A 56,095-nucleotide genomic window follows, 5' to 3' on the forward strand; every position below is an offset into this window, starting at 1 on the left:
GCGCTGGCGATATGCTCATCCCCAGTGCAATGGTTGCGGTAGCCCATAGCTTCTTCATGCAGTTCTCCTCTACTACTCCGACGAAATACGCGCTCGGTTAGACGAACGATTAAACCCCAGCGTGGCCAGAAAGTAGTGTTTGAATAGGCGAAACGGTGGCCTTTTATTTCGAACCATTTATCGAACCATTGGCTGTCTGCCAGTAACCATTCACTCGCGTTCGTAACCCATCCAGCTACTTTCCTCTCGCCTTTACGGGAACGCCTGCATCATATTCTGCAGCAGAGCTGCTTCAGGGTGATGGCAGCGGGGAGTGGGGGTCATGACCGGGGGAATGGACAAGAACAGGCAACTTACATATGGCCTCGGTGGCCTGGGAGTGCTTCTGGGTGGGTTAGGAGTATTTCTCGTCACGGAAAAGGGTCGCGAGATTGTGGGCAGTTTGAGCCGCCATCTGGAACGCGCGCCAGAGAGCATCGAACAGATCGCGACCGCAACCCAGGCTGAGCTGGATCGAATTCAACAAACACTCAATCAGATCGCTGAGCGCTTAGAAGCGATGGGCTAACTTCAAAGCCTTTCAACACCGGAGCACGGAGAAGACCCTCCCTTCTTGTCATTCCGAGCCGCGCGGCTGTTGGCGGTAAGGAATCCCCAGAGACCTTGATATGCTTCATTTGATCTAGAATCACAGCGCTTTTCCCTCAACAGAAACTTATCCTCGAAAAAACCCATCGTAATTTTTCAGCCCAGTAGCAGTCTGTAGCGATTCCTCATCGCCAAAAACCGGCGCTTCGGAATGACAATGGGGCAGAAAGATGTTTAATAGTCTCTCGATATGTTGACCTGCAGTGCGGTGCTGTTCGATTTGGATGGTGTTCTGGTTGATTCCACGCCGGCAGTCGAGCGGGTCTGGCGGGGCTGGGCTGACGAGCATGGGCTCGATCCTGATTTTGTTATGCAGTGGGCGCACGGCCGCCGCTCTATTGAAACGATTCTTCGTGTTGCTCCGTCGCTGGATGCTCCTAACGAAAATCTCAAGGTAGAACGTCGTGAAATCGAAGACCTCGAAGGTGTGCGCGCGATTGACGGCGCAGCCGAATTACTCGCAGCAATGCCGCCGGGCCACTGGACGGTCGTGACTTCAGCTACCCGCGAGTTGGCTGAGGCACGCATGCACTACGTAAATCTTCCGCTTCCAAAAGAGGCAATCACCGCAGAGCTGGTCGAACGCGGGAAACCTCATCCTGAACCATACTTGAAGGGGGCAGCACTACTCGGATTTCCTGCGAACGAATGTCTGGTGATCGAAGACACCGCCGCGGGCATCGCATCGGCAAAAACCGCCGGTATGCAGGTGATTGGCTTGACCACGACCTACCCCGCTCATGAATTGCGAGAGGCCGATGTGATCGTTCGCAGCTGCGCAGACATTCACGTCGAAGTTCGGGCAGGGGACGAAGACAGCCTCAAGCTCCAGTTCTATTTCGAATACTCACCTGCGGAAATCTAGGCCGCTTTCTCGGACGATTCCGGCATAGAATTCGGACAATTCCGGCTTAGAATAAAGAGTGCTCCTCTAGCACACTCATTTCCTCCAAGGAGTCAGCATGGCCCTGAGCCGGACGGAGCATAAGAAGACTGCGGTTGCCGAACGACCCCAAGAAAAGAATTATCAAGGGCTCACTCCAGAACAATTAATCCAGATGTACCGGCTGATGTTCATGTCGCGCCGGTTGGACGACCGCGAGATTTTGCTCAAGCGGCAACAGAAAATCTTCTTCCAAATCTCAGGCGCCGGACATGAGGCTCTGCTGGTTGCTGCGGCGATGGTCCTCAAGCCGGGATATGACTGGTTCTATCCCTATTATCGTGACCGCGGGCTCGTGCTTGCTCTCGGTGTGACTCCGGAAGAACAATTGCTGCAGGCTGTCGGGGCCGCTGACGATCCGGCATCGGGCGGACGCCAGATGCCGTCGCACTGGGGACACAAGAAATTCAACATTGTCACACAGTCGTCGCCGACCGGAACTCAGCTTCTGCAGGCGGTCGGATGCGCCGAAGCTGGACGATATTTCGCGCAGAATCCTAAAGCCGCCGACCGTCATGATCCGAAAGACTACTCCGGCTACAAGGACGTCGTATTCCATGGCGACGAAGTTGTGTACGTTTCCTGTGGCGATGGCACGACGAGTCAGGGCGAATTCTGGGAGGCAATAAACGGCGCCTCTAATATAAGGCTGCCCGTGCTCTTTCTCGTCGAGGACAACGAGTATGCGATCTCTGTTCCGGTTGAGGTGAACACTGCCGGCGGAAATATCTCGAAACTGGTTGCGAATTTCCCAAATTTCTATTTTGCCGAGTGTGATGGCACCGATCCCGTGGCGTCTTATGCAGTATTGCGTAAAGCGGTCGAACATTGCCGCTCCGGCAAGGGCCCGGCGTTTGTTCATGGGCATGTGATACGTCCGTATTCTCATTCGCTTTCGGACGACGAAAGACTTTACCGTCCGGAATCGGAGCGCTCACGCGATGCGCAGCGTGATCCCATTACGCGCATGCAACTGTTCCTGATTCGGGAGAATATTCTCGATGAGGCGGAGATCAATCGCCTGGAGAAGGAGGTTGATGAAGAAGTCCACCGGGCCACAGATCGGGTGCTGGCTGCGCGGCTTCCGGAAGCGGGGTCGATTACCCGGTTCGTTTATTCGGCCAACATCGATCCAGCGTCTTCCTCCTTTGCGACGGAACCGAGCCGCAATGGAGCTGACAAAACCATGGCCGATCTCATCAATGCGTGCCTTCGCGATGAGATGAAGCGCGACTGCCGCATTGTGATGTTCGGCGAAGACATTGCCGATTGCAGCCGCGAACAATATTTGTCCGAAAAGCTTGTGAAAGGGAAGGGCGGAGTATTCAAACTCACGTCAGGTCTTCAGTGCGATTTTGGCTCACAGCGCGTGTACAACTCGCCGCTCGCTGAGGCCACCATCGTTGGACGCGCGATCGGAGTTGCGACGCGAGGAATGAAACCTGTCGTCGAAGTTCAGTTCTTCGATTACATTTGGCCGGCATTCCATCAGCTGCGAAACGAGTTGCCGGTGATTCGATGGAGATCGAATGGAAACTTCTCCTGTCCCGCGGTGATTCGAGTTGCCGTCGGCGGATACCTGACTGGAGGCGCAATCTACCACTCTCAATGCGGAGAGAGCTTGTTCACGCACACTCCGGGAATGCGCGTGGTGTTTCCCTCTAACGCTCTCGATGCCAACGGGCTGCTGCGCACCGCAATACGCTGCGACGATCCCGTGCTATTCCTCGAACACAAACGTTTGTATCGCGAGACTTACGGCCGCGCTCCGTACCCAGGCCCTGACTACATGATTCCCTTCGGCAAGGCGCGCATCGTCCGCGAGGGTGTGGACATGACGCTGGTCACGTATGGCGCGACAGTGCCGCGTGCTCTGCAGGCGGCGCAACGCATCGCGCGCGAGCACGACATCAGCGTGGAATTGATCGATTTGCGTACCCTCAACCCATATGACTGGGAGGCGATCGCCAACTCGGTGCGGAAGACAAATCGTGTGATCGTCGCGCATGAAGACACGCTGAGCTGGGGCTACGGTGCTGAGATTGCCGCGCGTATTGCCAGTGAGCTCTTTGAGCATCTGGATGCCCCAGTGCGCCGCGTTGCTGCGATGGACACGTTTGTTGCCTATCAGCCGCTGCTCGAAGACGAGATTCTGCCGCAAGCCGACGACTTCTACAAAGCAATGCAGGAACTGGGAGAGTACTAGCCCTTTTCCCACGGAGACACAGAGTCACGGAGAAAGCAAGAGCTAACCACAAAGGATACTAAGGAACACCAAGGATCAAGCCGACCGAATCCGTCGTGATTTCTCCGGTTTCTGTAGGATCCGATAACGCCATGGCATTCTCTGGAATTTTCTCCGGCGACGAACGCAAGCGCAAAGAGCAGGAGATGCGCAGTGAAGGACGTCTTCCTCCCGGCCAGTCACTCACGCTGAAGTGGCCGGTCCTGCACTATGGATCGGTTCCGCGATTCAACGAATCAAAATGGGATTTCCGCGTTGCAGGAATCGTCGAGCATCCGCTGCACCTCACCTGGAAAGAATTCACTCAACTGCCGCGCGTGGACCGAACGAGCGACTTTCACTGCGTGACGCGCTGGAGCCGATTCGACAACCGCTGGACCGGGGTTGCCATGCGCGAGATCCTCTCTCGCGCTAAGCCGAAGCCGGAAGCCAAATACGTGCTCATACATGCGGAGCAGGGATATACCGCAAATGTTCCTTTAGCTGACCTCGATCGCGATGACGTTTTGCTCGCGACCCATCACGATGGCGAGCCTCTCACGCCAGATCACGGATACCCCTTGCGGCTCATCGTGCCGCATCTCTACGCGTGGAAGTCAGTGAAGTGGGTGCGCGGGTTTGACTTTCTGAGCGAGGATCAAGCGGGATTTTGGGAACAGAACGGTTATCACATGCGTGGGGATCCGTTCACAGAGCAACGGTTCGATACGGACTAGCGCTCCATGAAGATCCTTCTCATCGGCGGCACTGGATTCATCGGCCGCTTTGTCGTCGAGCAGCTCGTTAACTCCGGACACGACGTGACTGTTCTTCATCGCGGCAAGAGTAATGTCCAGCTTCCGGACGGTGCGCGACGTGTTCTTGGTGACAGCAATGGCCTGGCTGAGCTTCGTCCAGAACTGCGCAAGCTCTCATTGGATGTAGTCATCAATTTCATTCTGAGCTCTGGTCGACAAGCACAACAAGTGCTGGAGGCGCTTCGCGGCATTGCAGGGCGCGTAGTCGCGCTTAGCAGCATGGATGTCTATCGTGCTTGCGGAGTGCTGCACGAAACTGAATCCGGCGGGCTCCAACCGGTGCCGCTGACCGAAGAATCTGAGTTGCGAACGAAACCTGCATATACTCCGCAGCAGATGGAAATGGGCAAAAGGATTTTCTCCTGGATGAATGACGAGTACGACAAGATCGCTGTGGAAGGCGCCATACTGTCGAATCCAGAGCTTCCCGGAACGGTCCTGCGGTTGCCGATGGTTTACGGACCGGGCGATCCGCTGCATAGGTTTCTCCCCATCATCAAACGCATTCGCGACGGTCGGCGAAAGATCTTGTTCGAGCAAGATATTGCGTGTTGGCGCGGAACGATGGGCTTCGTGGAGAACGTCGCAACTGCGATCAAGCTGGCAGCCACGCGTTCGGAGGCGAGCGGTCGCACTTACAATATTGCGGAGGAAGATCCGCTCACTGAGGTCGAATGGGCACGGCTAATCGCAAAGGAAATGGCATGGGACTGTGAATTTGTCGTGCTGCCAAAAGAGCGTGTTCCGCAGCATTTGCTGCATCCCGGAAATTTCAAGCAGCACTGGGTAGCAAGTTCAAAACGGATTCGGCAGGAACTCGGTTATCGCGAAGCGATTTCTCACGATGAGGCTGTCCGTCGAACAATACGCTGGGAGCTCGAAAATCCGCCTGCGCAGATTCCTGAAATATTGTTCAACTACGCAGCCGAGGATGACGCGGCTCTACCTTGAAGCCTCAGTCTCTTCGTAATCGGAAAGCGACAGGTTCAAATTGCCGGCATTGGTTGCGTATCCAATCGCCGTGGCTTTGGTGATGACCCCGTCCCGGACCATTTTCTCCAGCACGGCGTCAAAGTGCTGCATGCCTTCCAGTTCGCCATCCTTCATCGCGTCATGCAGCGACTGACCACTGCGCTCGCCGTTCATAACGTAGTCTCGCGTGCGCATCGTGGATTTAAGGATTTCAATGGCAGCCATGCGTCCATGACCATCTTTGCGCGGCAATAAGCGTTGGGAGACGATGTAGCGGAATGATTGCGCAAGGCGGTTGCGGATCGCCGTTTGCTCACTAACTGGAAATTCTCCGATGATGCGTTCGACGGTCTTTGGCGCATCGATTGTATGCAGTGTAGAGAATACGAGGTGACCGGTTTCGGAAGCCGTCATCGCGATCTCGATGGTCTCGCGATCGCGCATCTCGCCCACCAGAATCACTTTCGGAGCCTGGCGTAATGCAGCTCGCAAGGCGAGAGCGAAGGTCGGCGTATCGCTGTGCAACTCGCGCTGATGAATCGTCGATTTGCCGTGCGGGTGCATGAACTCGATCGGATCTTCGATGGTGACGATGTGGTACGCCTTCGTCTCGTTGATGAGACGGATGATGGCAGCGAGTGTCGAAGACTTTCCCGAGCCCGTCGGGCCTGTCACCAGAACGATGCCATTCTTCAGCCCCGCAATATCTTTCAATTGCGGCGGCAGCTTGAGATCTTCAAAAGAGGGGATCACCATCGGGATAGTGCGCATAACGATGGCGTACGTTCCTCTTTGCCGAAAGACGTTTACGCGAAATCGTGCTAAATCGGGAATACTGTAAGAAGTGTCGCAGGCGCCGTCGTTCTTCAGGAAGTCAGCAGCGCGCTTATTGGCGCCGATCAGATCAGCGGCGAGTCTCGCCGTGTCCTGCGCCGAGAGCACAGGCAGTCCTGGCACCACAACCAGTTGGCCTCCCAATTCGACCTGTGGAGGACGATACGGCGAGATGATCAGGTCGCTGACTCTGGCATTGAACTTGACCATTGTAGTAATCAGTGCAGGAGTCGAAATCGCCGCGGCGGGCGTGGCAGGAGCTGCGGGTTGCGAAGCGGCTGGAGCAGTCGTCGGCGTGGTCGCCATGCGATGTACCTTTTTGGGAAAACCTTAATTTTGTACCGATTACTTCTTAACGATTGCGTTGTATCCGTCGCCCGCGAGTTTGCTCTTCATGGCCTCGGCATCTTTGAGTTCCGCAAACGGCCCAATCTGCACATGATAGAGATTGTCGACGCTGGTTCCCGGAGCAACGAATACGGGATAGTTCTTCCTGCGCAGGGCTGCGACTAGTACATCGGCATCTTCCTGCTTGGTGACCGCGGCAACTTGCACCGTGATGTTGCCGCCAGTCGTGGGGTCGGACAATGTCGTGGACGGATTCGTGGTGGCTGCTACGGGCAACACAGAGGCAGTTGGCTGAGTACTGGCCGGAGCGGCGTTGTCTGCAGGCGCTGGCTGCACTGGCGGAGTTTGCTCGAGTTGTGCGCTTGTGTTTGCGTCGGGCGCAGAAGTGACGACTACTCTTGGCGCATTGACCGTGACACCTGCTCCAGGCTTAGCGCCCGAAGTGTTCACGGCCGAGGCAGTTCCGTTCTGCAGTGCCATGGGGCCGGAATTCCGGCCCAGCGCATAACCGAGCCCAAAAAAAGTTCCGCACATCGCTACGAGAACGAAGAAGATGCCGAGCAGTTTCCCTGTTCCCAATATGATCTCTGTATCTTGCTGCTGTTCCGACATTGAAACCTCTGGTATTACGCAGACTTGTTCATCTGCGCGTGCGCTTCCAAAATCTTGTTCAGGCTGCTCATTAACTCAATCGGCAGCGGGAACACGATGGTCGTATTCTTTTCAACACCAATCTCAGTCAAAGTTTGCAGATACCGAAGCTGCAAGGTCATCGGCTGAGTTGCCAGTACCTGTGCGGCGTCCGCAAGCCGTTGTGCCGCTGAGAATTCGCCTTCGGCATGAATGATCTTCGAGCGCTTTTCGCGCTCTGCTTCGGCTTGCTTGGCCATGGCGCGGAGCATGCTCTCGGGCAGATCGACCTGCTTAACCTCGACGTTCACCACCTTTACGCCCCATGGAGCAGTGTGCTGGTCGAGGATGGTTTGAATCCGGAGATTCAACTTCTCGCGATGCGAAAGTAGCTCGTCGAGTTCGACTTCGCCCAGTACTGACCGCAATGTTGTTTGCGCGAACTGGGAGGTCTGGTAGACATAATTTGAGACCTCAACCACAGCTTTGTTCGGATCGATTACGCGCAGGAAGATCACAGCGTTCACTTTCAGCGTGACATTGTCGCGGGTGATGATGTCCTGCGGAGGCACCTCAAGCGCTTCCTGCCTGAGAGAGACACGAACGATGCGATCGATCGGAACGAAAACCAGAATTACGCCTGGACCCTTGGCTTGGCTCAGCAGACGGCCGAGACGGAAAATGACTCCGCGTTCGTACTCCGCCAGAATCTTGATCGAACTGATCAGGTATAGTCCAACGATGATGGCAATGGCCGGAATTAGATAATCCAATTTCCTATCCTTTTCTTCCGCACAAAGGTTTCGGGGTGAACTGGTGCGGATTTTACCCTAGGATTTGTGCTGTCCGACTCAAGCATAAGCCTGAGTAGAAGTTACGAGAGTGTGCTATTTCAGACTGGAACCAGCGGGTACACCCACCGAGACGGGTTCGACAGTAAGAACGAGATCGTGAATTCCGGAGACCCGGACCGTCTGCCCCGATTCGGCTCCCGCTGGGCAGTAAGCGTTCCAGATCTCGCCGTGAACGAAGACCTTGCCCTCAGGCCGAAGCGTCGTTTGCGCCATCCCTAACTCGCCGATCAGCCCTTTCTCGCCTGTCACGACCTTGCCTCTGCGGGCCCGGACAGCGATGTTCAGCAGGAAGATTGTAAGAAGGCCGAAAGTGATGCTGACTGCGATCGCCGTGACTGGCTGAATCCGCATTTGTGGAATTGGTCCGTCGACCAGCAGTAACGCTCCCAGGATCATCACCGCAATCCCACCTATGCCGAGAGCGCCATGGGTGGCGAACTTCGCCTCTAAGGCGAACAGGATGAACGCTGTCAAAATGAGAGCCACCCCGGCGAAACGCAAAGGTAGCAGGTTGAGTGCGAAGACCGCCAGGACTACGAAAATGATGCCTACAACTCCGGGAATGATTGCTCCGGGATGATTCAGTTCGGCGTAGATCGCGGCCAAGCCGATCATCAGGATCAGGAAGGAGATATTCGGGTCCATCAAGAATGAGAGGATCACTTCCTTGAGCGACATCTCGTAATCGACGATGTGTGCCCCGGAGGTGTGGAGGAGCAGCGTCTTCCCATCAAAGCGGGTTATCGTCTTACTGTCGATGTCTTTCAGGAGTTCAGAAGCATCCTTAGCCACGTAGTCGATCAAGTGCTGTTGCAGAGCCTCTTGATCGGTGAATGATTTCGATTGACGCACGGCACTCTCGGCAATCTCGACATTGCGTCCCCGCTTGCCGGCGTAAGAACGGATGAAAGCAGCGGAATCGTTCTCGAGCTTTTCCTTCATCACGGGATCCATAGTGATGCCCATGAGCACGGGATGCGCGGCTCCGGTATTGGTGCCCGGAGCCATTGCCGCGATATCGGCAGCTTCGAGAATGTAGAAGCCCGCAGAGGCCGACCTGCTTCCGCTGGGATAGACATACACAATCACCGGAACAGGCGAGGCCAGCATTTTGGCGATGATCTGGCGGGTGGAGTCCGAGAGTCCGCCGGGAGTTTGGATTTCCATCAGCAAGGCCTGCGCGTGCTGGTCGGCAGCGCGCGCCAGGCCACGCTCGATATATTCGGCAGAAACTGGATTTATGGTTCCATCGATAACGATTCGAACAACATCGGCGTGAGCTGACAACCCGAATGCGAAGGGTATCAACCAAAAAGCGCGTCGCCAGGAATGGATCAGGCGCGTCATTGCTTGCTCCTCGGCGGCGTGTCGAGTCGGGAGGTGAGTTGCTGTCTTAATTGCAGCGCGGAGCTGTTGGTGGGCTCCAAGCGAAGCGCCTGGGTTAAGTCATCGTTCGCTGCATCCAGCTTGTTCTCTTTCAGGTGCAGCTGAGCCAAGACAACGTAGGTCTCGGACGTTGGCCTGTCACGCAATGATTGTTCCAATTCGGAACGAGCGCCCGCCAAATCGTTGAGTGCAATCTGCGCATTCGCCAGACCCAAATGCGCTTCGGAATTCTGCGGATCGAGGGCAAGCGCCTTACGGAAGTGATCGCGCGCTTCCTCATAGAAACCTTGCGATAGCCGTTGCTTTCCCTGATCCACGTGCATGGCAGCATGCTTCCTTGGATTGGAGTTTGCCATCTGCGCTTCCTCAGCATTCTCCATGGCGAAGGCAAGCTGCCTGAAAGATGCCTCGTCGTAGTTTCTCTTGATTCGCTCCAATGGGGGACGTGCGAGGGAAGAGCTTCCCAAGGCGAGCGTTTGCAGATAATTTCTTGCCTCGGCATCTGTCGGGCGAAGGCTCAATACTTCTTTTAATTCTCGAATGGCAGCCTGCTTGTCCGTAGTCCGGGCAAGCGATAGAGCAAGGTTGAAGTGATAATCCGGTTGTCCGCGACTACGCGGAGCGCCTCGGCCGCGCGATCGATGTTCCCGCTGTAATAGGCAGCGAGTCCGAGAAAGAAGTTCGCTTCTGCGGCGTGCTTGTCTGACTGCGGAATCTTCGAAAGCCACGCGACTGCCGACGAGTACTCTCGCTGATCAAAGTAGGTTTTTCCCAATGCGAGAATCGCGACGGTATAGTTCGGATTCAGGCGCACGGCTTCTTTCAAACGCCTGATCTTCTCAGCGTTAGCTGTCGCCACAACTCCACGGACGTAATTCTCCAATGCATCCAGACGGATGTTCTTCGTCTCAGTAGTGAAATCCTGCTTTGTAGCTATAAGGCCCGGTTGAATGGTATGCATCAGGTCCCACGCGATGGCGGCCTGTATGTCGATCAGCTGTAGCAGTGATCCCGATTCGGCAACGTATGGCGAGAGATGCAACCGTCGCATGTCCAGGAATTGCGCCTTCGTAGAGAACGAATTGCCATCGTAGTTATAGTTTCCGAGCACCACGTAATCGACCCCCATCTGCTCGGCGATTCTCAGCAACGTAGCGCGCGAGAGTTGTGTGTTGGCAGGAATTCCGACTCGGTCGAAAGCGTACAGCCGATCTTCGCGGCTGATTATGAAGACCGATGGGGATTGCATGCGCTGGCCTAAGACTTCAGAAAAGGCTTCACCGATCCATTCCAGTCCAGGAGCTTTCGAATCATTGTGAAAGGGCAGGATGAGTACGGTGCGGTTGCTACTTGCAGCAGATTCGACCGGAGTCTTTGGCGTCTCGGGCTGTTGGAGAGCAAGTACCGTAGAGCCAGAAATCGCAGAAAATAAACCGAGAACGACGATAAGGCAGAGCCGAATCAAGATAGTGAAATTATAGACCCGCATCATGACGGCTCTGGCGAGCCGCATTAAAGCTGGAGCGGGAGACGGGGATCGAACCCGCGACATCCGGCTTGGGAAGCCGACGTTCTACCGCTGAACTACTCCCGCTCGCTCATTGATTATGGCGAGTCTAACACCGTGAAAAGGGGCTCGCAATTGAGTGACTCCCAATCCTTCCTGGACACTAATGGATGACACCATCCGGGACCAAATCTATAGGCGCCGATTTGGCGCACTGAGACGAGGGATGTGACAAACTGGCCCAAATGCTCGCCTTTTACGGACCCAAGCCTTTTGTATTCAGGGGCTTAGGTGGGACTCGCAATGGCACTTGTCGTGCTTTTACATTGTAGTCATATTGTCGCGCTTGAGCAGCAGCTCGCGGACGACAGTGGACAGAGCTGCCGAGCATGCACAACGACGATTCCCAATTCAGGACGATGGCCCGCGGGGGCGCGATCTTTCTCGTCCTTCTAGGCACCACGGTTCTCCTAGGCTGGTTTTTCGATAGTAGCTTTCTTAAAACTCTTCTTCCGGGCCAAGTAACCATGAAGGCGAACACCGCGATTGGCTTCATTTGCGGTGGAGTTGCGCTGGCCTTCTTATTGCGTTCCGAATCATCGCGCAAGCTCCGTTGCCTTGCATCGCTCGCGTCTGTGCTGACGCTCGTGATCGGCATTTTCACGCTAATCGAATACTTGTTCCATCGTGATCTCAAGATCGACCAGTTGTGTTTTATCGATCGGGCCGAAGCCATCTGTCCGGGCCGGATTTCTCACGTCACGGCACTGGATTTCTTCGTTGTAGGTGCGGCACTGCTTCTGCTCACTCGCGGAAAACGAGCGATCAAGATAGCGCAGCTGCTGGCTGCATTTGTAGGACTGAGCGCCCTTCTGGCGATTATTGGATATCTCTATGGAGTACCGTTCTTGTACGGGTCTTCACACTATGCATCGATGGGCTTACACACGGGCTTAGGCTTTTTCATACTATCGATTTCGATTCTGGTCCACAGTCCTCATGAAGGATTCATGGCAGTGCTCGCAACACCGCGTCCGGCTGGATGGCTGGCCCGTAAGCTGTTACTGGCTGCCATAATCTTTCCCTGCGTTCTTGGGTTCGTCGCGATCCACGCTTTCACCGTCGTTGGCGATATGCGGTTCATGGTCGCTGCGCTGGTAATCGCTCAAATTGTCCTTTTTGCCGGGTTGATTTGGATTTCCGCATCACGGCTGGATCGATCAGAAGCTGAAGAAGAGGTCGCGAAAGAGGCATTGGCAGCTTCCGAGCGCATGCTGCAACAGTCCCAGAAGATGGAGGCTATCGGGCTGCTCGCAGGCGGCGTGGCCCACGACTTCAACAATCTCTTAAACGTTATTGTTGGATACGGCGAACTGCTGCTGACCGATCCTCAGCTCTCAGAGAGCCAGCGCCGCAAAATCGAAAAGATCAGAAAGGCCGGGGACACAGCCAGCGGACTTACGCGTCAGCTGCTGGCCTTTGGGCGCAAGCAGGTACTCCAGCCAAAGCCACTCGATCTGAATCAGATCATCAGCAATCCGGACGGATTCATGCCGCGCCTCATCAAGGAAGATATTTCCTTTTCGATGTCACTCTATCCGGGTCTGATGTCGATCATGGCGGATCCGGTGCAAGTCGAGCAGATCCTGCTGAATTTGGTGATCAACGCCTGCGACTCCATGCCAAATGGAGGCAAGCTCAACATCGAAACCGAGAACGTTGTGATCGAGCAGGCACAAGCTCCCAAGTTCGGAGTTGCGCCAGGGCCGTTCGTTCGGTTGACGATCACGGATACGGGAACGGGAATGGATGATGAAACCCGCGCTCACATCTTCGAACCCTTTTATACGACCAAAGCTGCCGGCAAGGGCACGGGATTAGGATTGGCAACGGTTTACGGCATTATTAAGCAGAGCGGCGGATATATTGAAGTGGACAGCAAGCTGGGCCGTGGGACGAGTTTCCAAATCTATCTGCCTGCCACAAGGCTGGTCAGTTCGCAGGAGTTGGCGAAGCCCAGCATTGTCCCGAGCGCTGACGGAGCCACGATCCTCGTAGTCGAAGACTCCGAACCATTGCGAGACCTGATCTTCGAGACGCTCGAGACCATGGGTTATACCGCTCTCCTGGCGCAGGATGGTCACCAGGCAATCCGCATTTGTATGCAATTCACAGGGCCGATTGATCTGCTTTTGACCGACGTCATGATGCCCAAGATGAAGGGCCCGGAGGTGATGAAGCGAGTCAAGCAGATGCGTCCCGACATTGGCGTGCTCTTTATGTCGGGATACACGAACGATGTAACTGTACGTCAGGGCATTTCCAATGCAGACGTATCTTTCATCCAGAAGCCTTTCAGCTCAACAGAGCTGACCCACAAGCTGCGCGAAGCACTTGCGCGCGCTCACGACCGCAGCACCCTTCGCCAGCGCCTGGGGATGGAAATGGAACGGCGCGCCGCCTCTTTGCGAGCCGAGAACTCCTAAAACCCGATTTCCGCAGAGCTGGTACATGTCCTTTCGGACAGTGGGTACAATGTCCTTAAGTAACTGTGCCGAATTGGGAAGTTGATACCATTAGCCCCGCCAAGGGTGCATCCTAGTAGCTGAAGCACTCCCACGATCATGACTGGCGCTCGTATTTTGTGCGTAGATGATGATCCACGAATCAACGAACTTAATCAGATCGTTCTAGGCCGAGCGGGATACGAGGTCACCACAGCCGAATCGCCGTCGGATGCCCTTAACCGCCTGAAAACAGAAGCTTTCGACCTCGTAATCACCGACCTGTTTCCGCAGTCGGCGAGCGATTCAGCTTTCGTCGCGAACCTTCGTCGCCTGGATCCACAAATGCCTGTGATTCTGGTTACTGGCAACCATACCCCTCCCCCCGAAATTCTGCGGGAGGCGGACGCATTTGTGGTAAAGGCTTACTCGTTGAACGCTCTCACTGATTCAGTCCGTGAGGTGCTAATCCGGAACAAGTTGAGGCGCATCGGATAGGCATGGCTCTTGGTTACGTGGTTCCAGTCGCCCTCGGCCGGACAGCGGCGGGAAGAACCAGGAGTCCTTCGTAAGAAGCATTTTCGGGCTCATGTTGTTTGTTCGTTTGATCCGCAAGCATGAAATCGTCAACCCTGCACCGGTCGAGGGCGGCAGGAACCATGTCATAATTTTGGCCTAGCCCGCCTCGGCAAAATCCTTTAATTCGGGATAATGCTCCACCAGCGTTCCGGGAGCTTTCACCTTCTTTCCAGTGAGCATGCCTTTGAGCTCCAGGGCGTTTACGGCCGCTTTGCCCTTGTAATGATTGTTGGTGATGGCGAAGGTCTTTTGCGCCTTTTCGCCGAGTCGCTCGATCTTTTGCTTCCAGGGCTTTAGCTGCTCAGGTGTGTAGAGGTAGTTATAGCGATCGTTGCGATTATCGGATTGGAACCATTCTTTGTAGTTCCGTCCATGTAGTCGGACGTAAGCGACAGGACCGGTGGAATATTCCGTAGCTGCCACACTCCGGCCGAGTCGCGGTTGATCGATGTTACAAAAGGCAACATTCTGCTCCGCAAACTGCGCGAGAATCTCTGGCTGATCCCAGGTTGCATGTCGCACCTCGACGACCAGCGGATACTCTCGAAACCTGTTGATCAACTTCTCCAGATAGTCGCGATTCTCATCCGTGTTCTTGAACGAAATCGGGAACTGAATAAGAAGCGCTCCGAGTCTTTTGTCCTGAGCAATCGAATTGAGTCCTTCTTTGGCATTCGACTCATCTTCGTCGAGCGGATTGAGCGTCGCCGCCGAGGTGGACTGCAGCGATGCGCCTGGAGCATGAGTGAAACTACGAAATAACTTTGCTGTGAACTGAAAACCGGGATTTACTTCGGCAACGAGGTCACACCACTCTTTTCCCGTTTTTGCCCGAATGTGCCCGTAGAACGAAGTGTTGATCTCGCAGCAATCGAAGTATTGGGCCAGAAACTGCAGAGGATGCTGCTTCTTCTTGAGCCCGGGCGGGTAAACGATCCCTTCCCAGTCTTTGTAGGAAAAACCCGCAGTTCCAACGAGAATGTGAGGAGGCACATCTAGCAGCTTATCGCGAAGCAATCTGCATCGCGGAGCGCCGGGTCGCGCCGCGCGGCCCAGCGAACAGCGTGGAATCACCAAGAAACGTTCCTCTGCACGTTGAAAAACGCCGGGCGCCAGGCACTTCGTCAACAGGAGATTTATGCCTTCTCTACCAAACTCCCTTGTCGCTGCCTGTGACTTTGTAGGCGACCGCTGCGGCTGAAGCCAGGTATGGAAGCAGACTCAAGCGAAAAGTCGCAGGGACGTCTCCTCTGGCGGCTGCCTGAGTCACCTGATATGTGTACAGCGCAGCGCCATGCGGGAGCACGGGGACACGCAGGAACCGGGCACGCGGCCGAACTTCGTTTCCGCCGAAGCGGGCCGCGGCCAATACAAACTCCGGCAATCCAAGCGGCGTACCGCGATATTGCTTGATGTGATCTGACACGACTGTCATGTATGTCGCTACTCCGGGCCAGATTCCGGCGGCCTCGGTGCTACGCTTCAATTCATCAAAATTCAATTCACCTGAGTCGATAATCGCCGCCGAATTAACGATGTCACATACCCGGAAGTAAAAATGGCGATACATGCGTTGCAGAGTTGCCACAATGATTCGTTCTTCCGGAGCAGGAACATGATAGGTTTTGTCTTCGACAACCTTAAGCACACGGCGCGTTACAAATCGACGAGCTAATTCAATGTGCTCTCCCATCTGTCCGAGCCGTTGCACATGAATCTCGACCGACTCCTTTAGCCCGGGTACAGCAAAATTCCATTTATGGGCCAGCCGATCGCCCCAACTCCGCGGCTCAATATGCGCGTTGAATTTGCCAGTCATCACATCGCAGATCGCGCGTTCATCGGCGGTGCTATAAAGATCGAGATCATTGCCGAGGTCCGGATAGTGATCGAGTGACTTCATCACTGTAATCGGGCAGTTGGCGCTTTCCAGTTCTTCGCAAATGTCGCGCAGGTAGACGAGCGCGGTCGAAATGCGTTTGTGTTCCTTTTCCAACTCTTCAGTCGCCCACTGCGCGAGTACCGTATCGCCGTCGCGAGTGCTGCGATCGAGAACGGTGTTCAGGCCACGCACAAGAACGTGATGCGAATCTGCCAGGGAGGTGAACTCGGATCGCTCGATGGGCGTGAGCGAGGCAATGAGAGAGACAGCCCTGCCTGCCTGTGTAGGGGTAAGAGTTAGAGAGAAGAGCGCATTCAGATATTCGGCTTCACGGTTCAGCTTGGACGCCATCAAAAGGCAGACCTCGGGAGAGAGAAATGAATTCTTAATCTAGGATGTGTGCTGCTGGATTGTGGTTGGACGCAGAAGCTTCTAAGCTCCTAAGCTGCTGAGCTCTGAGGGATTTTCCGCCTGCCGTCCGTATAATCGAATTTCTTTTCGATGCACATTCAAGCTCCGTGGCTTAGGAGCTTAGAAGCTCAGGAGCTTTCTTTTGTCATACCGAGATCTGCGCGATTGGGTGGTTGCGCTCGAACGCGCGGGCGAACTGAAGCGCATTCGCACAGAAGTAGATCCAATTCTCGAAGTTACTGAAATTGCCGACCGCATATCGAAATCTCAAGTTCCCAGACCGGGCGGCGCCGCTTTGCTCTTCGAGAAGCTGAAGGGACATCCGGGCTCCAAGCTCCTGATCAATCAGTTTGGCTCCGAGAAGCGGATGAAGCTGGCGCTTGGCGTTGATTCTCTTGATGAGATCGCAGGACGAATCCGCGAGCTGCTGAACATGAAGTCCCCGGAAGGCTTCCTCGAAAAGCTGAAGATGCTTCCGATGCTGGCGGATATGGGTAAGTTGTTCCCCAAAGTGGTCTCGACGGGTGCCTGTAAGGAGGTCATCAAGAAAGGCAATTTCTCGTTGCTCGACTTTCCCATTTTGAAATGCTGGCCTCAAGATGGCGGACGATTCATTACGCTGCCATGTGTGATCACGCGTGATCCCAGAACGGGAAAACGAAACATTGGCATGTATCGCATGCAGGTGTATGACGAGCGCACTACCGGCATGCACTGGCAGCGCCAGAAGGTGGCCGCAGAACATTATCGAGAGCGGCTGCGCATGGGTGCCGCTGCTGGCGCGCAAGACGGAGGCAGAGGCGCCGCTGTGGACATCATGGCTCGCTCATCTGGTGGCAGCATGCTGGCTGAAGGTGGTCGTCCGGCAGGGAAGATGGAAGTTGCCGTGGCAATTGGCACCGATCCAGCACTTACCTTCTCAGCAGTAGTTCCGGCGCCTCCCGATGTTGAGGAGTTCATCGTTGCCGGCTTTCTCCGGCAGGAACCTGTCGAATTGGTGAAATGCGAGACCGTCGATCTGGAGGTCCCTGCCAACGCAGAAATTGTTCTTGAGGGATACGTGCTGCTCGACGAGCTTCGTCCCGAAGGTCCCTTTGGCGACCACACCGGCTTCTACACTCTGGAAGATGAGTATCCGGTTTTCCACGTCACCTGCATTACACATCGCAAAGACCCCATTTATGCGACAACCATCGTCGGCAAGCCTCCGATGGAAGACGCCTGGATGGGGAAAGCTATCGAGCGCATCTTCCTGCCGCTGATGAAGCTGACGTTGCCTGAGATCGTCGATGTCAATCTCCCGGTAGAAGGTGTGTTTCACAACCTGATGATCGTCTCCATTCGGAAGTCGTATCCAGGACAGGCGCGCAAGGTGATGCACGGAATCTGGTCACTCGGGCAGGCGATGTTCACGAAATGCATCGTCGTGGTAGAGGAAGACGTGAATGTCCACGACATTGGCGAAGTAACCCTGAAGGCCCTGAACAATATTGATCCCGAGCGTGACATCCAGTTCACGCTTGGACCCATCGATTCACTTGATCACGCTTCTCGGCTGGCAAACTACGGTTCCAAAATGGGAATTGACGCCACAAGAAAATGGTCGACCGAGGGCTTCTCGCGGCGCTGGCCTGACGAGATCACGATGGATCCTGCAATCAAAGCCATCGTGGACAAAAAGTGGAAGAGCCTGGGCATTGAATAACCGTCTCCAGGACTGCCGTGCGCCCCGCGCGGGTGTTTAGGCAAAGACGACGTGACCCGCTAGGAGGACTATGCCCCTGTGCACAAGCCTTTGTCATTTCCAAGGATTCTTGGATATCCCAGCGAAAACCGCAAAAGGGCGCGCGACGGTCCTAAAATTAGAGTTCAACTCTGACGATCTCGATTGCACTGATCGGCACTCGAATGTTACCGTCGCACGTTCCTGATGCGCCAGAAATTCGAATATGTGGCGGTGTATCTCTTTGTCCGAGTGCTTGGATCTCTACCGCGCCGCCTGTCGCGGGCTTTCGGGATCGGACTGGGCATGGCAGCATACATTGTCGTTGGACGATTACGAAGAGTGGGCATGCGTAATCTGGAGATTGCGTTTCCAGAAATGCCAAAGAACCGGCACAGCCAAATTATTCGCGAACTGTTCACTGGCTTTGGGCGGCATCTCGCTGAGTTCTGCATGTTTCCCCGCTACACCGCCGAAAATGCGCGCAGCGTTGCTCTCTATGATGGATTTGAAAACTACACTGCGGGGCGCGATGCCGGCCGCGGCGTCCTGCTTCTTACCGCCCACCTGGGAGCATGGGAGATTGGATCGTTCGTACACTCCATCTTTGGGAACCCCATCAAGATCGTGGTTCGCAGGCTGGACAATCCCAAAGTCGACGCGCTGGTCGAGCGTTACCGCACACTACATGGCAACCAGACCTTCGCTAAGGAAGACTTTGCCCGGGGACTGCTGGCTGCGATGAAGGCCGGAGAAACCGTTGGCATCCTAATGGATACGAACATGACGCCGCCACAAGGCGTATTCGTGAATTTCTTTGGTAAGCCTGCATGTACAGCCTCGGGAATGGCGAGGGTAGCTCTTCGCTCCGGCGCGGCTGTGGTCCCGGCATTTACTATCTGGGACAAGAACCTGAAGAAATATCGAGTTCGTTTTGATCCGACGTTGCAGTTAGTATCCACTGGAGACGATGACGCCGATGCAATTACCAACACAGCTCTCTTTAATCGCGTGATTCAGAATTATGTGACCCGGTATCCTGAACAGTGGTTGTGGGTTCACCGCCGGTGGAAAACTCGTCCTCCCGGAGAACCGCCGATCTATTGAAATGAGCGCAAACGCCTCAACCCAATCAGCGCAGGAGATCGCCCGCCACTGCGGTGCGATTCTCAAAGGCAACGGAGCAACGCGCGTGCGCGGCATCGCCAGCATCCGATCGGCAAAAGAGGGCGATGTCGTGTTTGCAGCAGATGATTCCATGCTAAAAGAAGCCCTCGAATCACGAGCCTCGCTTGTCCTGACAGGGCAATTTGGCGCGAATGCGCAAAGCTCGAAGCCGCTTCTGATCTCTTCTGATCCAAAGCTAGCCTTCGCTCGTGTCGCGGCTCTGTTCTCACGCGCTGAAAGGCGGGTTGGCCATGACGAGAGCTCGCAAATTCATTTGTCAGCGAAAATTGGCGAAAAAACCTGGATTGGACCTGGGGTTGTGATTGAAGAAGGCGCCAGCATCGGAAACCACAGTTCCATTGAAGCTAATTCTGTCATTGGCAGCAATGTAATTGTGGGCGAAGAGTGCCAGATTCGCCCTAACGTGACGATCTATCCGGGAACGACACTGGGGAATCGAGTGGTGGTGCAGGCGGGAAGTGTACTCGGGTCCACTGGCTTCGGATATACCCGCGATGATGCCGGACATTATCAACTCTTTCCCCAAGTGGGACGTCTCATAATCGAAGATGACGTTGACATCGGGGCTAATTGCACCGTAGATCGTGGAGCACTCGATGCCACCGTCATTCGACGTGGTACGAAGCTCGATAATATGGTGCATGTCGGTCACAATGTCGAAATCGGCGAGGATGTTGTCGTGGCCGCGCAGACTGGAATCTCCGGTAGCTCACGCATTGGGGCGGGCGCAATCGTTGGAGGCCAGGTCGGGATCGCCGATCACGTGGAAATCGAAGCCGGAGTCATTCTCGGCGCCCAGAGCGGAATTCCAAGTAACAAAGTCATTCGAGGGAAAGGCGTCGTCTTTTGGGGAACCCCTGCTCGTCCAATCAAAGACTATCTCAAAGAACTGGCCACTCTTTCGCGGCTAACTCGAAAAAAGGAAGAGTAGCCTGCCGTTATGGCACTGATCGTGGTCGGCGGCCAAACGAAGAACATCGGCAAGACCACTCTCATCTGTAACATCATCGTCGCACTGCCCCGAGTCAAATGGACGGCTGTAAAGATTACAAATCATCTGCATGCACCGCGACATTGCGAAATATTTAAAGAGAGCGGTGGATGGACGATTTGGAATCAAAATCCCACGAAGGATGAAAGCGACACCGCCAAATTCCTGCGATCGGGAGCAGATCGCGCACTTCTGGTTCAAAGTGAAGATTCTTCTTTGAAGGAAGCTTGCGCTTTTCTACAGGCAGAGCTCGCATCGGCTGCCGCCGTAATAGTTGAGTCCGCCTCAGCAATGGAGTTTCTTGATCCCACAGTATTGCTGCTGCTTCTCGATGCTGCGCAGTTTGACTTCAAGCAATCGGTAAAGCGGCAGCTCGAACGCGCGGACGCGTTCATAATTCGCAGCTCTGACTTCAAAGCTAGTGAGTGGGTTAAACGGAACAAGCCGGTATTTGCTGCATCTTCCAATCGGCTCGATCCTGCTCTTGTGTCGATGTTGGAAGCTAAGCTCGCGCGACCTGTTTAGGCGGCTCGTTCCGGATGATCGGGATATTGTCCTGGCATGTGCTCAGGTGCGCGCAATGGGGCTTTGACCCTATTGCCCCCTTCGAGCGCGATCTTGGCGAACGCCACATTCAACAAGAGCCCTGACAGAACATCGAGAAATTCCTCCGTTATGTGAATGCCGGCGCTGATCTCGTCTTCTGTGAGCCCCGCTTCTTGCATCGGTTCCACGCTGAGTTGCGGACCGTTGGGAAGGTCACTCGCAAGTGCGAGAGCAGACTCCCGGAGCGCGTGACGATTCTCTCCGTAAAGAGGAGAGGAGGCAAGAGGCTTGAACGCATTCCAGTACATGGTCAGGAAATCTGGCCAGCGTGCCAAAGCCTGGTAGTCGGTATTGATAAAGCTCACGCCAAGCGTCCGCTTGATGTCTTCGTAAATCTTGCGCATTGGCGCAGGGGCACTCTCTTCCGTGATCTGCACGGGCTTTTGCGAGATTACCGGATGGTCAGCGCCAGTTTCGGCGCGTCGGGGATGCGGCGGTCCATCCTCAAACGCGTGTAGTTGCATTGCTGTGATCAACAGCAGGAGAGGATTGTTGTAGTGGAATAGCTCCACCACATCCGTGAGTTCGTGTTGGGCTCCGGTTGAAAAATGAATATCTCGGATGCAGCTGCAGAGGTCGGGAACCAGAAAATAATTATGAGTACGAGTGTAGGCTTCGGCTCTCAATCGATCGCCGTTTTGAAAAAATTCCCGAGTCTCTACCGCTGGCTGCATCGCCTTCCACATGGAATCTAGGAACTTGGGATACGCAGCGTACGCCTGAAAAATGAGATTTACGTGCGGAACTCCGAGCGCAGCCTTGATTTCCTGAAAGATTTCCAGGGTTCGCCCAGATGCGTCGGCTTCACGCACGAGTGGCAGCCGGCGTTTGCGACTCAGAGGCATGTCCATATCTGATGACGCATCCTGGCGCACAGATGTCATCAGCGAAATTCGCCATGCGGATTGCAGCTACTCTGACGAAGTCGCAAGCTGAAGCTGATGTCTTTCCCTAAACCTGCCCCATCTAGGACAGTGTTCTTAATCCTCTCGCCCCAGTAAATGTCCCAGCTTCTCTTTTTTTGTTTTGAGGTATGCCGCGGAGCGTTCTCCGACGAGGGGCTCACAAGGAACACGCTCGACTACTTGGATTCCAGCGGACTCGAGTGCTGCGACCTTCTGAGGGTTGTTGGAGATCAGACGTACCTCATCGACTCCCATCACGTGCAAGACAGCCGCTGGTAAATCGAATTCTCGGTGATCCGCTTTGAATCCGAGCTTCTCGTTGGCTTCTACTGTGTCGAGTCCCTGATCCTGGAGTTCGTAGGCTTGTAGCTTGGCAATTAGGCCGATGCCACGCCCTTCTTTCTGCTCGTAAAGGAGAATCCCAGCCCCAGCATTGGCAATGAGCTGCAGCGCCAGCTCAAGTTGTTGGCGACAATCGCAGCGAAGCGAGTGAAACACATCACCTGTGAGGCATTGAGAGTGGATTCGAACTAGCGGAGCCTCTGAATAGATATCACCCATAACCAAGACAACTGCTGCCTCTGGGCGCCCCGTCTCAGGATCGCGTCGAGTGCCTTCAAAGCCGAGTATCCGGAAGTGGCCGAATTTCGTGGGGAAATCGGCTTCGGCGCGCTTTTTGGCTTCAAGTTTAATGTGGTTGCTCCTAATTGTTCTTAAATTATATCCAGCCATTCCTGCTAGGCTTACAACTGCGTGGACCAGAAGTTAACACTCATCACTCTGCTCATCAGGCTTGGCGTAGTCGCCGCCATTGCCAGCGCAGTAGTTCGTTCGCGTTACTTCAAGTCCATTCTGTTTCGCAATGAGATTCGGAGTACGCGGCAGCAGATTCAGATCGTTTTATTCGTGGGCGTTCCGGTCGCTCTTGGTGTGTGGGTACGAGCAACAGTGCCGAGCTTCTCTGCCGCGGACGTCGCATTCGAGAGCGCAATCATCGTTGGCGTGATGGGTGGCCGCCTCGCGGGTGTCGCACTGGCTGCACTGTGCGCGATTCCGGAATTATGGCGGCATGAATTCCTCGGTTTCCCACTGGATGCGCTCGCCGGGTATGTTGCCGGCGCATTTCGTGAATACGCTGCCAATCGGGAAGACATCTGGTCGTTCTCTCCGATGGTCGATCTCAGCGTCTACCGCTGGATTCGCCGCAATTTTCCGCGTCCGCGACACGACTGGCAGGTGGCTTTCTTCGTTGGAATTCTGCTCCTGCAGTTTCTTCGCGAGCAGATTGGGCGAGCATTTCCCGGTCGAGTGTTCTTCTTGCGCGGAGACACTTTTTGGGTGGAAGTCGCAGTCTACGCTGGCACGATCGCTGCCGTCGCGATTCCGATCAAAATCTGGAATGCGACGCGCATTGAACTCAAGCTGGAAGAACAGGAACGGCTACTGTTGCAGGCTCGCCTGGACGCGCTGCAAAGCCAGATCAACCCCCATTTTCTTTTCAATACCTTGAACTCAATCTCCTCTCTCGTGCGTGTTCGCCCAGAGCAGGCGCGAGACTTGATTGTGAAGCTCGCCAACATACTGCGTTCGCTGCTCAGGAAACATGACGCATTTGTCCTGCTGCGGGAGGAGATGGAGTTCATCGACAACTATCTCGACATCGAAGTCGCCCGTTTTGGTCCGGAAAAGCTGCAGGTCGTGAAGGACCTCGACTCTCAAACCCTTGATGTGATTGTTCCCAGCATGGTGCTGCAACCAATCGTCGAGAATGCCATCAAGCACGGTCTTGCGCCGAAGATCGAGGGCGGCAAGATCATCGTTCGGAGTCGATTGCAGTCTGAACATCACCTTCGTATCGATATCGAAGACGATGGTGTGGGAATGGCCTCGGTCAACGGCCGTTTCGGTGAGCGTCGCCGGTATACGCGCGACGATAACGATGGAACTCAGCTGCACACCGAAGGAATCGGCATGCACAACGTGGCCGAGCGCCTGCGAGTGCTCTATGGCGCTAACGCACACATGGCTGTTCAGAGCAGTCCCGGAAGAGGAACGCGGATTTCAATCGAACTGCCCCTATTACAGACGGATAAGGAGTCTTCGGCAGCATCGGCGATTTACGAGGCTCGCTCCAGTATGCGCTGATAGAACTTCTCGTACTGGGGAATAATTTTCGACGCGCAGAAACGCGATTGCGCCTCAAAGCGTGCAAGTTTTCCGATCTCGCGCAGACGCTTTTCGTTGGACAAAACGTCAATCGCGAAAGCAGCCATTTTCTCCACCTCGCCCACTTCTCCGAGGAACCCGTTCTTGCCGCTTTCGATTACTTCTGGTAATCCACCGACATTGGTCGCGATTGCCGGCACTTCGCACGCCATCGCTTCCAGGGCGGCCAGCCCAAACGACTCGAGCTGACTCGGCAACAACATCAGGTCGGCGAGCGCCAGCTTCTCGTGCACGTTATCCTGCTTGCCAAGGAAATTTACGCGATTCAGGAGTCCGAGCCGCCGCACCTGCCATTCCGCCGCTGAACGTTCCGGACCATCTCCGATCATCATCAGCCGCGCAGGAATTTCCTTCTGCACCCGATCGAAGATTTCAATCACGTCTCCAATGCGCTTTACCGGACGAAAATTTGAGAGGTGGACAAGCAGTCTTTCTTCCGGCTCCGCGAAGATCGAACGATCGGCGCTAATATCCTTCGGCCGTTTATATAAATCGCAGTTCACAAAATTGTGGATCACTTCGATCGGATTGCGAACTGCAAACTCCTGGATGGTGCGCTCGCGCAGGTAATCAGAAATCGAGGTCACGCCATCACTTTGTTCGATCGAGAACCTAGTCACAGGGAGGTAGGAAGGGTCTTGTCCTACCAACGTGATATCTGTGCCGTGCAATGTGGTCACGTAGGGCAAATGCCGCGGGAACGTGGCATGGGATAGCATCTGGCGCGCTAGCATTGCACTTACTGCATGGGGAATCGCGTAGTGTACGTGGAGAAGATCGAGATCATAAATCTCGGCAACTTCCGCCATGCGCGTGGCCAGCGCCAGATCGTACGGCGGGTACTCGAATAACGGATACTGCGAAACCGTAACTTCGTGGTAACGGATATTGTCGTGCAGCGTAGTAAGGCGAAAGGGTTGAGAGTAGGAGATGAAGTGAATCTCATGCCCGCGATGGGCAAGTTCGATTCCCAGTTCGGTAGCAACAACTCCACTGCCGCCGTACGTGGGATAACACGTGATTCCGATTTTCATGCAGTTCAGCAGGATACCCGGGATTGGATGTCTGCAGCGGAGGCGCGCTGCAAAAACTTTGGGCCGAAACGTGGCTCCGGCTGCCCTCGGCCAGGTTTTGACTTTGTTTATACAGCGCACTTGGGGACGCGTGGTTGCTGCATGCAAACACCCGTGGCCGGGCCGGATTGATGTTTGGCGATTACTTCCCAATGATTTTTATGATCGCCCGCTTTTCCCGCTGTCCATCGAACTCGGCATAGAAGACTCTTTGCCACGTTCCGAGATCGAGTTTGCCCTTGGTGATCGGCAAGGTTACCGACTGGTGCAGAAGCAGACTCTTGAGGTGCGAGTCCCCGTTATCCTCACCAGTTTGATGGTGGCGATAGTTTTCGCGAAAGGGCGCGAGCTTCTCCAGCCACTCGTCGATGTCCTGAATCAACCCCGATTCGTTGTCGTTCACGTAGACAGCGGCGGTGATGTGCATCGCCGAGACGAACGCCAGCCCCTCTTCCACTCCGCTCTTCCTCACGGCTGCTTCCACCTGCGGAGTGATGTGGATGTAGTCTCGATGCTTCTTCGTGTTGAATTTCAGGTACTCAGTATGACTCTTCACGAGACGAGCATAGCAGCGTTATCACTGACAATCACCGCATGCGTCATTTAGATTAGCTCTATGCCTACAGGCGAGAAGTTTGAACGAGCGGTGAACATCATGGCGCGCCTCCGGGCGCCAGGCGGTTGTCCCTGGGACCGAGAGCAGACCTTTGATTCCATTAAGCCGTACACGCTGGAGGAAACTTACGAAGTATTCGAAGCAATAGAGAATCGTGACTGGAAAGAACTGCCCGGCGAATTAGGTGACCTCCTCCTTCAAGTGCTCTTTTACGCGGAGATGGCAAAAGAGGCCGGCTACTTTTCTATTGATGATGTAATGGATCAGCTTTCTGACAAGCTGGTGAAACGTCATCCACACGTTTTTGGGGACAGGAAAGCTGATACTGCACATGAGGTAGTCCGGAATTGGGAAGCACTTAAAAAAGCAGAAGCCTCACAGAAGAATCCTGTATCCACGGAACTGGGCAGGGAATCACTGCTGAGCGGAGTGTCCCGCGCTATGCCCGCGCTTCTTGAAGCCACGAAGCTCAGTCGAAAGGCTGCCTCCGTTGGATTTGATTGGGCAGAGATCTCCGGCATCTTTGAAAAACTCGACGAAGAAGTCGCCGAACTCAAGCACAACATTTCGGATCTCCCGCAGCCGATTAAGCCGGCAGGTGGGCATGCAGGTTCGAGAACTCATGAGGTCTCTCCGGAGCTTCAGGAACGCATCGAAGCTGAAGTGGGGGATCTGTTCTTCGTGTTAGTCAATCTTTCCCGCTTTCTCAACGTCGATCCCGAATCGGCACTGCGTCGTACCACGCAGAAGTTTCGCCGGCGCTTCGAGGCAATGGAGAACCAAGCGCGCGAACAGGAACGACGTCTTGAAGAGATGAACATCGAGCAAATGGAGGCGCTCTGGCAGAACTCAAAGGCCGAAGAGGTGAAGCATTGAATACCCGGGCTGCATCCGCCGACAATCTGAAGGATTCCATTGAACTGCGTCACTGTCGCGAGGTGACCGAATTTCAAGCCTGCGTAGATTTGCAGCGCGAAGTTTGGGGGTTCTCTGACGCGGATTTGATCCCCGTTCGGATGTTTGTGGTCGCGAGCAAGATCGGCGGACAAGTCATTGGAGCTTTTGCTCGCCAAATGCTCATCGGTTTTGCTCTCTCTATCCCGGGTTCACGCGACGGACGCACTTATCTTCATTCGCACATGCTCGCAGTCCGCGAAGAACATCGAAATGCAGGACTCGGTCGTCGACTAAAGCTGGCGCAGCGTGACGATGCGATTGCGCGAAAGTTCGAACTGATGGAGTGGACCTTCGATCCCCTCGAGATTAAAAACGCTTATCTCAATATCGAGAGGCTGGGAGTCATCGCCAGGCGCTATACCATCAACCAATACGGCATCTCGTCCTCACCACTGCAGGGCGGACTGCCGACCGATCGCTGCATTGCGGAGTGGTGGCTCAATTCGGCTAGAGTGCGGCGACTTCTCGAAGCTGGACAGCCGATTCACGTTAAGCCAGAGGTGGTCATTAAAGTGCCCGCCCATGTTTACGACTGGAAGAATGATCCAGCGACTCGCGATCGCGCCCGCGAATTACAGCTTGCGAATCGGGAACAATTTTTAAAGGCGTTCTCCGAAGGCCTGGTGGTATTGGGTTACAAACGCGACCAGCTGGGCAATGGGAGTTTTCTGCTCGCGCATCCGGAAGAGCGATTTGAGTTTGGCTCCGAGATGGAGCGGGAAACGGCGTCGTCATGTACATAGAATCGATTACGATGCACGAGCTGCACATGCCGCTCGTGCACTTCTTTGAAACCAGCTTCGGCAGGACTACCGAGCGTCGTGTGTTGCTGGTTGAACTTAAACTTGACGGGATCTCCGCCTGGGGTGAGTGCGTGGCCGGAGAGCACCCTTATTACAGCGAAGAATCGCTTGAAACCGCCTGGTACGTGATCCAAGACGAGCTTGCTCCTGCTTTGCTCGGACGCGATATTCGCTCGGGTCGCGACGTACCTGATCTGTTGAAGCGAGTTCGCGGTCATCGCATGGCTAAGGCTTCGCTTGAGAATGCCGTCTGGGAAGCCGAGGCCGAAGCGAAAGGTGTTCCATTATGGAACCTCCTGGGCGGAGTACGCCGGGAGATTGCCTGCGGAGTTTCACTGGGCATTCAGAACTCAATTGAACAACTTCTGAGCAAGACTGAAGAAGAACTAGCTGCCGGCTATCAGCGCATCAAGCTAAAGTGCAAGCCTGGATGGGATCTCAAGATCTTTGAACGCGTTCGAGCTCGCTGGCCAGAAATCCTGCTGAGCTGCGATGCGAACTCCGTGTACACACTCGACGACGTGGAGCATCTGAAGCAGTTCGACAAGTTCAATTTGCTCATGATTGAGCAGCCTCTTTGGAACGACGACTTTTACTTCCATGCCACTCTGCAAAAGCAGCTCAAAACCCGGATCTGTCTCGACGAAGCGATTCACCACGCTCGCAGTGCGCGAGCGGCGATTGAACTGGGATCGTGTGGCATTATCAACATCAAAGTTGGCCGCGTAGGCGGATTCGCCGAGGCAATCGCGATTCACGATGTGGCCGCGGCGAACAACATTCCAGTATGGTGCGGCGGGATGCTCGAGAGCGGCATCGGACGTGCCCACAATATCGCGCTCTCGACTTTGCCAAACTTCTCGCTTCCGGGCGACGTCTCTGGATCTAATCGATCGTCTCACCGTACGAAAGAAGACCCTGAAGCAAGCGGCAACTGTGAGAGTCTGATATTCCTCTGGCAGAGGAGTGACTTAGCGGGCGTCGGCTCCAGCCGTGCCGTCGAGAAACAAAAAACCCTTTCTGCCTTGGCCACTGCGGTCTCTCTTCGGCTGCGGAGCAGAAGCGGACTGGTCCATTTCTGGAAGTAAAATACCCAAGCGGCTAAGCCGCCACGCTAGCCATCCAACACGGCACGGCTGAAGCCGACGCCCCTCCCTAAGTCGCAGCCGGTGTTACGAGAATTCGCCTGAGAACTTGTCTGAAGTTATTGACCGTTTTTCTGCGCGAGCTCGGGCACGCCCTTTTTCAGAATATCCGCACCTTCAGCAAGGCTAATGTGGTCGGGCAGGCGATGAAAATCGTTTTCGAATTCCTGCTCGTCATAAACGAGTGATTTCACCAGCAGTGCTTTTCCTCTCAAGTCAAGTTTCAGAACCGTAGTGTCCCAGTGGCTCGCGTCCACCTGTTCTTGCTCGACCATGAAGCTGCCGCCTTTGTAGAGTCGTCCCAGAATGCCCCAACCAAAATCAACATCGTGGAAAAGATGAGCGTCGATCTTGCGTAGTCGCTCTTGTGGAATATTCAACCAAAGCTCACCGGCCATTCCCGTATAGATCGACTCTTCACGAGACTGTGGTTCGTAGCTTGGGTCGGGACGAAAGCGCAGCTTCAGAGTATCGCCGTCTCGTCTGATTTCCTGGTAGAAGAAGGCGTTCGGTAACGCCCTTACCATGATCTGGGCTCGGTTTTCGTCCTCTTTCTCGCGCTTCTGCCGCCGTTTTTGTTCATCAAGGTCGCCAATGAGCTTCTGGATCTTCTCCTCTTCCGCCTTGCGAAGATCGTCAGCTGGTGGCTTTCCGTCTATCAGCAGCGTTCTGGCAATGCTGCCCTGGTTCGTTTGTACGATTTGCTGAACTCTGGTGACCTTTGGCGTCACCTTTTTCAGCTTGAACATGTAGCGCGATTTGTCGAGTTCTTCCTGCTTGAGTTCATTGGCCACGACTTTGCGTACCAGATCGCGAGCCTGAGCGTTCGGCTGAAATTCGGTTGCTTGATCACTGCTTGCAGCAGCGGAAGCGAACGTTGCAGAGCAGCAGGATAAAGCGCATGCGAAGAACAACATGAAAGCCCTGCGCATAAGAGATCGGCGAGTACTAATCACCATACGGGACCCGTGGAAAGTACTAAGTAAGACTATATAGCCATTAGACGTGATTTCGATGCTGCTTTGTTGCAGTCACGCGGTCCGCAACGCCGAAAGAGACACTCATTGCGCCCAATTCCCGGTCAAAAATGGAGTTCATTTGATGAAGTCCCGTCTTCGCGAAGGTAGCTCGTGTTTTCAGCAGGTTACGTAGTGTGAAGACAGGAATTTTAGCCAGAAAGTTGAAAATAGGGGGCCGAAAATGATTCGTCGGCTCAATCGGAAGAAGGCAGTCCCATTGGCTGTTTTGACCGCTGACGATGGCAGAACCGCTGTTCCCCTGGTTCTTCGGTTCTGTTGCTGACAGCGACGTTCCGAATGAGCCGACTGCGTGTCGTGATGCAAGAAGATGACCAAACGTTGAAGCCACAAATCGCAGCAAACACAGGCATTTGCTACCGATGTACTCTGAAGCTATAAAGCGTGAGTACGTCGCAGACGGGCAATGTTGGGCAGCAATATGCCGCAAGTGAGCAGCGGGATTCCACATTCGCCTATCCGTCCACGACCATCACAGCGTGAGCTAAGCCTATAATGCTTCTCAGGGCGAGCGATCGCTGTTTTGCTTCCGACGAGAACGATCATTGCTTTTCAGGGTGTGTGCTCTGTATAGTTTGCGCCAAACTGTGCTGCTCCTGTAGCTTGTAAGCTCCGCGATCGCAGGGCCGGATCGCAATGTTTTGCGCAATGGGACGTGGAATCTTCGTCCTGAAATCAAGTGCCTGTACTTTGACCGCCGGCATGTGCCGGTAAGAGGAATCAGGAGGTCGATTTCGTGGACACGTATCGAACCAGCGAACAGAATCGTACCGACGTAGCGCACATCGGCAAATCCGTCGTGGTAAAGGGCGAACTTTCCGGCAGTGAAGATTTGTATGTCGACGGAGAAGTAGAGGGCAGCATCGAGCTGCGCGATCACAATCTCACCGTCGGCCCCAATGGGCGCATTCGCGCAAACATCACTGCGAAGGAAATTGTGATTCACGGTCGCGTCGACGGCAACATCACCGGCAAAGATCGTGTGGAGCTGAGAAAATCCGCTGTACTCGCGGGCGACATCGTCACGCAGCGTATCCTCATCGAGGATGGCGCATATTTCAAAGGTGGAATCGACATCAGCAAAGACCAGACTGCGAAGCGCGAACAACAGGCCGGACAGGCAACTTCCACTCCCGTGACTCCTGTAACTACGCCGTCTTCCTCACCACTTCCCGCAGCGCCGGCCTCCACAACGAGAGGATAGAGGTAATAACGACGACAGGTGGCAAATCCTTTCTCGCGCTTCTTCGGAGGCAAGTCATCCGCCGACAGCCAACAACCGGTGCAGGGAACTGACGCCGGGTTCCGGCGTTCCAGCGGACTTGGCGAATTAACACGATTGCTCCAGGGCTCGGAAGGCCTGGCTATTCTCGATTTGGGACCAACCTCTCCGGCCAACATTACGCACTTCACGGAACTCGGACATCGCGTTTACAACGAGGATGTGTTACTCGCGGCGCAAAACGCCGAGTACAAAGCCAAAGACGCGAACGGCAATCCGACGATCGACGCGGACCATTTCTTTCGCGAGAACCTTCTCTTCAGGAACGTGAAGTTTGACGCTGTGCTTTGCTGGGACATTCCTGATTACCTCGCAGAACCGCTCGTGAAGCCAATGGTCGAACGCATCGCGTCAGTCTTAAATCCGAAAGGCTATCTGCTGGCGTTTTTTCACACCAAGGACGCAGGCCCGGACGCTTCTTACTACCGCTATCACATTAATGGGCTGGACAACTTGCGACTCCAACGTGGCCCTCAATTCCGGCTGCAGCGCGTGTTCAACAATCGCCACATTGAAAACCTCTTTCACGACTACGCTTCCCTCAAGTTCTTTCTGGCGCGCGACAACGTGCGCGAGGTCCTCGTGGTCCGCTGATTTCCGGAGAGTTTTTAAGGGTCGGACTGGTTGACGCGGGCGCTTGCCTAAAATCGAAGCTCTGATAGAATCCCGCTTCCGTTCTCAATTTTCCCAATCTGGATATTTATATGGATCCAGCTGTTCTCAAAGGAACCTTGGCTGTTCACGGCGGCATGCCGGTGCGGACTCAGCCTATGCCTGAGTGGCCGATCTTTGCGCAGGACGAGATTGCCGCCGTTGCCGATGTGATGCGCAGTGGAAAAGTGAACTACTGCACCGGCGAGCAGGGAAGGCTGTTTGAGCGCGAATTTGCGGATGCTTGCGGAACGAAGCACGCTGTTGCAGTCGCTAACGGAACCGTTGCCCTCGAACTGGCGTTGCGTTCGGTTGGCATTCGACCTGGTGATCACGTCGTGACCAGCAGCCGCTCGTTCTTTGCCTCCGCGAGCTGCATCGCTATGTGCGGAGCGACTCCGATCTTTGCCGACGTCGATCGTGATACTCAGAACGTCACCGTCGACACGATTCGGACGGTGTTGACTCCAGAAACGCGGGCGATCCTTGTCGTTCATCTGGGCGGCAATCCATGTGAGATGGATTGCATCGTTCAATTCGCTCACGAGCGCAGGCTGTTCCTGATTGAGGACTGCGCACAAGCTCAAGGCGCAACTTACCGGGGCCGACCAGTAGGCTCATTTGCAGACGCGGCAGCTTTCTCCTTCTGCCAGGACAAGATCATCAGCACTCTGGGTGAAGGAGGAATGATGGCAACCAATAATCCTGAGCTGTATGAGAGAGCTTCGGCATTTCGCAATCATGGCGTGCATGACGCGAGCCATGATCGAAGCACGAACGGGAATGGCTTTCGCTGGATTCATGACTCACTGGGGACCAACTGGAGAATGACTGAAGCGCAGGCTGCGGTCGGACGCGCGCAGTTGCAGAAATCGAGCAGTTGGCTGGAGCGTCGTCGCGCCCTTGCTAGCATTCTTCACAAACGTATCGGACAAATTCCAGCTCTTCGCGTTCCCGCTCTCCGGCAGCATACAGAACCTGCTTACTATCGCTTCTACGCTTTTGTTCGCCCGGAACAGCTGGCGCGGGGCTGGAATCGGAATACGATCGTCGATACCATAAACGATGAGGGCGTGTCTTGTTACACCGGGAGCTGCGGCGAGGTTTACCGTGAAAAAGCATTTGCGACCGCGCGGCCGCCATCACGGCATCCTGTAGCACAAGAGCTTGGGGAGACCAGCCTCGCATTTCTTGTTCATCCAAGTCTCTTTGAAACGGACGTCGAAGATACCTGCTGCGCAGTCGAGAAAGTAATGGCATGCGCCAGCTTGAATGAAGGAAATTTCTGATACGAATAAAGGTCTCCTGCCGGATTTCATCCGATAAACCTCTTTGCTTCCATACAGACGTGCGGTTACTTCAGAACGTGTGAATGTTGAGTTTTCCTGGCGAATCTGAAAGCAGTGGATTTACCCTTTGTTAACTCTGTGAAAGAATGCCTTCTCACATCCCCCGAAAGTCTGCAGAATGATTAAAGCTCTTCTGATCGAAGAAGACGCCGAGTCTCGGGCTGTCGCGGAGCGCGCTTTTGCCAAGGCCGACATGAGCGTGGCGAGCGCTGTGGACTATCAATCCGGTTATGAGCTCCTGCGCACGGAAAAGCCGGGCGCAGTTGTCATCGGCGTAAGTGTTCCCGATCTTCACGGCTACGATCTCTGTCAGGAGATTCGCCGTGATCCCGCGACACGCGATGTGCCTATTGTTATCTGCTCCGCACAGAGCTATCCGGCAGACATTCGTCGCGCTAAGGAATTCGGGGCCGATGAGTACGTCATAAAGCCTTACGCCGAGCAGCAGCTCGTAGACGCAGTATGGAATGCAATTGAGTTACGAAGCACCGTCTTCCGCGTGAAGTTCTGGGGTACTCGCGGATCCATTGCCACGCCTGGTCCGGAGACGATTCGTTATGGCGGTAATACGTCATGTGTGGAGGTTCGCTGCGGAGAAGACATCCTCATCTTTGACTGCGGCACTGGTGTGCGCGAACTGGGAATCGCGCTGGCGAAGGAATATGCGGAGCGTAGTCTCGAAGTGCATCTGTTCGTAAGCCACACTCACTGGGACCACATCCAGGGATTTCCGTTTTTTCAACCCGCGTATCGCGCCGGCAATCGCGTGAACATCTACAGCCTGCACAGTCCTGACCGCAGCCTCGAAAGACTTTTCACCGGACAAATGGACGGTAACTACTTTCCGGTCACCCTGGATGACTTAATGGCGCGTCTCCACTTCGAAGAACTATCCGGTGACGTGAACATCGGCGACGTGAAGATCTCGCACATGCATTTGAACCATCCCGGACTCTCGCTCTCATTCCGCATAGAATCGAAGGGCCGTGCTGTGGTTTACATGACGGATCACGAGCCCTATCACAAACTGCTCGGTGAAAGTTCGCATACGAGAAAGCTCGACGCAGAGATTGATGCCTTCGCAAAGGACTCTGACCTGCTGATTCGAGAGGCGCAATACACTGACGAGGAGTACGTCATCAAGCGCGGCTGGGGACACAGCACGACTACTGACGCCGCTTTCTCGGCTATGAACTCCGAAGCCAAACGCCTGGTGCTGTTTCACCACGATCCGATGCACGACGATCAACAAGTCGACTCGATGGTCGAGTCCTGCCGCAACAAGATCAAAGAGAACGGCAAGCAGATCAGCGTCATGGGCGCAGCTGACAAGCTCACTTTACGAATCTGACCATCCGCCTGGCCTCAATCCTCGTACTCTCCTTGTTTACCGGCGGAGGGTGGGTGGCCTGTGCAAAACCTTGCAAAAAATCGCTTGACACCTTCAAGTGCTACATTGAGAATGCCGCCTTCCCCCCCGAAAACAATTGATCCGAATCGACAGACTCTGAGCCTCAGGAGTATCTCCCATGGAATGGCTCGGCCCCGATATTGTCGCCAAATACGAAAGCTCACGCTGGCCGGTGTTGCTTTCCGTTTGCCCTAACCTCGATCGCATGGAGAGCCGCGAACATGCTCTGCTTGCCGCCGGCTATGTAGTGGCCTCAGCCAGCACACTGATAGCCGCCAAGGAGATGACCCAACTTTGTAAGTTCGACATTGTCCTGCTCGATCACGAGTGCGCCTCCGACGATCGAGCGAAGAATCTGCAACAACATCACGTAAGCGTCCTGCTCGAATCTGGAACTACAGAGTGCCAATTACTGATTCACCTGAGTCAGTTACTGGAAGTTGCCAGCGCGTCTGCCGCCGTTCATTGACGGCTGCCGACGCGGGCCTTGGCCTCGGCCGCATTTCCCGCTTCAGCGAAAGCTGCAGGGATCGTGTTTTTGCGACGATGTGTCGCCCAGACCCAAGTGAATCAGATTGGTAATCGTGGGATGAGACATGACGCGGGCAGACATTCTAACGCCCAAAATGCCGCACTACGGGCTTTGCACGCTCTGGATCACGCATAGCGACGGCCCACCGCACGTGGGCTACAAGAGTACGGCGCCTTCGGCGCTGTCTGACCGGCTGACTGCTGACCGCTAAGCGCTAACTCTGCTAGGCTAACCGGCCTATGCGCTTTCAGCAGAGTCTGCTTTTCCTACTCGCCATCACTGTTTTCGCCTTCGCGCAAAATAAGAACCTTCTACCGTTAGCCGAGCGGCTCGCGGCGCAGAATGCTCTCTTCGACGAGCAGTACGAATCCGATCTTCGCGAATTTCCTGAGCGGGCCACTTCTGTTGGCGACTATCGCTACAACGACAAGCTTGCCGACCGGTCGCTCGCCGCAATGATGCGCCGCGAGACGGTCGATGAAGGGTTCCTGAAACGGCTGGAGGCGATCTCGACCGCCGGCTTTTCCGACCAGGACCAGCTTTCCCACGACGTCATGGAGCGCGGCTTACAGCAGCGCATTGCCGACTTCGAGCTCAAGGAGTACGAGATGCCCATCAGCCAGTTCGGCGGCGCAAACCTTCGTCTCCGATCTCCCGCTCTCCATAACTCTCGATTCCGTTCAGCGTTATGGAAAACGGAGAAGCGTGGACCATGCCCCGCGTGAGCGCCGCGTCTCGGAAGTTCCACAATGAAACAAATAAGCCAGGGCAGCCGCCCCTAGACCCGGCATGACAGGATGATCGAGTTAGCGTATGGTGGTTTAGTGGGGTTGCGAGCCAAGCCTGTACTCATCGTTCTGGTTGTTATCGGCATACTTTATGTCTTCATCTCTCCTCTGCCGGAGATGGCGGCAACCAGCTCTGGCCGATGTCTCGCTTTTCTTGTTCCTTTCCTGCTCCTTTTTCTGCTTGCAATGCTCGATGCATTCCTGCCGTTTGCCTCCGGGCAGCAGCTTGTTACTGACCATAGCCTGAGCCGAAGCCTCCTCTGCACCAGGTTGTGTTAATCCTCAGTACCGAATCCTTTTCCAGAGAAGTCAACGCATTCGAACGAACCTCTATTGCAGTCGCTCCGCAGCAGTCGGAATGGTCCAACGGGACGAAGGGAGTCCATGCAACGAAAAGAAGTTTTTCAGGCTTGGGGGAAAATACTCGCAGGACGCAAGCCTGCACTGTCTATTGAGATCACGAAGGAGTGTCCGCTCCGATGTCCGGGATGCTATGCCTACGCCGATGGCCATGTGGGAGAGGCGGGCAATTTGCGCGATCTGACGGATTATCGGGCGGACGCTTTGGTGCGTGAGGTGCTCAAGGTGGTCGATGAACATCGTCCATTACATTTGTCGATCGTCGGTGGAGATCCATTGGTGCGCTTTCGCGAGTTGACGGTTCTCCTGCCCGAGTTGCGTAAGCGCAACATCTTCGTTCAAATCGTTACCAGCGCCTTTCGCCAAATTCCTGCGGAATGGGCAGACGATCCCAAACTGGCAATCGTCATTTCCATCGACGGGCTGCAGCCGGAGCACGATATTCGCCGCCGGCCCGCGACCTATGCAAGAGTGCTGGAGAATATTGCCGGTCATCGCGTAATCGTGCATTGCACGATTACCTCGCAGATGATGCGGCGCGCCGGCTACCTGGAAGAATTTGTTCAGCTCTGGAGTTCGAAGGAAGAAGTGCGCAAGATCTGGATGAGCATCTTCACTCCGCAAATTGGCGAACAGTCGCTGGAGATACTTTCTTCATCTCAGCGCTCCTCGTGTATCGCTGAAATGCGGCGTCTGCGGACCATCTACGTGAAGCTCGATATGGACGATTCGCAAATCCGGGAGTTCGGAAATCCTCCGGCTTCGCCTGAAGAATGCATTTTCGCGCAAACCACCACGACGATCTCAGCCGACCTGAAGACCCAGATCGCACCTTGTCAGCTGGGCGGGAATCCCGACTGCTCGCAATGCGGCTGTGTAGCATCGATGGGGCTGGCGGCGATAGGACATCATCGCGTGGGCCTTGGGGTTACGGCGGGCCAATTGTTCCGGATATCATCCAAGATCGGCGATAAGGTTCGCCGCGTGCGCTCAGGCGGCTGGTCTTGGAGGGCTGCATAGGAAGTGTAAGCGTCTGACAATTTTCCCGCAGGAAATGAAATGCTTGCCACGAACATGTCGATGCCTTCGTTGAGTGGGGGCCGTCTTTGCCGGCGCGGCCGAACAGCATTGGCGGTTACTGCCGTATTCCGCCGAACGGATCGTCGCTTGTGACGCCATTCGACAAGTCGTCGACAGCAGTCTGGAATGCTGGCCATGCGTTCGAAGCGGAATCTGATGTCAGTTTGGCGTAGAGCTGCGCGAGCGTTCCAGAATCCCCGAGCGAAACCATTGCTTGGTGATCTCGCCGAGATCGTATTTCTTGGCGAGGAGCCACGATATGAAGGCCATGCCGCATCCCGTGCTGTCGGGGTTCTGGTCCGTGGGATCGGTCTGATTCACGAAATCGGGCATTCCGTCCTGAGCCCATTGCGGAGCCGTGGCGAAATCAGCGAGTGCATTATTACCAAGCACAGCTGTGCACCATCGCGAGAGAGCTTCACCGGTATTAAGACCGCAAAGGTTTCCTCCCATCGAACATTCGCTCAGCTCTGCCTCGAACAGCGCGGATACACGCTCAGAACGGCCGAAGGATGCGCAGACCTCAATCGCATTGCCCGTCGTGTAATCGCAACCCATATGATCGGCGCCGCCGGTTCCGTCCGTACGGCCATCGAGTGCGAAGATAATCACACTCACAGCTCCGCCCTTGGCGCCAAAAATAGCGTCGTTGGCCTTGACGACTCGGTCGGCATCCTTGACGAGATCCTTTGCATTCTGAGACGCCGGCTGTCCTAAAGTGGGATCGACATAAACCGTGACTTGCCCGCTCGGACTTGTGCCGACGAATTCAGAGTTGCCTCGGTAGCTGGGCCATTTGGGAGGTTTTGGGCCTGCACGGCGCATGGTCCGTTCTTGGAGGACGAGAGCAGTTGCTCGAATGCGGTGACTCACTTCTGAGTCCTTTCTTAAGCGGTGATGATTCATTCTCCGGCACGCAGGAAACGCGCAAGATCACTCTGCTTCGATTGAGCGCGGAAGCCTGAAGGAGTCTGCGACTATTCGAAACGCTATCTAATCCTACTCTGGGAAAAACACACGTTTCAGGTACATGTGTCGATGTCGCTGAGATTCTGCCCATCGGAAAGGAATGGCGTAGAACATGGCCGATCGGCTGATGCCGTCGGTACAGTTCACAATACTCTGCAATAAGCGATTAGCTAAGGCGCAAGCCCATGATTTCGCTAATCGCTCATTGCTACCTCATTAAGCTACTTTCACGGGAACGGTTCGCAGGCACGCCGTGATTTCGCCCAATACTTTCTCGTAGTCAGCGGTCGTCGCGCGTTCCACATGGATGCGAGCTCCCTTGATACCGGCTTCTTCCACCAGGCGCTTGAAGTCAAACTGAAGGAAATTCTCAACTTGTTGACGGGTTAGGAATGCGATGGGAACATTGGCAGATTGGCCGTTCGAGGTCTCGATCTTTACGAAGTACGGGTACTCAGGCTGTTGCGTTTCTGCGTTCATGCAAAACACCTCCATAGAACGACGAAAGGCCGGCGGGGATCGTCGCCCATTTGATTGAATTGGAAGTGGCCGCAAAGCGAATCTATCACACCTTGCCGCGACCCCTGCATGAGTTCTCGTGTAGGTATCAAAAAAATTATGACAAGTTTGTAGGGATTCTTAAGCTCTGCAGCGTAAGGCCGGCCGATCTTCCGAATACTCATCGCGCCCGTACGCTCATCCATCGAGCGCGCCGCCTATCCCAGAGCGTTAGCATGAATGAATGGCAAACGATGCGCGTGGCTCCATAGTCCTCACTGCGGATATGCGGGCCGTGATCCGCTCGGCTCATCTGTGCTTTGCGGCCACTGTTACTCCTGAAGGACTGCCAAACCTTTCCCCAAAAGGAACCATTCGGATTTGGGACGACCACCGCGTGTTTTTTCTCGATATCGCTTCCCCGGGCACGCGGGCGAATCTCGCAGTCCATCCGTGGATGGAGTTGAATGTAGTCGACCAGCTGTCGCGGCGAGGATATCGCTTTTTTGGTCATTCGACGCTGCATGCAAGCGGCGAAATCTTTGAGAGGGCAGTGCGGATCGTGGTCGGCGACGAGAAGGCACGATACCCCGTCCAGTCGGTCGTGCTCCTCGAGGTGCACCGGGCAGCGCCACTGATATCGCCCGGCTATTGGCACGTCGCAGACGAGAGCGCCATGCGTGCCCAGTGGCGCGAACGTCGTGTTGCCTTGGAGCGCGACTTCGAGGATCACCTCAAACTGCAAGGAGTTTTTCGCGTGGATCGGTGAGAGTGACGAGCAATGACTGCACTCGTTCGCACCGGGGCACTGCTCGGCCGCATAGTTCAGCGTGCCTGAATCGTTTCTACACCGCCTTGTTGGCGGGTTCTCTCAAACCTGCCGCGACATCGATCAGGTCTTGTCCGACGGTGCGTGTGCGTGAGAGCGCTTCCTTTAACGGAATCGTGACGATGTCCGTGCCGCGCAAAGCGACCATCTTGCCGAAGTCGTGGCGATGGACGGCGTCGATGGCGCCGATGCCGTAACGGGTCGCCAGCATGCGATCGAACGCGGTGGGCGATCCGCCGCGCTGGATGTGTCCGAGAACGACAGCCCGCGCTTCAAAGCCGGTGCGCTTCTCCAGTTCCTGCGCGAGGATGGTGCCGATGCCGCCCAGGCGAACGTGTCCGAACTCGTCCTTCTTTCCCTTTTCGGCAACGATCTGCTCGTCGATGCCTGCCGCCAGGCGGGCTCCTTCTGCGACGACAACCACGCTGAAGTAGCGTCCGCGAGCGTGGCGCTGGGCAATGGTCTCGGCAACCTCGTTCAAGTCGAATGGGCGCTCGGGAATGAGAATCACATCGGCGCCGCCGGCGATGCCGCTGTAGATAGCGATCCAGCCGGAGTCGCGTCCCATCACTTCGACGACGATTACGCGGTTGTGCGCCTCGGCCGTCGTGTGTACGCGGTCGATGGCTTCGGTGGAGATGTTCACGGCGGTGTCGAATCCGAAGCAGAAGTCGGTGCCGCTGAGGTCGTTGTCGATCGTCTTGGGAACACCGACGACTTTGAATCCCATCTCCTGAAGCTTGTACGTGACCGATTGCGTGTCGTCTCCGCCCAGCACGACCAGCGCTTCGATATTATGGCGCTTCAGCGTCTCGAGGCAGAGCTGCATGCCGCCTTCCTTCTTGGCGGGATTGGTGCGCGACGTGCGCAGGATGGTTCCACCGCGCGGCAAGATACCGGCGATGCTGTCGAGCGTGAGCTTGGTCGTGTGATCTTCCATCACGCCGCGCCAGCCTTCAAGGAAACCGATGAATTCGTCGTTATGATGAAAGATGCCCTTGCGAACAACCGCACGAATGACTGCGTTTAGACCGGGGCAATCGCCCCCTCCAGTGAGGATGCCAATTCTCATTTAATTCTCCGCAAGCAGCCCAGCATGTGGACCGTGATGATAGGTGGGTGGTGGACTTATTTAATCAGATTAGCTATTAAATCAAATGAGTGCACGAATGATTTATGGTCAAGTGGTTTCGCTTGCTTATCGCTTCTCGGCGGTAAAGGTGGATGCTCTGCGCGCAGCCCGGGGAACCGTGTAGATAACTTCTCCGGGACGCGCATATCGCAGCTGCTCGCGGGCTTCCTTTTCGATTGTTCCGGGATCGTTCTTCAGCGCATCAACATGGTGCGCGAGCTGTTGGTTTTCCTGTTTGAGTTCCTGGATCTCTTTCGTAAGCGCGCGATGCTCTTCGCGCTTGTGGGCGTAGACCATCGTCCCATTCGCTCCGAAAACTACGTGGTAGGCCACCCACATTGCGAGCAGGCATAGGACGACCGTGGCGCCCCTGCGGCGCGATTGATAAAGCTTTGCCGCAACTGTCTCAACGATTGCTCGAACTTTTTCCATCCTTTATTGCAGAGCCCCATCAGCGCGCATGATCCTCGCGGTCTTACGTCCTGAAAAACCTGTAGGATGCGCGATCACCCTTCTAGTGAACTTCTCTTCGCTTCAGCCGTCAAGCGGAAGTTCTCCCGCGGTTGCGCAGAAGAATCAAGTTTGCCAAATAGTTCGCAAAAAAGTTCTTGAAAATTTGCTTTCGCTTCGAAGCAAAACACGACACGGGATCACACGGATTTCATGGGTTTTTAGAGAGTTATATTAGGAGAGCAATACAGTTTGACCATGGAGGAATCCTCCTCGACTATTCATGAAAACTGTCGCGTCCGTGTAATCCTGGTCGTATTTGCCCTTGCACTTGCAATTGAACGCTAGGATCGTAAAAGAATGTCTGACGAGAAGCTGGTGATCAGCACGGCTGGATCGAAAGAGGAGGCCTCGCATATTGCGATTTCACTCGTGGAGGCTCAGTTAGCAGCGTGCGTGAACATTGTTGGACCCATTGAGTCGATTTATCGTTGGCAAGGGAAGATCGAAAGCGCACCGGAGTTCCTGTTGCTGGTGAAGACAGTGGCGTCCCAATCGGCTGCGGTGATCACACGGATTCGAGAGTTGCACTCCTATGATTTGCCTGAAGCAATCGAGATCAGAATTGATGGCGGAAGCGCAGATTATCTGAAGTGGATTGCCGATTCGGTTCGGTAATTCTGGCCTTCACAACTGCACATCCAGAGAGCGCCACATATACCAGCTTGCGACCGAGCAGTACGGATGCCAGCCCTTTGCCAAGCGCTCCATCGTTCGCGGCTTTGGCATTACTTTCATTCCGTAAGCCTTACGCATCGCGGCTCGGACTCCATAATCTCCTGTGGGAAGGATGTTCGGCCGGCGCAGAGCAAACATCAGAAACATGTGCGCCGTCCAGGTGCCGATGCCCTTGACCTCAGTGAGTTCTGCGACGATCTCATCGTCCCTCATGTGTGGAAAGCGCTCGAATTCCACGATACCATCGCGCGTCTTTCGCGCCAGGTCGCGAATGTAGGTTAGCTTCTGCCTTGACAGCCCAACTGCTCGCATTTGATTGGGACGGAGCTTCAGTATCGAATCGGGAGTGATCTCCCCTCCAGCTTTGTTTACCAGCCGATCGAAGATCGTTCGCGCTGCTTTGCCATGAAGCTGTTGAAACACGATCGAACGGACGAGCGCGTGAAATGTGGGTTCGTGATACTGCATAGCGTAAGGACCAATGCGCTCAATGATTGCGGCAAGCACTGGATCTGCGGATCGCAAGTGCGCGAGCGCCAGGTCGGAAGAACTTTCGAGCAAAGTGTTGATGGTCGAGTCGGCGGTGGCAGAGAGCTGCTTCTTGGCTGCGGCTTTCACGAGCTCAGATTTTAATAGAACCTTCTATCGCGCGAATGCCTGCTTGGCGACTGCCCATCCCTTATTTCGAAGCTACAGTGACATGATTTGAAATTTTCTGGAACTCATTCGCGCTGATCGCGCCCTTGCTCACGACATCGTGTGGGCGCTGATACGGACGATCGGCAATGATTGCATTTGCCCGCGCTTCGTCGATCCCAGGCAAGCCCATCAGTTGAGCTTTGTTGGCGCTGTTCAGGTCAACAAGGGACGAGCTCTTATCGTTGATGCCTTCCTTTACTCCTTGCGCCGCGGCGGTGAGCTGAGTTTCCGCGACCGCAGCTCCTTTTTTGATATTGCCTGCAGCCTCGCGGCTCTCCCGCTTTAATTGCTCCGTAGCATTAGCTGCCTGTTGTCGGGTCGTGCCGGGATCGTTTGAACATGCGATGCCGGCGATGGTGAGAGTGAGTAGTACGAAAAAATAAAGATGCGAATGCACGAAATTCCTCCTCTGGTGGGAGTACAAAGCTCTGAGAATAGTTGCTCAGAGATGCGCATCCTCAGAAGCAGCACGGATTTGGTGCAGGCCTGCTGCAATGGAAAAACGCATCTTAATCAGGAACCGCTTTGGCAGACTAATGAGATGAAGAAAGTTTTCATCATAGGCATTATCTGCGTGGCTCTGGGACTGTTGTCCCTTGTGGTAACGATTCCACACGCCCAACAGCAGCAGTTTCAGTCGGACACGATCGCTCTCGGCGTGTCCCGCACGGAGCCACGGCACTTTCCTGTGGGCGTTGGAGGGACGCTCATCATCGGCGGCTTTGTACTCATGATCAGCGGATGTCGCGAGCACCAACCCTGATTACTGCGATTGCACAAGAAACCCTTGCACCTCGCGTCGGTCGCGATAAATAGTATTCTTCGCCGGCACTTCTGCGACGGCATCTGCATGCAACGTGTATTGTCCCAAAGGCAAGCTCGAATCGAATTTCAGATCCGGAGTTTCCGCGCCTCTTGGGACAGCCAGATGCTCATAACCTAAGGCAAAGGCCTTCCCGTATTCGTTCACGGCGACAACAATCACTGTAAGATCGACATCATCTTTGCTGCCGTTCTTCACGCGCGCGGCGCCGGCCAGGTGATCGAGTGAGAGATGCGGGCGGTCAGTCCAGCGAATGGCGAGTACCGGACCAGGATTGGTGACGAGGAGTTTAGTCATCGTTAGAGGCGGCTCCGAAGAGTCGGAGACCTGCATTAATGCTGAGAATTGCGTGTCAGATTGCGGTGTGCCGAAGATCACTCCGCGTGTGCTGTCGAGGGCGAGGCCCGCTGGCAGGGATTGCTGCAGGACTGTCCAGCGATACGGCGGTTTGCCTCCCACAACTCGTATCTCTGCCTTATATTCAACCCCGATCTCAGCCGAGGGCAGGTTCGATGTCACAATCTGAAAAGGGCGGCCGCTCGGCAATCCCTGGGCAGATGCCTTGGAGTTGGAGAACGTGCAGACCGAGCCGGCACACAGGATCAAGATCCAGCCATTGCGCATGCATTAACTATAGAAGCTGCGACGAAATTCATCAGCAGGAGTAGGGAATAGCGAAAATAGCAGCATTTCGAGCTTAGATCGAGAATCCTCGAATTCCGCCGGAAATCTGCAAATTCAACCCCAGAACCAGGGAAATAACAGAGAGTTCTTTGGATTGTCTTAAGCGCCATCTACCCCACGGTTTAGCGCTACTTAGCGTCGCATTCAGATAAATAACAGAGAGCGGCTTCCAGAACACTTTCGAGCAGCCGTCCGCGAAGTGGATGCGGATCCGTTGTGCCAGGACGGGAGCCCGATATTGCGTGGGCTCCCACTTGGCATCGTGCGCTTTATTTCATGTGCGACTCGTGCTCGAGTTCGTCGAGCCTTTTCTTCTGGTCGTCGTTCAGGACCTCGCGCACTTTCTTGTCGGCAGTCTCGACGAGGGCCTTGTGTTCTGCGCGCCGATCCTCTTGTGAGAGGCTCTGATCCTGCATGAGCTTCTGTGCGGAGCTGTGCAGCTCCTGCAGCACAGGCCTGATCTTGGTCTGCTGATCGGTGGTCAGATTCAATTTCCCGCTCAGCGTCTTCAGGTGATCTTCGGCGCTGGGCATGGCGTGATGGTGAGCGCCCTGGACGGCGCCATTTTGGTGCGCCAGCATCGCCAGCGCAAACGTCAACATGATTCCAATGGCAAACAAGCGAGTGCGATTCATTCTCTTTTCCTCTTGGTATTTAACGTTTCTTCCGAAATACTGCCGGGTTTCTGTTACAGAGCCGTCGATCCCGCCGTTGGTCAGTGCCGTTGTGGGACGTCCTAAATCGGGTCAGGACTGCTGCTTGGTGCCGACTCCGTAGTACCATCCGCACTGTAGCGGCAAGAGCCGGCTAAGTCGAGAACCATGCGGGCAAATGGCTGAGTTATTGAACAAAGAGACTGGGGATGTCCAAAAACGATGTATCCAAATCGCTTAAGATGCCCTCGATGCAAGCTGAAAAAGCCAAGCAGAAGCGTAAGCCAGATCGACGCATTCGGCAAACGCGGAACCGGCTCGGTGGCGCTCTGATCGAACTCATCCAGGAGAAGCCGATTGATCAGGTCACGGTGCAGCAGGTGCTCGACCGCGCAGGCGTGGGTCGTTCCACGTTTTATCTGCACTTCCGCGACAAAGACGACCTGTTTTTCAGCGAACTCGAGCAGGCGCTGGAAATGTGGAGCACATCACTGAGCCGCAAGCAGGAAAAGTCGCATCGCGTAGCGCCAGTCATGGAAGTCTTCGCACATATTGCACAGGCGAAAAAGCTTTATCGGGCATTGGTAGACTCCGGTCGCATCGATGCGTTCTACGATCTCGCGCAGGAGTACTTCGCCCGCGGGATCGAGCAGCGGCTGAAGGCATCAACGCGCACCGGCAGTCGAGCAGAAAGGAAACTGCGCGCGAGATCACATGCCCTCGCGGGCAGCCTCCTCTCTCTATTAAAGTGGTGGCTGGACCATGGCGCTAAAGAATCAGCACAGGAAATGGACGAACTGTTTCATGCAATCGCATGGAATGGATTGCGGGGCTCAGAGCCGGTCACTTCCGAGGATGAATTGGACAGGGGCCAAACGAGAGCACCGAAACCCTCAGCCACTTTGCGATGAAACGGTGAGCAATCGACTGCACCCTAATTGGGCCATGCTCGCAGCGCAATCTCCACAGTTTTTCGCAACTCGGCGCGGCCGACGCCGCCCGCCGCTTGAACTGCCATTCCGTGGATGACCGTAGTGACATAACGGGCGAGCGCGACGGGGTCTGAATCCAGCGGTAAATCGCCTCCCGATTTTGCGCGCTTGAGGCGTTGGCAGAGCGCTTCTTCTCCCGCTTCGCGTCTTGTAAGCAGCTCGCGCTTTACCGTTCTCGCCTCATCTCCGCATGCGAGTGCTCCCTGTACCAGCAGGCATCCGCGTGGATTGTGCGCATCGGTCATCGCGTCGACGCTGGTATAGAGCAGACGTTCCACGGCGGCACGCGCTGTAGGCTCGTTCAGCGCGTCTAGGGCATGTGAGGCAGGACCTTCGGCATAGCGGTCGAGGGCGCGGCGAAACAGTGTTTGCTTATCGCCGAACGCTGCATAGAGGCTGGGACGGTTGATTCGCATCGCGCTGGTCAGATCGGAGAGCGAAGCTCCTTCATAACCTTTGCGCCAGAAAACCTCGAGCGCGCGATCCAATGCCCGGTCGGGATCGAAAGCGCGAGGCCTTCCCGGGGTCCTGGCCGGTCGCCTGGTTTTCATACTATCCATAATACATCATTATGTACTTATCGGTACAATTATGAAGCTTTCCACAGATTTCAGACATCTGTACCGTGCGGTAAGAAATTCCTCAGAAGGAGACGGGCAAATGTCAGCAAGACTAGCAGGAAAGGTTGCAGTCGTTACGGGAGCATCGAAGGGAATTGGCGCTTCGATCGCGAAATACTTCGCGGCGGAGGGTGCTTCGGTAATCGTTAATTACGCGTCGAGCAAAGAAGGCGCGGATCGCGTCGTGAAGGAGATCACGGGCAAAGGCGGAAACGCCGTTGCGGTTCAGGCAGATGTATCCAAGGAAAAGGACATCGAGCGGCTTTTTGCCGAGACAAAGAAGGCCTTTGGCAGGCTCGACATCCTGGTTAACAATGCGGGCGTGTACGAATTCTCGCCGCTGGAGGGAGTTACTGAGGGCCACTTCCACAAACTATTTGATCTAAATGTCCTTGGGCTGGTGCTCACCTCGAAGGAAGCCGCGAAGTACTTCGGAGCGGAAGGTGGCAGCATCATTAACGTCAGCTCTGCCGTAAGCACCTTCGCTCCTCCGAATACTGCGGTTTATACCGGCACCAAAGGCGCAGTGGATGCCGTCACAAGGACCTTGGCTAAGGAGTTGGGTCCGCGCAAGATTCGTGTGAATGCGATCAATCCTGGCATGGTCGAAACCGAAGGAGTGATCTCAGCTGGTTTCAATGAAGGCGATTTCCGCAAACAGCTTGAGTCGCTAACGCCCCTGGGACGGATCGGTCAGGTGGAAGACATCGCTCCCGCAGCTGTTTTTTTTGCTTCCAAGGATTCTTCTTGGATTACCGGTGAGACCCTGGTAATCGCAGGCGGCCTGCGGTGAAGGATTTCTCGACCAGTTGAAGCAGCTCTGAGTTTGAGTTTCAACTGGCCGAGATGCGCGGTTTGGAGCACTCGGATTCGTTGTCGCCGCATCCTACTTCAGAGCAGATGAGTGGTTGATTTTCTCTGGAAACAGGCGAATGATAAGCTCTGTAGCCGAGCATTCTGCTCGGGTGAGCGGCTGCATCGTTCCGAGGTTCCCATGAAGTGGTCCCGATTCGCTCCATTGGTACTGGCAGTGGCGATCGCAGCGCCGTTTGGTATTTCTGCTGATGTCAAAACGATAGATACCTCCAACAAGCTGCCAGCGGTGAAGAATGAATTGCCGCCTGAGCTGCAGGGGCATCCTCCGGTTACAAAGCAGACGCGACTGGAATTGATTCGCACCATGCAGGCCGAGTTTGGTTTCGCGAAGAAGCTAATCCCCAAGGGTGAGAAGGGCTTGCAGCTGACGAGCAATGGGCAAATCTCTCCGGATGACCAGTCCGTTGCGATGCAAGTTGCAACTTACGGACCGGCAGCCAAGCCAGGCGACAAGCTTCAGATCACGGACGTCGTGATCAAGAACAGCGAGATTGTTTTCGACATAAACGGAGGCTCCAAGAAGAAGGGACACTGGTACGACCACGTGCAGGTTGGTGGAGGCGGCGGAATGGTTCCGGTCCATCAGGAAAAGGGGATCAACAATCCCGGATGTACGCTTGCACTCGTCTTCCCGAAATACGTTCCGGAGATGACAGCAACCGATGTGAAGAAACTGCTTTCCCCGCTCATCGACTTTACGGTCAAGTCGCCAACGCAAGCGTATATCGATACGCTGCCTCCCAAGCTGAAGCAATCGATTGAAAACCATCAGGCTCTGGTGGGCATGAACAAAGAGATGGTGATTGATACTCTTGGCCGTCCCCCGAAGCGAATACGCGAATCTGACGGAACGGTTGACTATGAGGAATGGATTTATGGAACGCCTCCCGCCGACGTGCAATTTGTTCGCTTCGTAAACGAAGAAGTAATTCGCGTAGAGCACATCCAGGTAGGTGGAGAGAAAGTCGTCAGGACCGCCCGTGAGGTAAAGGTAAATGCCGTAACTGGGGCCGCAACGATGGTGGAAGGAAACGCGGCAGAGACAGCGTCGGCGGAGGCTCCGGCTGAACAGGCGCAGACCGCGGAAGCTAAGAAGCCGGCAAAGCCCCCCACATTGCGTCGGCCGGGCGAAGAGGTTGAGCTCCAGAAAGGGGCGCCGGTCGGAAAGGATTCGGGAGAGCTTGGCTCGAAGCCGATTCCGACGTCAACTGGTGGTCCCGAGCCAGAGTGGGGAACCAAGCCGGCGTCGTCTACGACGAACTCGACTGCCAGTCCGCAGAGCAATTCACCGGAAGCTCCGCTCCCTGGCGAAGGTCAACTACCGCCAGTAACGCCGCGATAATAAACAGAACGCCGAGATCGCAGCTAAAGCTCGCGCTGTGCCCCTCGCTGGTGCGATTCTTCGCGTAAAATAGCACTATCAACTTCTATGGAGTTATTGATCAGAAATGGCAAAGATCGCCAAGACAGCCGACCGTAAAAAAGTCATGGATACTTCCAAGAGCACAGACTGCCCCAAATGCGGCAAGCCGACCCGCATTGTGAAGCGCGTAAAAGATCGTGAGCGCGGCGTAAGCGGTGGGGTGTTTATCTCCTGTTCAGCCTGTGAGTTCTACGAGAAATTGTAAAACGAGGGTTTGGAATTGATTCAGGCCGGCGTTCTGCCGGCCATTTCTGCGTCTGCAGTTGGCAATGCTCCCGCAATCTCATCCAATATCGCTTTTGCGGCGTGCAGCCGGTTAGCCGCAGCGAGAATCGGGCGGCCGACTACGAGGTGCGAAACTCCGGCTCGAATAGCAGCAGCAGGCGTCGATATGCGCGACTGATCACTGGCATCGGATTCGTGGGGACGGATTCCCGGCGTTACGATTGCCATTTCGCCACCCAGCGCTGAACGCAATGCCTGGGCCTCGTGTGGGGAAGTGACTATCCCACCGCAACCGGCAGCTTTTGCCAGTGTCGCCAGATGTCGGACCTGATGGTTGATGCCTGTGTGAACACCGGATTCCTGCAGATCGGTCTGCGAGAAGCTAGTCAGCACGGTGACGGCGAGGATTATGGGTGCCGAAGGTTCATTCTTAGCTGCGGCTACGGCCGCTGTCAGCATCCTGCTTCCGCCGGCAGCATGTACTGTGAGCATATGAACCCCAAGTTCTGAGGCTGCTTTTACGGCTGCCGCAACGGTATTCGGGATGTCGTGCAGCTTGAGGTCGAGAAAGACCTTCCGTCCGGAGTTCACAAGCTCAGAAACGATCCTCGGTCCCTCCGCGGTGAACAATTGCAGGCCGATCTTATAGAACGCCACTAAATCACCCAGTTCGTAGACTATCTCTTGGGCGTCGAGTGCGGTTGGGATATCCAGCGCCACGATCAGGCGCTCTTTTGCGGAGGCCACGGGGCGATTCTAACTTGAAATCGGCGCTGCTGGCTCCGAAACTCAGGAAAGACAGTTTATGCGGGGTTCGAAATTCGGTGTCGAAGCTAGCGAGGAGGGGTGAGCATAGCCATGTCAGAGGTCTGCTCGGGTGCTCTTACCAGATCGAGCTGGACTTTGGCGATACCTCGGCCGCTCATCCGAAGGATGCGCGCGGCACTGTAGGAGAGATCGATGATTCTCTCGAGGGGAACCGGGCCACGGTCGTTGATTCGTACTAAAATCCAGCGACGATTGCGCAGGTTTGTCACCTTTACCCAGCTTCCCAACGGCAAAGTGCGGTGCGCGGCAGTAAGCTCATACATGTCGTATGGCTCACCGCTAGCCGTTGGCTTGCCGTCGAAGTCCTTGCCGTACCAGGATGCCTGACCGATTGCGTAGGGTTTTGCAGATCTCGCAGCAACTGTAGTTGCTGCCGGGCGATTGCTCGTGTCGAAAGTCGTTACCGGGTATTCAGAGCGAGTGGGCGCAGAGGCAGCTATCGATCCCATTACTAAAGCCCCGAGACCAGCAGCGTTCAGCGCGAGTTTGTGTAGGCGTTTCAACTTAACGAGCAGCTCTAGTGTCCTGTGACATTGTGCGCATTAATTATAAGAAAACAAAGCACCTGTTCGACATTTTTATTTTTTAGTCTTAAAATAACTGTTGCATTTTCGCCTCAGTTATGGGCCGAAATAAGAGCTTGATTGGGTGTGGAGGCGCAGGAGTTTAGAGGCAGGACGACGCTCTGCTGGTTGTCCGCAGCTCTCGTTTTAAGAATTCGATCCAAGCCCCTATTTCTCAATAAGTTATAGATAATGCCGAAAGAATCTCCGAAGGTCGTTTTGGCCATAGCCGGTTTTGATCCGTCCTCAGGGGCCGGAATCACGGCGGACCTCAAGACAATCGCAGCTCATGGCCTATACGGTGTCTCGTGCAGCACGGCATTGACGGTACAAACGACGCAGGGTGTGCAGCGTTCGGAGAACGTACCCCCGAAACTCGTCCGTGACACTCTGGAAGCCCTCATTCACGACACTCCACCTGCAGCAGTAAAGATCGGAATGCTCGGCTCAGGCAAAGTTGCCGGTGAAATTGCCAGGTTCCTGAAGGCGAATCTACTGCAGAACGTAGTTCTGGATACTGTCCTACGGTCGTCCTCGGGAGCTGAATTGCTCGACAAGGCTGGATTTCAGATTCTTCGAGAAGAACTTCTGACAATCGTGGACCTCATCACACCCAATCTTCAGGAAGCCTCGGCGCTAACCGGTCTGGCGGTCCGAGATGAGGCGGAGATGGAGCGAGCTTGTCAGGAGCTCATGAAATTGGGGGCCAACAACGTGGTTGTGAAGGGAGGTCATCTGGCCCAACCAGTCGATCTTCTAGCCACAAGGTCTTCTGACGGAAAGCCGATCTTCCAGCGCTTTCAGAACGAGAAAGTTAAAACCAGGAATACACACGGAACGGGCTGCGCCTACTCCACGGCCATAGCCTGCAATCTCGCGATTGGGAGATCTTTAAACGGTGAAGACGGCGCAGTGCTGCACGCCCGAAACTACGTAGCGTCGGCCTTGCGCGAAGCTTACGACGTCGGGAGGGGAACCGGCCCCATCAATCATTTTCCCATCTCAACGCGAAGGGTCTGACTCGGCAGGACACATTCGGGACTATCGAGGGGGATTACTGTTATCCGGAGTCGCGACCGCTGGCCGACCGGTACCTCGTTCCACGAGCACTGGCGCCTTGCCGGAGCGGCGATTTAACTCCTGCTGCGCCTGGATACTGGCTTCAGTCTTGTTGTCATTCTTGTCAGCGACTTCTACCAGCTTCTTACCTTCGTCCTCGGCGCGGCTGGCCAAAGTTACGTGCCGTTCGTGGTTGTCCGCCTCTTTGGCTTTGCCGTAGTAAAAATTCGCCGATTCGCGGTCGCCGTTCAGTTCCGCGACGTAGCCCATGTTGTTCAGCGCGAACGCGTCATCGGGATTGAGCTTGTAGGCTTCAGTGAAGTACTTGAGAGCCGCGGCCCGGTCATTGCGATTGAGCGCCGAGACTCCGCGCTGATTCAAACGCGCAACCTTCGCATTGGTCGTGTCTTCCTTGGCCAGAGCTGACTGAACTTTTTTTGCGTTGCTCGCAGCGACTTTGCTGATTGCGCGTCCACGCCAGGATTTGTTCACTGTCACAATCACAGGCTCGTCAGATCTCGCGTCGGCTGCTGCGCGATAGTAGTTAATTGCCGCCTCCAGCTCTCCTTCTTTCTCTTTCGTGTAGCCCATATTATTCAGGGTGAAAGGATTTCGCGGATCGATTCGCAATGCCTTCTGCAGGACAGCGTCCGCCTCGGCGACGCGATCTTTGTTGAGCAAGCTAATCGCCTGCACATTGAGCACATTCGACTGAACATTGCCCGTTTGCGCATGTCCTGCGATTTCGCCAACGGTTTTTCCTTTGATCTCGTCGTTGCTGGCGCGATCTACGGTTGCTTGCGACTTTTGGTCCTGCGAGAGCTGATAAAAGCGTTGGGCACGATCGACGTCGCCTTCTAATTCGGCGATGTAGCCAAGATTATTTAGCGTAAACGGGTCGTCTGGATCGAGGAGATAGGCTTTGTAGAAGAGCTTCTTGGCTTTGGCGTAGTCATGTTTCTCCACGGCTTTTACGCCATCTCGGTTGAGCGCCTGCACCGGAGTCGGCTTGGTGCGCTTCGGAATACTTATGCGCAGCGTCTTCTCTTCGGCATTCAGGAATGAGACAGCGAGGAACGTTGAGAACGCAATCAAGACAATTCGGGACCGGGGACTTTTTACCAGGATCATGAGCCTCCGCTTCCGGATGGATGGAGGCACAGCAACCTCCCGCCGGAGCAGTCGATAGTGGGAGTAGCAGCTCCCGATTTTTGGTTGCACGGCAGGGAATCGGGTGATCGGGTGATCGGGTCATCGGCCGAAGTAAAGCCATGCAGTTTGAGCTTCGAGCAGATCGCTTACTCTCCGTTACCTGAACCGCTCCCCGAAACTATTTCTTTACTAAGATCCCGAAGCGAGGTCTGCTGTCCACCGCCAGAAAACAGCAGGTTTCTCGCGCCAACAGCAGGCGCTTCAGAACGACAGTGTAAGGGCGCGGTCAGCATGGTTTCTCACTTCACTTCAGCACCTGATGACCCCGATCACCCGAACCCCTCATTTTGCATCCAACTTGTCTTGACGCAGAGCTGCTGCTGGTGTGCTCGTCGCGTCATTGTCGATTTCGATTGTCCTTGGGGAGCCCGATGTTCCGTTTTGCAACGTTATTCGCCGTGGCCTTGATCTGCGAATTTGCGACCGCACAACAGCCTTCAGGTACTTCGCCCACGCCAGCGCCTGGTACGCACATGGATCAATCCACTGTTCAGACTGTGGGAAGCACGCCGAATGGCGCTGGCGCCACTGAAACGAAGCCAAAGCCTTCGGCGGGCGCTGTTTTGACCACCGCCCCGGATGTAACCTCGGGCAACTCTCTCGTTTCGAATCCTCCACGACCGGTGACGAAGACCATCGGCAGCGGAAGCCTCGCGGATCCGAGCGATGTTGCTGACCTCCTTGCTCCCAAGCCGCTGCAGCCGAGCAAACTTTCGCTGATTGGCGGGACAGTGAAGAGTATCGATCAGGTTCGGGACAATATGACCGTTCACGTGTACGACAGCGGCACCATGCACGTGAAGTTCGATCAGCGAACGCATTTCTATCGCGACGGCAAAGAAACTACGCAATTGACGGTCAAGAAAGGCGACCGTGTTTATCTCGACACCCAGCTCTTTGAAGGGAAGATCTTCGCCAAGAACGTGCATGTGGAATCCGGCAGTCGCTCGGCCGATGCGAGCGGCCAGATCGTCAGCTTCAATCGCAAGACTGGCGACATGGTTGTGCAGGATCAGCTCGCTGGCAGCACCGTGAAATTCCGAGTTGATCCACAGACGACGATCAAGCAGGGCGACGCAAGAACAACGGCAGGCGCATTGCGTCCGGGGTCGCTGATCTCAGTGAAATTTTCTCCACGCTCGCGCAGCACCGGGACAGCGGAAGAGGTATCGATCATCGCAGCGCCGGGGACTTCATTCACCTACTTCGGTCGCGTGACGCACCTCGATTTGCGTTCAGGATTATTAGCGATCGAGAACCAGGCGGACGGCAAGGTCTACGATGTGCACTTCGATTCCTCGACACGCATTCCGCAGAACCTGACGGTCGGAAGCCAAGTCACAGCAGTGGCGATGTTTCGCGGAAACGACTATGTGGCACAGAGCATAGAGGTAAATTCTGGTCCGGCTCGAGCGGCGATGACTGAAGCTGAAGAGAATGCCGCTGCGGCTGCGGATCAGGATCAGGCAAACGGCAAGCGCGGAAGAAAAGCTCGATCGAAAGAAGATCGATCGAAGCGGAGCGACAAAGATAAAGATCAGGACAAGGACGACGATCAATTATAGGACTCTTGCTTTGAGATCTCTTGTGGCACAGCCGGCCTCGGCTGTGGCTCTGCCAAAATGAGCTCACGTTAGAACGCTTTTACTGCGAGCGGATCCTCCGTCGCAAGAGATGAGAGTTGGAAAATTGATCGAGACATTCCGCTCGTCGAGCTGTTTCCTTGGGCGGAGCCACAGCCGAGAGCGGCTGTGCCAGAGAGTGGGTGCGACTAACCCGAGACAACATGCTGCGCCAACAAAAAGCCCGCCTGGGCGGGCTTTTGACTTTGGGGAGGAACTTACAGGTGCGTAATTTTCCGGCTGTTCAGCAGAATGCCGCAGATGAACGCTACACCAGCTGCGATCAGCCATTCGCCACGCCAGATTTGAATTGCCTGCCAGTCCACCAAGGTCGTTGCGCTGTAGATAAAGCCGGTCGTAACGCCCGCTCCAATGCAAATTAGCCCGATGATCAAGCAGATCATCGCGCCAACGCTTAATCCCAGACGACGACGCAGCTGATAGAAGTCCATGAAGTCCCAGCGGCTCTTCTTGCGGCGCGCAGCGCCCTCGCGGGCTCGTCCGCACATGCGGCAGAACGGGGAGTTCACTACAAACTCTGCACCACAGTGTTCGCAGAGATCGTGGCGTACCTGCGGCTCCGCAACTGGAATGACAACAGGTTCAGCCGCTACTGCGGTCTTGTTGTTGGCTTCCGGGGTCTCGTCCTCCCAATGCTCATAATCGAGCAAGGGCTTCCAGTAACCACCTTCGCGCCGTAAAGGATTGGTGCTCATGGGAGATTCCTACACTGACTTTCGCACGTAGAGAGCCAAAGTCTTCCGCGTGTAAGTCTTTAATTCTGCGTAGGTTAGTTTTCCCGTTTTGGCTACTGGAGCAGACGAATCGTGAAAGTTTTACCGTTCTCTTTCAAAATCACCAGTACCCGTCCCGCGAAGGTTACGTGACGGCATCTGGATCAGTTTAGGTTGGTCCTGCTCCAGCCAGAACCGCAGCAGGATAAGGTCAGTACTCTGGAAGCTGATTGATGGTGGGCGTGAGGACCCGTCGTTGAACAGCTTGCGATCTAGAAGATGGTGAAGCCTGTCGACAGTAATCTTTAGCTCTGCTGCCGTTTCTTCCTCGGTGTAGAAGTCTTTCGTCGTCCTGGCAGGCCTATGCATATGTTCTGGATTCTCGATCCTTCCCGGGGGCAACATCTTTGTACCTGTTTCAGAGTACCCGGAGTATCAGGTAAACTTCGCAGGTACCCCGCCATGAAGCCTTACCCGGTTCTTAGCCCCCAGGACCAACCTCGAGCCCTGCTTCTACTGTGTTTACTGGGTGCCTTGCTAGTAACGGGCCTGCCGAGACCATTAGCATGGGCCTTCTCCCCGTCTTCTATTCCTGCCACCGTCTACCACGCCGAGCAAGATCCTCAGGTAAAGGTCGCGCTAGACGATTTCTACAACCTGGAATACGAGAAAGCGATTTCCGAGTTTCAGCGCATTGAGAAGGCACATCCTGAGGATCCTTTTGCAATAGTTCATGTACTGCAGGCAACGGTCTTCCGCGAGCTTTACCGGCTTAATCTTCTCGATACGACTCTTTATGCACACGACGGATTCCTTTCCGGGAAGGCAGTGATCGGCGATCCGGCGGTGCGGACTCAGGTAGACCAGCTCACGGCGCGCGCGGTCAAACTGTGCGATACCAGCCTGGCCAGAGATCCTAAGGATGTGGAGGCTCTCTACGTCAGAGGCATAGCGCGGGGACTAAAGTCCACCTACATGGCCCTGGTGGATAAAAGCTTTCTTAGCGCCTTGCGCAGCGCGGTGGCGGCGCGACGTGATCACGAGCGTGTGCTGCAGCTCGATCCCAAATACGTCGATGCCAAAACGGTTGTAGGGGCGCACAACTATGTCGTCGGCAGTCTGCCAATGCCGGTGAAAGTGTTCGCTGGCCTCGCGGGACTTGGTGGAAACAGAAAACGAGGTCTGGAATACCTGCAGCAAGCC

General features: G+C 55.0%; 62 protein-coding genes and 1 tRNA gene (2 of these 63 cut by a window edge). 32 read left to right on the plus strand and 31 right to left on the minus strand.

Annotated elements, in window-relative coordinates; all coding sequences use genetic code 11:
- Nucleotides 1-58, minus strand: partial view of a hypothetical protein gene (locus tag DMG62_19515; protein PYY21200.1) — the 5' portion only. Its footprint begins 620 nt before the window's first position; only the first 58 of its 678 coding nucleotides appear in the window; the start codon lies at nt 56-58; its stop codon lies beyond the left edge, outside the window.
- Nucleotides 59-322: 264 nt separating this feature from the next.
- Here DMG62_19515 and DMG62_19520 point away from each other — a divergent pair, with 264 nt between their 5' ends.
- The 5 genes from DMG62_19520 to DMG62_19540 all read left to right on the plus strand — a co-directional run bounded on the left by DMG62_19520 (nt 323) and on the right by DMG62_19540 (nt 5,584).
- Nucleotides 323-568 carry a hypothetical protein gene (locus DMG62_19520; protein ID PYY21201.1) on the plus strand — a complete coding sequence of 82 codons (246 nt, stop codon included), beginning with the start codon at nt 323-325 and terminating at the stop codon, nt 566-568.
- A 270-nt stretch (nt 569-838) separates the two neighbouring features.
- Nucleotides 839-1,513 (plus strand): HAD family hydrolase, encoded by a 675-nt coding sequence (locus tag DMG62_19525; GenBank protein PYY21202.1) that lies wholly within the window; start codon nt 839-841, stop codon nt 1,511-1,513.
- 97 nt (nt 1,514-1,610) lie between these two features.
- Complete coding sequence (locus tag DMG62_19530; GenBank protein PYY21203.1) at nt 1,611-3,797, plus strand: dehydrogenase; 2,187 nt, start codon at nt 1,611-1,613, stop codon at nt 3,795-3,797.
- A 131-nt stretch (nt 3,798-3,928) separates the two neighbouring features.
- Entirely contained in the window at nt 3,929-4,552 is a 624-nt protein-coding gene (locus DMG62_19535) for a sulfite oxidase-like oxidoreductase (GenBank protein ID PYY21307.1), read from the plus strand.
- Nucleotides 4,553-4,558: 6 nt separating this feature from the next.
- Entirely contained in the window at nt 4,559-5,584 is a 1,026-nt protein-coding gene (locus DMG62_19540; GenBank protein PYY21204.1) for an NAD-dependent dehydratase, read from the plus strand.
- On the opposite strand, the gene DMG62_19545 is transcribed toward DMG62_19540, so the two are convergent.
- From DMG62_19545 to DMG62_19570, 6 genes are all read right to left on the minus strand, one after another.
- Nucleotides 5,576-6,745 carry a twitching motility protein gene (locus DMG62_19545; protein PYY21205.1) on the minus strand — a complete coding sequence of 390 codons (1,170 nt, stop codon included), beginning with the start codon at nt 6,743-6,745 and terminating at the stop codon, nt 5,576-5,578. The genes DMG62_19540 and DMG62_19545 overlap by 9 nt on opposite strands.
- 39 nt (nt 6,746-6,784) lie before the next feature.
- A complete protein-coding gene (locus tag DMG62_19550; protein PYY21206.1) occupies nt 6,785-7,399 on the minus strand; it encodes a hypothetical protein in 615 nt (204 codons plus the stop codon).
- A 14-nt stretch (nt 7,400-7,413) separates the two neighbouring features.
- Entirely contained in the window at nt 7,414-8,178 is a 765-nt protein-coding gene (locus tag DMG62_19555) for a hypothetical protein (GenBank protein PYY21308.1), read from the minus strand.
- Nucleotides 8,179-8,304: 126 nt separating this feature from the next.
- Nucleotides 8,305-9,618, minus strand: coding sequence for a serine protease (locus DMG62_19560; protein PYY21207.1), 1,314 nt, complete (start codon nt 9,616-9,618; stop codon nt 8,305-8,307).
- Nucleotides 9,615-10,385, minus strand: coding sequence for a hypothetical protein (locus tag DMG62_19565; protein ID PYY21208.1), 771 nt, complete (start codon nt 10,383-10,385; stop codon nt 9,615-9,617). Before DMG62_19565 ends, DMG62_19560 begins: the two co-directional genes overlap by 4 nt.
- Before the next feature lie 791 nt (nt 10,386-11,176).
- Nucleotides 11,177-11,251 (minus strand) — tRNA-Gly (locus DMG62_19570).
- A gap of 302 nt (nt 11,252-11,553) precedes the next feature.
- Here DMG62_19570 and DMG62_19575 point away from each other — a divergent pair.
- Together DMG62_19575 and DMG62_19580 are read left to right on the plus strand one after the other, a co-directional pair.
- Complete coding sequence (locus DMG62_19575; GenBank protein PYY21209.1) at nt 11,554-13,650, plus strand: hypothetical protein; 2,097 nt, start codon at nt 11,554-11,556, stop codon at nt 13,648-13,650.
- Between the two features lie 138 nt (nt 13,651-13,788).
- Nucleotides 13,789-14,166, plus strand: a complete 378-nt coding sequence (locus DMG62_19580; protein ID PYY21210.1) for a hypothetical protein — start codon at nt 13,789-13,791, stop codon at nt 14,164-14,166.
- A gap of 177 nt (nt 14,167-14,343) precedes the next feature.
- Here the strand turns inward: DMG62_19580 and DMG62_19585 are convergent, their stop codons facing one another.
- Complete coding sequence (locus tag DMG62_19585) at nt 14,344-15,387, minus strand: hypothetical protein (protein PYY21211.1); 1,044 nt, start codon at nt 15,385-15,387, stop codon at nt 14,344-14,346.
- Between the two features lie 7 nt (nt 15,388-15,394).
- Nucleotides 15,395-16,480, minus strand: a complete 1,086-nt coding sequence (locus DMG62_19590; protein ID PYY21212.1) for a hypothetical protein — start codon at nt 16,478-16,480, stop codon at nt 15,395-15,397.
- Between the two features lie 202 nt (nt 16,481-16,682).
- Between DMG62_19590 and DMG62_19595 the strand changes: the two genes are divergently transcribed.
- The 4 genes from DMG62_19595 to DMG62_19610 all read left to right on the plus strand — a co-directional run bounded on the left by DMG62_19595 (nt 16,683) and on the right by DMG62_19610 (nt 20,967).
- Nucleotides 16,683-18,245 (plus strand): menaquinone biosynthesis decarboxylase, encoded by a 1,563-nt coding sequence (locus DMG62_19595; protein PYY21213.1) that lies wholly within the window; start codon nt 16,683-16,685, stop codon nt 18,243-18,245.
- 225 nt (nt 18,246-18,470) lie between these two features.
- Entirely contained in the window at nt 18,471-19,370 is a 900-nt protein-coding gene (locus DMG62_19600; protein ID PYY21214.1) for a lipid A biosynthesis acyltransferase, read from the plus strand.
- 1 nt (nt 19,371) lies between these two features.
- Entirely contained in the window at nt 19,372-20,382 is a 1,011-nt protein-coding gene (gene lpxD / locus DMG62_19605) for a UDP-3-O-(3-hydroxymyristoyl)glucosamine N-acyltransferase (GenBank protein ID PYY21215.1), read from the plus strand.
- Nucleotides 20,383-20,391: 9 nt separating this feature from the next.
- Nucleotides 20,392-20,967 (plus strand): hypothetical protein, encoded by a 576-nt coding sequence (locus tag DMG62_19610; GenBank protein ID PYY21216.1) that lies wholly within the window; start codon nt 20,392-20,394, stop codon nt 20,965-20,967.
- Here the strand turns inward: DMG62_19610 and DMG62_19615 are convergent.
- Both DMG62_19615 and ribA read right to left on the minus strand, forming a co-directional pair.
- Nucleotides 20,964-21,932: a hypothetical protein gene (locus tag DMG62_19615; protein PYY21217.1), complete on the minus strand. Its 969-nt coding sequence runs from the start codon at nt 21,930-21,932 to the stop codon at nt 20,964-20,966. The two genes, DMG62_19610 and DMG62_19615, sit on opposite strands and share 4 nt — an antisense overlap.
- A 96-nt stretch (nt 21,933-22,028) precedes the next feature.
- A complete protein-coding gene (gene ribA / locus DMG62_19620; GenBank protein ID PYY21218.1) occupies nt 22,029-22,685 on the minus strand; it encodes a GTP cyclohydrolase II in 657 nt (218 codons plus the stop codon).
- Between the two features lie 21 nt (nt 22,686-22,706).
- Between ribA and DMG62_19625 the strand changes: the two genes are divergently transcribed.
- A complete protein-coding gene (locus tag DMG62_19625; protein ID PYY21219.1) occupies nt 22,707-24,098 on the plus strand; it encodes a sensor histidine kinase in 1,392 nt (463 codons plus the stop codon).
- On the opposite strand, the gene bshA is transcribed toward DMG62_19625, so the two are convergent.
- Together bshA and DMG62_19635 are read right to left on the minus strand one after the other, a co-directional pair.
- The gene (gene bshA / locus DMG62_19630) at nt 24,071-25,213 is read right to left on the minus strand and encodes an N-acetyl-alpha-D-glucosaminyl L-malate synthase BshA (GenBank protein ID PYY21220.1); all 1,143 of its coding nucleotides are present in this window, start codon (nt 25,211-25,213) and stop codon (nt 24,071-24,073) included. The genes DMG62_19625 and bshA overlap by 28 nt on opposite strands.
- Nucleotides 25,214-25,394: 181 nt before the next feature.
- Complete coding sequence (locus DMG62_19635; protein ID PYY21221.1) at nt 25,395-25,808, minus strand: secondary thiamine-phosphate synthase enzyme; 414 nt, start codon at nt 25,806-25,808, stop codon at nt 25,395-25,397.
- 60 nt (nt 25,809-25,868) lie between these two features.
- Between DMG62_19635 and DMG62_19640 the strand changes: the two genes are divergently transcribed.
- From DMG62_19640 to menC, 3 genes are read left to right on the plus strand one after another with little or no spacing between them, the layout of a single operon-like run.
- A complete protein-coding gene (locus DMG62_19640; protein ID PYY21222.1) occupies nt 25,869-26,744 on the plus strand; it encodes a nucleoside triphosphate pyrophosphohydrolase in 876 nt (291 codons plus the stop codon).
- 26 nt (nt 26,745-26,770) lie between these two features.
- Nucleotides 26,771-27,568, plus strand: coding sequence for a GNAT family N-acetyltransferase (locus DMG62_19645; protein ID PYY21309.1), 798 nt, complete (start codon nt 26,771-26,773; stop codon nt 27,566-27,568).
- Entirely contained in the window at nt 27,559-28,716 is a 1,158-nt protein-coding gene (gene menC, locus DMG62_19650) for an o-succinylbenzoate synthase (protein PYY21223.1), read from the plus strand. Before DMG62_19645 ends, menC begins: the two co-directional genes overlap by 10 nt.
- A gap of 116 nt (nt 28,717-28,832) precedes the next feature.
- On the opposite strand, the gene DMG62_19655 is transcribed toward menC, so the two are convergent.
- Entirely contained in the window at nt 28,833-29,690 is an 858-nt protein-coding gene (locus DMG62_19655; GenBank protein ID PYY21224.1) for a hypothetical protein, read from the minus strand.
- A gap of 82 nt (nt 29,691-29,772) precedes the next feature.
- Complete coding sequence (locus tag DMG62_19660) at nt 29,773-30,153, minus strand: hypothetical protein (protein ID PYY21225.1); 381 nt, start codon at nt 30,151-30,153, stop codon at nt 29,773-29,775.
- Between the two features lie 393 nt (nt 30,154-30,546).
- Between DMG62_19660 and DMG62_19665 the strand changes: the two genes are divergently transcribed.
- The 6 genes from DMG62_19665 to DMG62_19690 all read left to right on the plus strand — a co-directional run bounded on the left by DMG62_19665 (nt 30,547) and on the right by DMG62_19690 (nt 35,760).
- Nucleotides 30,547-31,014, plus strand: coding sequence for a polymer-forming cytoskeletal protein (locus DMG62_19665; GenBank protein PYY21226.1), 468 nt, complete (start codon nt 30,547-30,549; stop codon nt 31,012-31,014).
- An 18-nt stretch (nt 31,015-31,032) separates the two neighbouring features.
- Nucleotides 31,033-31,686, plus strand: coding sequence for an SAM-dependent methyltransferase (locus tag DMG62_19670; GenBank protein ID PYY21227.1), 654 nt, complete (start codon nt 31,033-31,035; stop codon nt 31,684-31,686).
- A gap of 110 nt (nt 31,687-31,796) precedes the next feature.
- Complete coding sequence (locus DMG62_19675) at nt 31,797-33,032, plus strand: aminotransferase (GenBank protein ID PYY21228.1); 1,236 nt, start codon at nt 31,797-31,799, stop codon at nt 33,030-33,032.
- Nucleotides 33,033-33,210: 178 nt separating this feature from the next.
- On the plus strand, nt 33,211-34,443 hold the full coding sequence (locus DMG62_19680) for a hypothetical protein (GenBank protein ID PYY21229.1): 1,233 nt from the start codon (nt 33,211-33,213) through the stop codon (nt 34,441-34,443).
- 178 nt (nt 34,444-34,621) lie between these two features.
- The gene (locus DMG62_19685; protein PYY21230.1) at nt 34,622-34,972 is read left to right on the plus strand and encodes a hypothetical protein; all 351 of its coding nucleotides are present in this window, start codon (nt 34,622-34,624) and stop codon (nt 34,970-34,972) included.
- 302 nt (nt 34,973-35,274) lie between these two features.
- Nucleotides 35,275-35,760 (plus strand): hypothetical protein, encoded by a 486-nt coding sequence (locus DMG62_19690; protein PYY21231.1) that lies wholly within the window; start codon nt 35,275-35,277, stop codon nt 35,758-35,760.
- Between the two features lie 96 nt (nt 35,761-35,856).
- Here the strand turns inward: DMG62_19690 and DMG62_19695 are convergent, their stop codons facing one another.
- Nucleotides 35,857-36,063 (minus strand): hypothetical protein, encoded by a 207-nt coding sequence (locus DMG62_19695; protein PYY21232.1) that lies wholly within the window; start codon nt 36,061-36,063, stop codon nt 35,857-35,859.
- A 144-nt stretch (nt 36,064-36,207) separates the two neighbouring features.
- On the opposite strand from DMG62_19695, the gene DMG62_19700 reads away from it, so the two are divergent.
- Nucleotides 36,208-37,203, plus strand: coding sequence for a radical SAM protein (locus tag DMG62_19700; protein PYY21233.1), 996 nt, complete (start codon nt 36,208-36,210; stop codon nt 37,201-37,203).
- A gap of 219 nt (nt 37,204-37,422) precedes the next feature.
- Here DMG62_19700 and DMG62_19705 read toward each other — a convergent pair whose 3' ends face one another.
- The 3 genes from DMG62_19705 to DMG62_19715 all read right to left on the minus strand — a co-directional run bounded on the left by DMG62_19705 (nt 37,423) and on the right by DMG62_19715 (nt 38,936).
- Nucleotides 37,423-38,088, minus strand: coding sequence for a hypothetical protein (locus DMG62_19705; GenBank protein PYY21234.1), 666 nt, complete (start codon nt 38,086-38,088; stop codon nt 37,423-37,425).
- 360 nt (nt 38,089-38,448) lie between these two features.
- Complete coding sequence (locus tag DMG62_19710; GenBank protein PYY21235.1) at nt 38,449-38,712, minus strand: hypothetical protein; 264 nt, start codon at nt 38,710-38,712, stop codon at nt 38,449-38,451.
- Nucleotides 38,709-38,936, minus strand: coding sequence for a hypothetical protein (locus tag DMG62_19715; GenBank protein ID PYY21236.1), 228 nt, complete (start codon nt 38,934-38,936; stop codon nt 38,709-38,711). The genes DMG62_19710 and DMG62_19715 overlap by 4 nt, the downstream gene beginning before the upstream one ends.
- A gap of 38 nt (nt 38,937-38,974) precedes the next feature.
- Here DMG62_19715 and DMG62_19720 point away from each other — a divergent pair, with 38 nt between their 5' ends.
- Nucleotides 38,975-39,499 carry a pyridoxamine 5'-phosphate oxidase family protein gene (locus DMG62_19720; GenBank protein PYY21237.1) on the plus strand — a complete coding sequence of 175 codons (525 nt, stop codon included), beginning with the start codon at nt 38,975-38,977 and terminating at the stop codon, nt 39,497-39,499.
- Between the two features lie 76 nt (nt 39,500-39,575).
- Here DMG62_19720 and DMG62_19725 read toward each other — a convergent pair whose 3' ends face one another.
- Entirely contained in the window at nt 39,576-40,631 is a 1,056-nt protein-coding gene (locus DMG62_19725) for a 6-phosphofructokinase (GenBank protein PYY21238.1), read from the minus strand.
- A gap of 126 nt (nt 40,632-40,757) precedes the next feature.
- Nucleotides 40,758-41,123 (minus strand): septation ring formation regulator EzrA, encoded by a 366-nt coding sequence (locus DMG62_19730; GenBank protein PYY21239.1) that lies wholly within the window; start codon nt 41,121-41,123, stop codon nt 40,758-40,760.
- Nucleotides 41,124-41,501: 378 nt separating this feature from the next.
- Here DMG62_19730 and DMG62_19735 point away from each other — a divergent pair, with 378 nt between their 5' ends.
- Nucleotides 41,502-41,819 (plus strand): divalent-cation tolerance protein CutA, encoded by a 318-nt coding sequence (locus DMG62_19735; protein PYY21240.1) that lies wholly within the window; start codon nt 41,502-41,504, stop codon nt 41,817-41,819.
- 9 nt (nt 41,820-41,828) lie between these two features.
- On the opposite strand, the gene DMG62_19740 is transcribed toward DMG62_19735, so the two are convergent.
- A complete protein-coding gene (locus tag DMG62_19740) occupies nt 41,829-42,347 on the minus strand; it encodes a DNA-3-methyladenine glycosylase 2 family protein (GenBank protein PYY21310.1) in 519 nt (172 codons plus the stop codon).
- Nucleotides 42,348-42,558: 211 nt separating this feature from the next.
- Nucleotides 42,559-42,975: a hypothetical protein gene (locus DMG62_19745; GenBank protein PYY21241.1), complete on the minus strand. Its 417-nt coding sequence runs from the start codon at nt 42,973-42,975 to the stop codon at nt 42,559-42,561.
- On the opposite strand from DMG62_19745, the gene DMG62_19750 reads away from it, so the two are divergent.
- Nucleotides 42,964-43,341 (plus strand): hypothetical protein, encoded by a 378-nt coding sequence (locus DMG62_19750; GenBank protein PYY21242.1) that lies wholly within the window; start codon nt 42,964-42,966, stop codon nt 43,339-43,341. The two genes, DMG62_19745 and DMG62_19750, sit on opposite strands and share 12 nt — an antisense overlap.
- Here DMG62_19750 and DMG62_19755 read toward each other — a convergent pair whose 3' ends face one another.
- Together DMG62_19755 and DMG62_19760 are read right to left on the minus strand one after the other, a co-directional pair.
- Nucleotides 43,342-44,025 (minus strand): hypothetical protein, encoded by a 684-nt coding sequence (locus tag DMG62_19755; protein PYY21243.1) that lies wholly within the window; start codon nt 44,023-44,025, stop codon nt 43,342-43,344.
- Between the two features lie 329 nt (nt 44,026-44,354).
- Complete coding sequence (locus DMG62_19760; GenBank protein ID PYY21244.1) at nt 44,355-44,720, minus strand: hypothetical protein; 366 nt, start codon at nt 44,718-44,720, stop codon at nt 44,355-44,357.
- A 227-nt stretch (nt 44,721-44,947) separates the two neighbouring features.
- Between DMG62_19760 and DMG62_19765 the strand changes: the two genes are divergently transcribed.
- Nucleotides 44,948-45,649 carry a hypothetical protein gene (locus DMG62_19765; protein ID PYY21245.1) on the plus strand — a complete coding sequence of 234 codons (702 nt, stop codon included), beginning with the start codon at nt 44,948-44,950 and terminating at the stop codon, nt 45,647-45,649.
- A gap of 23 nt (nt 45,650-45,672) precedes the next feature.
- Here DMG62_19765 and DMG62_19770 read toward each other — a convergent pair whose 3' ends face one another.
- Nucleotides 45,673-46,281, minus strand: a complete 609-nt coding sequence (locus tag DMG62_19770) for a TetR family transcriptional regulator (protein PYY21246.1) — start codon at nt 46,279-46,281, stop codon at nt 45,673-45,675.
- Between the two features lie 109 nt (nt 46,282-46,390).
- Here DMG62_19770 and DMG62_19775 point away from each other — a divergent pair, with 109 nt between their 5' ends.
- From DMG62_19775 to DMG62_19785, 3 genes are all read left to right on the plus strand, one after another.
- On the plus strand, nt 46,391-47,143 hold the full coding sequence (locus DMG62_19775) for an oxidoreductase (GenBank protein PYY21247.1): 753 nt from the start codon (nt 46,391-46,393) through the stop codon (nt 47,141-47,143).
- A 111-nt stretch (nt 47,144-47,254) separates the two neighbouring features.
- On the plus strand, nt 47,255-48,568 hold the full coding sequence (locus DMG62_19780; protein ID PYY21248.1) for a hypothetical protein: 1,314 nt from the start codon (nt 47,255-47,257) through the stop codon (nt 48,566-48,568).
- 106 nt (nt 48,569-48,674) lie between these two features.
- Nucleotides 48,675-48,854, plus strand: a complete 180-nt coding sequence (locus tag DMG62_19785) for a hypothetical protein (GenBank protein PYY21249.1) — start codon at nt 48,675-48,677, stop codon at nt 48,852-48,854.
- A gap of 20 nt (nt 48,855-48,874) precedes the next feature.
- On the opposite strand, the gene DMG62_19790 is transcribed toward DMG62_19785, so the two are convergent.
- A complete protein-coding gene (locus DMG62_19790) occupies nt 48,875-49,621 on the minus strand; it encodes an orotidine-5'-phosphate decarboxylase (GenBank protein PYY21250.1) in 747 nt (248 codons plus the stop codon).
- 86 nt (nt 49,622-49,707) lie between these two features.
- Nucleotides 49,708-50,151 carry a hypothetical protein gene (locus DMG62_19795; protein ID PYY21251.1) on the minus strand — a complete coding sequence of 148 codons (444 nt, stop codon included), beginning with the start codon at nt 50,149-50,151 and terminating at the stop codon, nt 49,708-49,710.
- A gap of 306 nt (nt 50,152-50,457) precedes the next feature.
- On the opposite strand from DMG62_19795, the gene thiD reads away from it, so the two are divergent.
- Nucleotides 50,458-51,285 carry a bifunctional hydroxymethylpyrimidine kinase/phosphomethylpyrimidine kinase gene (thiD, locus tag DMG62_19800; protein ID PYY21252.1) on the plus strand — a complete coding sequence of 276 codons (828 nt, stop codon included), beginning with the start codon at nt 50,458-50,460 and terminating at the stop codon, nt 51,283-51,285.
- Between the two features lie 21 nt (nt 51,286-51,306).
- Here the strand turns inward: thiD and DMG62_19805 are convergent, their stop codons facing one another.
- Nucleotides 51,307-52,455, minus strand: a complete 1,149-nt coding sequence (locus DMG62_19805; protein PYY21253.1) for a hypothetical protein — start codon at nt 52,453-52,455, stop codon at nt 51,307-51,309.
- A 452-nt stretch (nt 52,456-52,907) separates the two neighbouring features.
- Here DMG62_19805 and DMG62_19810 point away from each other — a divergent pair, with 452 nt between their 5' ends.
- A complete protein-coding gene (locus DMG62_19810) occupies nt 52,908-54,101 on the plus strand; it encodes a hypothetical protein (GenBank protein PYY21254.1) in 1,194 nt (397 codons plus the stop codon).
- A 275-nt stretch (nt 54,102-54,376) separates the two neighbouring features.
- Here DMG62_19810 and DMG62_19815 read toward each other — a convergent pair whose 3' ends face one another.
- Together DMG62_19815 and DMG62_19820 are read right to left on the minus strand one after the other, a co-directional pair.
- Nucleotides 54,377-54,874 (minus strand): hypothetical protein, encoded by a 498-nt coding sequence (locus DMG62_19815; GenBank protein ID PYY21255.1) that lies wholly within the window; start codon nt 54,872-54,874, stop codon nt 54,377-54,379.
- A 120-nt stretch (nt 54,875-54,994) separates the two neighbouring features.
- The gene (locus DMG62_19820; protein ID PYY21256.1) at nt 54,995-55,261 is read right to left on the minus strand and encodes a hypothetical protein; all 267 of its coding nucleotides are present in this window, start codon (nt 55,259-55,261) and stop codon (nt 54,995-54,997) included.
- Here DMG62_19820 and DMG62_19825 point away from each other — a divergent pair.
- On the plus strand, nt 55,256-56,095 hold the 5' portion of the coding sequence (locus tag DMG62_19825; GenBank protein ID PYY21257.1) for a hypothetical protein. Its footprint extends 519 nt past the window's final position; 840 of the gene's 1,359 nt are visible here — the first part of the coding sequence; the start codon lies at nt 55,256-55,258; its stop codon lies off the right edge, out of view. The genes DMG62_19820 and DMG62_19825 overlap by 6 nt on opposite strands.

The organism is Acidobacteriota bacterium, assembly GCA_003225175.1.
GTDB lineage: Bacteria > Acidobacteriota > Terriglobia > Terriglobales > Acidobacteriaceae > Gp1-AA112.

Coding starts and splice junctions, on each gene's coding strand:
- DMG62_19760 (PYY21244.1), bottom strand. CDS start 44,720: ATGAATCGCACTCGCTTGTTTGCCATTGGAATCATGTTGACGTTTGCG.
- DMG62_19530 (PYY21203.1), top strand. CDS start 1,611: ATGGCCCTGAGCCGGACGGAGCATAAGAAGACTGCGGTTGCCGAACGA.
- DMG62_19680 (PYY21229.1), top strand. CDS start 33,211: ATGATTAAAGCTCTTCTGATCGAAGAAGACGCCGAGTCTCGGGCTGTC.
- DMG62_19545 (PYY21205.1), bottom strand. CDS start 6,745: ATGGCGACCACGCCGACGACTGCTCCAGCCGCTTCGCAACCCGCAGCT.
- DMG62_19805 (PYY21253.1), bottom strand. CDS start 52,455: ATGATCCTGGTAAAAAGTCCCCGGTCCCGAATTGTCTTGATTGCGTTC.
- DMG62_19535 (PYY21307.1), top strand. CDS start 3,929: ATGGCATTCTCTGGAATTTTCTCCGGCGACGAACGCAAGCGCAAAGAG.
- DMG62_19810 (PYY21254.1), top strand. CDS start 52,908: ATGTTCCGTTTTGCAACGTTATTCGCCGTGGCCTTGATCTGCGAATTT.
- DMG62_19520 (PYY21201.1), top strand. CDS start 323: ATGACCGGGGGAATGGACAAGAACAGGCAACTTACATATGGCCTCGGT.
- DMG62_19725 (PYY21238.1), bottom strand. CDS start 40,631: ATGAGAATTGGCATCCTCACTGGAGGGGGCGATTGCCCCGGTCTAAAC.
- DMG62_19550 (PYY21206.1), bottom strand. CDS start 7,399: ATGTCGGAACAGCAGCAAGATACAGAGATCATATTGGGAACAGGGAAA.
- DMG62_19615 (PYY21217.1), bottom strand. CDS start 21,932: ATGACATCTGTGCGCCAGGATGCGTCATCAGATATGGACATGCCTCTG.
- DMG62_19815 (PYY21255.1), bottom strand. CDS start 54,874: ATGAGCACCAATCCTTTACGGCGCGAAGGTGGTTACTGGAAGCCCTTG.
- DMG62_19690 (PYY21231.1), top strand. CDS start 35,275: ATGCGCTTTCAGCAGAGTCTGCTTTTCCTACTCGCCATCACTGTTTTC.
- DMG62_19590 (PYY21212.1), bottom strand. CDS start 16,480: ATGGCGTCCAAGCTGAACCGTGAAGCCGAATATCTGAATGCGCTCTTC.
- DMG62_19740 (PYY21310.1), bottom strand. CDS start 42,347: ATGCAGTATCACGAACCCACATTTCACGCGCTCGTCCGTTCGATCGTG.
- DMG62_19575 (PYY21209.1), top strand. CDS start 11,554: ATGCACAACGACGATTCCCAATTCAGGACGATGGCCCGCGGGGGCGCG.
- DMG62_19820 (PYY21256.1), bottom strand. CDS start 55,261: ATGCATAGGCCTGCCAGGACGACGAAAGACTTCTACACCGAGGAAGAA.
- lpxD (PYY21215.1), top strand. CDS start 19,372: ATGAGCGCAAACGCCTCAACCCAATCAGCGCAGGAGATCGCCCGCCAC.
- DMG62_19525 (PYY21202.1), top strand. CDS start 839: ATGTTGACCTGCAGTGCGGTGCTGTTCGATTTGGATGGTGTTCTGGTT.
- DMG62_19765 (PYY21245.1), top strand. CDS start 44,948: ATGTCCAAAAACGATGTATCCAAATCGCTTAAGATGCCCTCGATGCAA.
- DMG62_19705 (PYY21234.1), bottom strand. CDS start 38,088: ATGCGCCGTGCAGGCCCAAAACCTCCCAAATGGCCCAGCTACCGAGGC.
- ribA (PYY21218.1), bottom strand. CDS start 22,685: ATGGCTGGATATAATTTAAGAACAATTAGGAGCAACCACATTAAACTT.
- DMG62_19600 (PYY21214.1), top strand. CDS start 18,471: ATGCGCCAGAAATTCGAATATGTGGCGGTGTATCTCTTTGTCCGAGTG.
- DMG62_19640 (PYY21222.1), top strand. CDS start 25,869: ATGCCTACAGGCGAGAAGTTTGAACGAGCGGTGAACATCATGGCGCGC.
- DMG62_19785 (PYY21249.1), top strand. CDS start 48,675: ATGGCAAAGATCGCCAAGACAGCCGACCGTAAAAAAGTCATGGATACT.
- DMG62_19735 (PYY21240.1), top strand. CDS start 41,502: ATGTCTGACGAGAAGCTGGTGATCAGCACGGCTGGATCGAAAGAGGAG.
- DMG62_19610 (PYY21216.1), top strand. CDS start 20,392: ATGGCACTGATCGTGGTCGGCGGCCAAACGAAGAACATCGGCAAGACC.
- DMG62_19715 (PYY21236.1), bottom strand. CDS start 38,936: ATGGATGAGCGTACGGGCGCGATGAGTATTCGGAAGATCGGCCGGCCT.
- DMG62_19755 (PYY21243.1), bottom strand. CDS start 44,025: ATGCGCAATGGCTGGATCTTGATCCTGTGTGCCGGCTCGGTCTGCACG.
- DMG62_19695 (PYY21232.1), bottom strand. CDS start 36,063: ATGGTCAGTAACAAGCTGCTGCCCGGAGGCAAACGGCAGGAATGCATC.
- DMG62_19580 (PYY21210.1), top strand. CDS start 13,789: ATGACTGGCGCTCGTATTTTGTGCGTAGATGATGATCCACGAATCAAC.
- DMG62_19685 (PYY21230.1), top strand. CDS start 34,622: ATGGAATGGCTCGGCCCCGATATTGTCGCCAAATACGAAAGCTCACGC.
- DMG62_19720 (PYY21237.1), top strand. CDS start 38,975: ATGGCAAACGATGCGCGTGGCTCCATAGTCCTCACTGCGGATATGCGG.
- DMG62_19775 (PYY21247.1), top strand. CDS start 46,391: ATGTCAGCAAGACTAGCAGGAAAGGTTGCAGTCGTTACGGGAGCATCG.
- DMG62_19675 (PYY21228.1), top strand. CDS start 31,797: ATGGATCCAGCTGTTCTCAAAGGAACCTTGGCTGTTCACGGCGGCATG.
- menC (PYY21223.1), top strand. CDS start 27,559: ATGTACATAGAATCGATTACGATGCACGAGCTGCACATGCCGCTCGTG.
- thiD (PYY21252.1), top strand. CDS start 50,458: ATGCCGAAAGAATCTCCGAAGGTCGTTTTGGCCATAGCCGGTTTTGAT.
- DMG62_19655 (PYY21224.1), bottom strand. CDS start 29,690: ATGTTGTTCTTCGCATGCGCTTTATCCTGCTGCTCTGCAACGTTCGCT.
- DMG62_19770 (PYY21246.1), bottom strand. CDS start 46,281: ATGAAAACCAGGCGACCGGCCAGGACCCCGGGAAGGCCTCGCGCTTTC.
- DMG62_19560 (PYY21207.1), bottom strand. CDS start 9,618: ATGACGCGCCTGATCCATTCCTGGCGACGCGCTTTTTGGTTGATACCC.
- DMG62_19710 (PYY21235.1), bottom strand. CDS start 38,712: ATGAACGCAGAAACGCAACAGCCTGAGTACCCGTACTTCGTAAAGATC.
- DMG62_19795 (PYY21251.1), bottom strand. CDS start 50,151: ATGGGATCGATAGCTGCCTCTGCGCCCACTCGCTCTGAATACCCGGTA.
- DMG62_19730 (PYY21239.1), bottom strand. CDS start 41,123: ATGGAAAAAGTTCGAGCAATCGTTGAGACAGTTGCGGCAAAGCTTTAT.
- DMG62_19750 (PYY21242.1), top strand. CDS start 42,964: ATGCGAATGCACGAAATTCCTCCTCTGGTGGGAGTACAAAGCTCTGAG.
- DMG62_19540 (PYY21204.1), top strand. CDS start 4,559: ATGAAGATCCTTCTCATCGGCGGCACTGGATTCATCGGCCGCTTTGTC.
- DMG62_19700 (PYY21233.1), top strand. CDS start 36,208: ATGCAACGAAAAGAAGTTTTTCAGGCTTGGGGGAAAATACTCGCAGGA.
- bshA (PYY21220.1), bottom strand. CDS start 25,213: ATGAAAATCGGAATCACGTGTTATCCCACGTACGGCGGCAGTGGAGTT.